38 protein-coding genes and 1 tRNA gene are annotated in these 45,762 nt (G+C 60.6%); 13 read left to right on the forward strand and 26 right to left on the reverse strand.

Annotated features, from left to right (window positions below; genetic code table 11):
• Nucleotides 1-1,193 precede the first annotated feature (1,193 nt).
• The 17 genes from DSM100238_RS08295 to DSM100238_RS08375 form a co-directional block, all read right to left on the reverse strand.
• Nucleotides 1,194-2,795: an MFS transporter gene (locus DSM100238_RS08295; protein WP_152356191.1), complete on the reverse strand. Its 1,602-nt coding sequence runs from the start codon at nucleotides 2,793-2,795 to the stop codon at nucleotides 1,194-1,196.
• Between the two features lie 69 nt (nucleotides 2,796-2,864).
• On the reverse strand, nucleotides 2,865-4,376 hold the full coding sequence (gene gtfA / locus DSM100238_RS08300) for a sucrose phosphorylase (protein WP_152356192.1): 1,512 nt from the start codon (nucleotides 4,374-4,376) through the stop codon (nucleotides 2,865-2,867).
• A gap of 308 nt (nucleotides 4,377-4,684) precedes the next feature.
• Entirely contained in the window at nucleotides 4,685-4,987 is a 303-nt protein-coding gene (locus DSM100238_RS08305) for a DUF1653 domain-containing protein (protein ID WP_152356193.1), read from the reverse strand.
• 967 nt (nucleotides 4,988-5,954) lie between these two features.
• Nucleotides 5,955-7,283, reverse strand: a complete 1,329-nt coding sequence (locus DSM100238_RS08310) for a chloride channel protein (RefSeq protein WP_152356194.1) — start codon at nucleotides 7,281-7,283, stop codon at nucleotides 5,955-5,957.
• A gap of 364 nt (nucleotides 7,284-7,647) precedes the next feature.
• Nucleotides 7,648-8,790 carry a LacI family DNA-binding transcriptional regulator gene (locus DSM100238_RS08315; RefSeq protein ID WP_152356195.1) on the reverse strand — a complete coding sequence of 381 codons (1,143 nt, stop codon included), beginning with the start codon at nucleotides 8,788-8,790 and terminating at the stop codon, nucleotides 7,648-7,650.
• Nucleotides 8,791-8,929: 139 nt separating this feature from the next.
• A complete protein-coding gene (locus tag DSM100238_RS08320) occupies nucleotides 8,930-9,295 on the reverse strand; it encodes a fluoride efflux transporter FluC (protein WP_376831067.1) in 366 nt (121 codons plus the stop codon).
• Nucleotides 9,295-10,587 (reverse strand): fluoride efflux transporter FluC, encoded by a 1,293-nt coding sequence (locus DSM100238_RS09590; RefSeq protein WP_240812416.1) that lies wholly within the window; start codon nucleotides 10,585-10,587, stop codon nucleotides 9,295-9,297. The genes DSM100238_RS08320 and DSM100238_RS09590 overlap by 1 nt, the downstream gene beginning before the upstream one ends.
• A 679-nt stretch (nucleotides 10,588-11,266) precedes the next feature.
• Complete coding sequence (locus DSM100238_RS08330) at nucleotides 11,267-12,502, reverse strand: ABC transporter substrate-binding protein (RefSeq protein ID WP_152356225.1); 1,236 nt, start codon at nucleotides 12,500-12,502, stop codon at nucleotides 11,267-11,269.
• 1,049 nt (nucleotides 12,503-13,551) lie between these two features.
• Entirely contained in the window at nucleotides 13,552-14,403 is an 852-nt protein-coding gene (locus tag DSM100238_RS08335; RefSeq protein WP_152356197.1) for an ABC transporter ATP-binding protein, read from the reverse strand.
• The gene (locus DSM100238_RS08340; RefSeq protein ID WP_152356198.1) at nucleotides 14,396-15,469 is read right to left on the reverse strand and encodes an ABC transporter ATP-binding protein; all 1,074 of its coding nucleotides are present in this window, start codon (nucleotides 15,467-15,469) and stop codon (nucleotides 14,396-14,398) included. Before DSM100238_RS08340 ends, DSM100238_RS08335 begins: the two co-directional genes overlap by 8 nt.
• Nucleotides 15,462-16,445 carry a branched-chain amino acid ABC transporter permease gene (locus DSM100238_RS08345; RefSeq protein ID WP_152356199.1) on the reverse strand — a complete coding sequence of 328 codons (984 nt, stop codon included), beginning with the start codon at nucleotides 16,443-16,445 and terminating at the stop codon, nucleotides 15,462-15,464. The genes DSM100238_RS08340 and DSM100238_RS08345 overlap by 8 nt, the downstream gene beginning before the upstream one ends.
• Nucleotides 16,446-16,448: 3 nt before the next feature.
• Nucleotides 16,449-17,882, reverse strand: coding sequence for an ABC transporter permease subunit (locus DSM100238_RS08350; protein ID WP_152356200.1), 1,434 nt, complete (start codon nucleotides 17,880-17,882; stop codon nucleotides 16,449-16,451).
• A gap of 97 nt (nucleotides 17,883-17,979) precedes the next feature.
• Entirely contained in the window at nucleotides 17,980-19,533 is a 1,554-nt protein-coding gene (locus DSM100238_RS08355) for a ClC family H(+)/Cl(-) exchange transporter (RefSeq protein ID WP_240812418.1), read from the reverse strand.
• Nucleotides 19,534-19,592: 59 nt separating this feature from the next.
• Complete coding sequence (locus tag DSM100238_RS08360) at nucleotides 19,593-20,015, reverse strand: fluoride efflux transporter FluC (RefSeq protein ID WP_152356202.1); 423 nt, start codon at nucleotides 20,013-20,015, stop codon at nucleotides 19,593-19,595.
• On the reverse strand, nucleotides 20,012-20,584 hold the full coding sequence (locus tag DSM100238_RS08365; protein ID WP_152356203.1) for a fluoride efflux transporter FluC: 573 nt from the start codon (nucleotides 20,582-20,584) through the stop codon (nucleotides 20,012-20,014). The genes DSM100238_RS08360 and DSM100238_RS08365 overlap by 4 nt, the downstream gene beginning before the upstream one ends.
• Before the next feature lie 183 nt (nucleotides 20,585-20,767).
• The gene (locus DSM100238_RS08370) at nucleotides 20,768-22,069 is read right to left on the reverse strand and encodes an adenylosuccinate synthase (protein WP_152356204.1); all 1,302 of its coding nucleotides are present in this window, start codon (nucleotides 22,067-22,069) and stop codon (nucleotides 20,768-20,770) included.
• Between the two features lie 783 nt (nucleotides 22,070-22,852).
• Nucleotides 22,853-24,136, reverse strand: coding sequence for a polysaccharide deacetylase family protein (locus tag DSM100238_RS08375; protein WP_240812417.1), 1,284 nt, complete (start codon nucleotides 24,134-24,136; stop codon nucleotides 22,853-22,855).
• A 101-nt stretch (nucleotides 24,137-24,237) separates the two neighbouring features.
• On the opposite strand from DSM100238_RS08375, the gene fbaA reads away from it, so the two are divergent.
• Nucleotides 24,238-25,314, forward strand: coding sequence for a class II fructose-bisphosphate aldolase (gene fbaA, locus DSM100238_RS08380; RefSeq protein WP_152356205.1), 1,077 nt, complete (start codon nucleotides 24,238-24,240; stop codon nucleotides 25,312-25,314).
• Between the two features lie 728 nt (nucleotides 25,315-26,042).
• Nucleotides 26,043-26,819: an SDR family NAD(P)-dependent oxidoreductase gene (locus DSM100238_RS08385; protein WP_152356206.1), complete on the forward strand. Its 777-nt coding sequence runs from the start codon at nucleotides 26,043-26,045 to the stop codon at nucleotides 26,817-26,819.
• 263 nt (nucleotides 26,820-27,082) lie between these two features.
• Here DSM100238_RS08385 and DSM100238_RS08390 read toward each other — a convergent pair whose 3' ends face one another.
• Nucleotides 27,083-27,892, reverse strand: a complete 810-nt coding sequence (locus DSM100238_RS08390) for a hypothetical protein (protein ID WP_152356207.1) — start codon at nucleotides 27,890-27,892, stop codon at nucleotides 27,083-27,085.
• Between the two features lie 59 nt (nucleotides 27,893-27,951).
• Between DSM100238_RS08390 and rpmB the strand changes: the two genes are divergently transcribed.
• The 6 genes from rpmB (at nucleotide 27,952) to rpmF (ending at nucleotide 29,561) form a co-directional block, all read left to right on the forward strand.
• The gene (gene rpmB, locus DSM100238_RS08395) at nucleotides 27,952-28,191 is read left to right on the forward strand and encodes a 50S ribosomal protein L28 (RefSeq protein WP_152356208.1); all 240 of its coding nucleotides are present in this window, start codon (nucleotides 27,952-27,954) and stop codon (nucleotides 28,189-28,191) included.
• A gap of 97 nt (nucleotides 28,192-28,288) precedes the next feature.
• Nucleotides 28,289-28,456, forward strand: coding sequence for a 50S ribosomal protein L33 (rpmG, locus tag DSM100238_RS08400; RefSeq protein ID WP_152356209.1), 168 nt, complete (start codon nucleotides 28,289-28,291; stop codon nucleotides 28,454-28,456).
• Between the two features lies 1 nt (nucleotide 28,457).
• Entirely contained in the window at nucleotides 28,458-28,763 is a 306-nt protein-coding gene (gene rpsN, locus DSM100238_RS08405) for a 30S ribosomal protein S14 (protein ID WP_152356210.1), read from the forward strand.
• Between the two features lie 221 nt (nucleotides 28,764-28,984).
• The gene (locus tag DSM100238_RS08410) at nucleotides 28,985-29,275 is read left to right on the forward strand and encodes a type B 50S ribosomal protein L31 (protein WP_152356211.1); all 291 of its coding nucleotides are present in this window, start codon (nucleotides 28,985-28,987) and stop codon (nucleotides 29,273-29,275) included.
• Nucleotides 29,272-29,394: a type B 50S ribosomal protein L36 gene (gene ykgO, locus DSM100238_RS08415; RefSeq protein ID WP_152356212.1), complete on the forward strand. Its 123-nt coding sequence runs from the start codon at nucleotides 29,272-29,274 to the stop codon at nucleotides 29,392-29,394. Before DSM100238_RS08410 ends, ykgO begins: the two co-directional genes overlap by 4 nt.
• Nucleotides 29,394-29,561, forward strand: a complete 168-nt coding sequence (gene rpmF / locus DSM100238_RS08420; RefSeq protein WP_152356213.1) for a 50S ribosomal protein L32 — start codon at nucleotides 29,394-29,396, stop codon at nucleotides 29,559-29,561. The genes ykgO and rpmF overlap by 1 nt, the downstream gene beginning before the upstream one ends.
• 1,032 nt (nucleotides 29,562-30,593) lie before the next feature.
• Here rpmF and DSM100238_RS08425 read toward each other — a convergent pair.
• Nucleotides 30,594-30,664, reverse strand: a tRNA-Gly gene (locus DSM100238_RS08425).
• A gap of 306 nt (nucleotides 30,665-30,970) precedes the next feature.
• Between DSM100238_RS08425 and DSM100238_RS08430 the strand changes: the two genes are divergently transcribed.
• The 4 genes from DSM100238_RS08430 to yddG all read left to right on the forward strand — a co-directional run bounded on the left by DSM100238_RS08430 (nucleotide 30,971) and on the right by yddG (nucleotide 33,377).
• Nucleotides 30,971-31,231: a type II toxin-antitoxin system Phd/YefM family antitoxin gene (locus DSM100238_RS08430; RefSeq protein ID WP_152356214.1), complete on the forward strand. Its 261-nt coding sequence runs from the start codon at nucleotides 30,971-30,973 to the stop codon at nucleotides 31,229-31,231.
• Between the two features lie 3 nt (nucleotides 31,232-31,234).
• Nucleotides 31,235-31,495: a Txe/YoeB family addiction module toxin gene (locus DSM100238_RS08435; RefSeq protein ID WP_152356215.1), complete on the forward strand. Its 261-nt coding sequence runs from the start codon at nucleotides 31,235-31,237 to the stop codon at nucleotides 31,493-31,495.
• Nucleotides 31,496-31,580: 85 nt separating this feature from the next.
• Nucleotides 31,581-31,739, forward strand: coding sequence for a hypothetical protein (locus tag DSM100238_RS09380; protein ID WP_167511122.1), 159 nt, complete (start codon nucleotides 31,581-31,583; stop codon nucleotides 31,737-31,739).
• A gap of 630 nt (nucleotides 31,740-32,369) precedes the next feature.
• Nucleotides 32,370-33,377, forward strand: a complete 1,008-nt coding sequence (yddG, locus tag DSM100238_RS08440; protein ID WP_152356216.1) for an aromatic amino acid DMT transporter YddG — start codon at nucleotides 32,370-32,372, stop codon at nucleotides 33,375-33,377.
• Nucleotides 33,378-33,622: 245 nt separating this feature from the next.
• On the opposite strand, the gene DSM100238_RS08445 is transcribed toward yddG, so the two are convergent.
• The 5 genes from DSM100238_RS08445 to DSM100238_RS08465 form a co-directional block, all read right to left on the reverse strand.
• Complete coding sequence (locus DSM100238_RS08445) at nucleotides 33,623-34,033, reverse strand: peptide deformylase (RefSeq protein ID WP_015449613.1); 411 nt, start codon at nucleotides 34,031-34,033, stop codon at nucleotides 33,623-33,625.
• 111 nt (nucleotides 34,034-34,144) lie between these two features.
• Nucleotides 34,145-34,990 (reverse strand): phosphatase PAP2 family protein, encoded by an 846-nt coding sequence (locus DSM100238_RS08450; RefSeq protein WP_152356217.1) that lies wholly within the window; start codon nucleotides 34,988-34,990, stop codon nucleotides 34,145-34,147.
• 209 nt (nucleotides 34,991-35,199) lie between these two features.
• Nucleotides 35,200-36,174: a zinc metalloprotease HtpX gene (gene htpX / locus DSM100238_RS08455; RefSeq protein ID WP_152356218.1), complete on the reverse strand. Its 975-nt coding sequence runs from the start codon at nucleotides 36,172-36,174 to the stop codon at nucleotides 35,200-35,202.
• A gap of 252 nt (nucleotides 36,175-36,426) precedes the next feature.
• Nucleotides 36,427-37,887 (reverse strand): FAD-dependent oxidoreductase, encoded by a 1,461-nt coding sequence (locus DSM100238_RS08460; protein ID WP_152356219.1) that lies wholly within the window; start codon nucleotides 37,885-37,887, stop codon nucleotides 36,427-36,429.
• 231 nt (nucleotides 37,888-38,118) lie between these two features.
• Nucleotides 38,119-39,201 carry a RelA/SpoT domain-containing protein gene (locus DSM100238_RS08465; RefSeq protein ID WP_167511123.1) on the reverse strand — a complete coding sequence of 361 codons (1,083 nt, stop codon included), beginning with the start codon at nucleotides 39,199-39,201 and terminating at the stop codon, nucleotides 38,119-38,121.
• A 149-nt stretch (nucleotides 39,202-39,350) separates the two neighbouring features.
• On the opposite strand from DSM100238_RS08465, the gene DSM100238_RS08470 reads away from it, so the two are divergent.
• Nucleotides 39,351-39,806 carry a Panacea domain-containing protein gene (locus DSM100238_RS08470; RefSeq protein ID WP_152356221.1) on the forward strand — a complete coding sequence of 152 codons (456 nt, stop codon included), beginning with the start codon at nucleotides 39,351-39,353 and terminating at the stop codon, nucleotides 39,804-39,806.
• A gap of 242 nt (nucleotides 39,807-40,048) precedes the next feature.
• Here DSM100238_RS08470 and DSM100238_RS08475 read toward each other — a convergent pair whose 3' ends face one another.
• Nucleotides 40,049-42,439 carry an HAD-IC family P-type ATPase gene (locus tag DSM100238_RS08475; RefSeq protein ID WP_152356222.1) on the reverse strand — a complete coding sequence of 797 codons (2,391 nt, stop codon included), beginning with the start codon at nucleotides 42,437-42,439 and terminating at the stop codon, nucleotides 40,049-40,051.
• A 790-nt stretch (nucleotides 42,440-43,229) separates the two neighbouring features.
• Nucleotides 43,230-45,155, reverse strand: coding sequence for a DHA2 family efflux MFS transporter permease subunit (locus DSM100238_RS08480; RefSeq protein ID WP_167511124.1), 1,926 nt, complete (start codon nucleotides 45,153-45,155; stop codon nucleotides 43,230-43,232).
• Nucleotides 45,156-45,762 lie beyond the last annotated feature (607 nt).

A 45,762-nucleotide genomic window follows, 5' to 3' on the forward strand; every position in this document is an offset into this window, starting at 1 on the left:
GCTAACGTATGCCTTACGGTCATCGTCTGGTCCTTCCCGCCATCAATTTCACTTATCCATCAATGGCGATACTAGGCGGTGACCCCTTTCAACACCCCGCAGGGAACAGGGCCTCATACACCAACCTCTGGGACATAACCGCGAGTTGATTCCTTTCGAATCTCAATGCCTACTCTCAGCTCGATATCTCAGCGAAAGGCCGCAATCAGCGAGATTTTCAGAACAATCTCTGAAAAACTCCGCCGGGAGTGCAAATCCATGATTTGGTTGAGACCCCATGAATCAGTCCGCACGAACGAGGTATCCCCACATCGTTGATATTCCGCGGTTTTCGAGAGCCCACCATCACTGTGGTGACCCGCCAAAATCTAAACATCTCGCGGAAACAGGTCCGGACGCGAGATATCCCGAACAATCTCTCAAGTCTCGCAGCAGAAGGGCGGATCCGAGAGTTTTTCGGACTCCGCCCCGAACATCTCGCCAGATTGGGGCGCCGCGACCGCAGGCGTGCCGGGATGCCTCTGTCCCGTCTGCAACCACAAGATTCAGGCCGGCCGTAACCGCAGGCGTGCCGGGATGCCTTCACCTGGGGTTATAGGCCAAGATGTGTGTCTGCTGGCGGGGCATGTGGGAGCCTGGATCATCGTTCCGGCCTGCGTGCGCATCCTGTATGCCACGGCATGCGAAACTGAACAGATATCGACGGGAAGCGGCGGCTCCGGGCCGTGTCCTGCGGTCTGCGCATGCCCGGGCATACACGGCTCAACGTAGTATTGCCCCCGGATGGGTCGCGGCGCCCCGTCCGCCATGCGGCGTATGCCGAGGCATACGCAAGCCGGCATTACGGCTCCCGGACCGGCCAGGAAGCATTCCAACCGGCGCATGATGTATGCCTTGACATGCGCGACGCGGCACATTCGAACCGCTTCGCACGCCATAAGCCGCAACGGGCCCGTGCTGATCGCGGACACACACTCCGGCCGGGCCCGAAAGTGGCGCATGAGGATTCAAAACCGCGACGCGCCCGGCAGGACAACCCCTCACACCCGATTCCCGACACACATGTTGGCCAATAACCCTTCATCTGCGCAGCCAGTGCGAAAACGCAACCGGCCGGGCGCCCGTTCCGCCCACAATGAGGGCAGACAGGCACCCGGCCGGAATCATGACTCGCGTTCGCGCGACGCGACGCGTCACTTCACTTTCTTGATGCGCATGATCAAGTACGCGGCAATCAGCACAATCACGATGGCCACAATGAACACCGCGCGATACGCTGACGGCGGCGTGGCCGTGACGTGATGCATATTCTTGGACACGCTGATGATCACCGACGTGAACACCGAACCGATCACCGTGGACAGCGTGTTCGCAAGGTTCAGGATGCCCAGATCCTTGCCCGCTTCGTCAGGGTTCGGCAGCACGGAAACGTTCAGCGCCTGATCGATGGCGTTGTACACGCCGTAGCCCAAACCTGCGATTGCAGCAAACAGCAGCATGCCGACGCGACTCGGCATCGCCAGCGGCATCACGATACCGACAGCGAACAGGCAGCTGGCCAGTGCGACCGGCAGCTTGCGACGGCCGATTTTATCGGTAATCGGACCAGCGGTCAGCGCGGCAATCAGCGAGACGATCAAGGTGATCACGCCCATCACGGCGATCAACGCATTCGCGGAATCCTTCGCCTTCGGCTGCCCGGCGAAAATGTAATCCTGCGAAATGTAGAACAGATAGCCGTTGATCATCCAGTAGCCGCCCATCATCAGGGTGCGGCCCACCAGCGCGAAATAGAAGTCAGGCGCGTGACGCGGCGGACGGAAGTTCATCAGCACGGACTTTGCGGTGACCTGCTCACGCTTCTCGTTCACATTGGACTTCTCACGCGGCCAGACAACAACCGTGATGATGCCAATCAACGCAAACACCGCAGCACCGATCAGCCAGCCGAGCGTAACGCCAGCAGCGCCATGGTCGTTCAAACGCGCACCGACCACATTGCCAAGCGTCTGACCGGTGGCGATACCCGCACCGTAGAAGCCGGAAATGGTGCCACGGACCTTGTCCGGCACGCGATCGGACATGGTTGCCACGAACGGGGCGAGCATGACGTTGTACCCCAACTGGGCTATGCACCACAGCACAAGAATCGCCGGGAAGTTGTTCTGAGAGATTGCGATCAAGCCGACAGACAGGCCGGCGATCAGACCGCCGAGCACGATCCACGGGGTGCGCTTGCCGAAACGGCTGCGCGTCATATCGGACAACGTGCCGAAAATCACGTTCGCCAGCAACGCGACGATGGAACCGACCGCGTTGATGGTGCCGAGCATGGATTCCTTGGTGGCAGGATTGATGTTCTGCAACACCTGCGGCAAAATCACCGTGCTCAATGCAACCCACGGGATGGCGCACACCACGGCGCTCAGCGTGAAGCCGACGCCAAGACGCACGATTTCGTTCTTGGACGGCCGATGCCCATCAGCGCTGACCATCGGGTCGCGCATATCGTTGAACGCGGAATTCGGATCGAGCACCGCCGCATCCACAGAATTCGCCATCGCAGCGACCGGCGTACCGCTTTCCGCGCCCATGCGCGTCTCCTGCACACCTACGGACGCCGCGGAATCCTCGCCTTTCGGCTGCGTCGGAAGCGGAACGGCGAGACGGCTCACCGCGATTTTCTGTTCCGGCGTCAACGCCTTGTCCAAGTCAGGACGATCATCGATACCCGGTCGGACATACCCGTTGCCAGGCTTCTTGCCGGCAGCCCCGCCGGTCTCATTGTCGGTCATGTCAAATCCCCTTTGTTATGTGACTGCCGCCGCCAGCCCATCAGGGTCAGCAGCGGCAGTCAAACGTTGTCATGCGACCGCAGGCGGATCCGCCAGCAGGTCGTCAGTTTCATGCTCGCCGGCCGCATCCGACCAGCGCAGCGTGCACACGGAAGTCTGGTTGTCAACGCCCAGACCGCGTTTCGGCTCGAATGTGAGGGTCGCCGAAGTGGTCGCGCCCTTCCAATTGAAGGTCAACACGTCATCTTCGCGGCTGAAGGCGAACTCGCCGTCGAACGCGTCAAGCTGGTTGCGCAAACGGCACAGGGCGTTCAGCGCCTTGACGACCGGACGTTCGAGATTCCGGTCAATCTCCTCCACGGAATAGTAGTGACGGTTGATGTCACGCCCGACATTCGTGCGACGCAGCAGCTCCATGTCATTCGCCCCCGCAAGCGCGCCGACATAGTACACTTGCGGCACGCCGGGCAGGAAGAACTGCACGGCACGGGCGGCAAGGTAATGCTGGTCGTTGCAGCCGAGCGCCGAATAGTACGTGGAGTTGACCTGATACAGGTCGAGGTTGCTGGCGGCGGCACCGGTCGCGGCGCGGGATTCGCCGTGGGTGTTCTCGTGGATGGTTTCGACGAGCTGATCGACTTCCTCGTCAGGCACAAGGCCCTTGAGGCTGCGGTCAAGCTGGTCGGAACCGATGTCGATGACACCGATGCCATCATGCGTGTCGAGCACGGTGACCGCGTTGTTCGGGCGCACGTCAACCCAGTGGGCGATCGGCTCGGTTTTGCCGGTGGTCAGCGCGTGGAGCAGCAGGCCAGGAATCGCGAAATCGTAGACGCGATCAACCTTGTTGGCGATGGCGACCTGCTTCTTGTAGTAGGAATGCACTTCGATCAGCGTTTCCAGACCGCGGGATTCTGCTTCCTTCTTGATGCGGCCGATGAGGTCGAAAGTCTTGGGGGTCATGAAGCAGCTGGTCTTGGCTTGCTTGGCGCCGTAGCCGACCGCGTCGAGGCGGATGTAGCTGACGTGGCTGCGCGACAGCTGGTCGAGAATGGACAGCAGGTAATCCCAACCTTCTTTGGAATCGGTGTCGATATCGACCTGCTGCGGGGTGAAGGTGGTCCACACGAGGCGGGTTTTGCCTCCCCACGTGTAGTGGGTGAACGGCAGGCCCGGACGCGGGCGGTAGATGCCGGCCAGGTCCTCTTCGGTGGCGCCGTCGGGGAAGACGCTCGACATGGTGAGGAACATCCCGTAGTAGGGGCTGTTTTCACCGCGCTTCATGACATCTTGGAATTGCTTGGATTCCCACGACATGTGGTTGACGATGGTGTCGACCATGATGTCGTGCGTTTTGGACAGTTCGGCGATATCGTCCCATGTGCCGAGGCGCGGGTCGACTTTGGTGTGGTCCACCGGGTCGAAGCCGGCGTCGGCACCGTCATAGGGGGTGAAGAACGGCAGGATGTGCACGCCTTCGTACACGCCGTTGAAGCGGGTGCGCAGCACATCGGTCAGGGATGCGATGGTGCCGTCACCAAGCCTGTCGGCGTAGGTGATGAGTTGGACTTTATTCTTCATTGACCCTCCTTTGACGCCAAACACAGAACACTTACAGTGTAACGGATTTTCGGCGGATTTTCGTGGATTTGGCGATTCGAGTCGCCGTCCGCCATCATTGTTCCCGAACGATTCCGAACGCGTATCGAACCGGTTTAATATTGTATGCGCAGGGGTGCCCCCGATATCGTGCGACACGCGGGAATCGGCAAAACTGTGCCGGATACGGGGCTCTCTGGTGTCGCAAGAGCGATGGAGCCGAGGCTCGCGCGTGCGTCCGAGGGAAAGGACGAAGCGTGAGGGCTGTGAGGCGTGCCAGCGCCAAGAATTCAGTGATGGTTCACACTGGGGACATCCTCGAGTTCGAATCGGTAGCGCTGTCGGACATCGGGATACTTCGCGCGGTCGACCTCGCCGGCGAACATCTCGAGCGGACGCACCCACAGCGAGCCGTCATCATACAGTTTGCGATACACCACCACCGGCAGGCCGGATTCAGAATCCGTGGCGAAATCCTCAACGAGGTACCGGTCGCCCTTGAAATGGCGGTAGATGCGGCCGCGGAGGATGCGGCGCGATTGCGCGGTTTCGGTTCGGGTACATGTGTTTTGGCTGTTGGTATCGCTGTCCATGAACCGAATCGTACACGGGCGGGCGGCATACTCCTGCGTCGGTTAATCGAAATTCCTCGACGGTTCAGTGACGCCGAGCGTTGCGCACGATGCATGTTGATACCTGATTCTGCGGGCGGCAATCCGACGACAATGATCATGGCATGAAATCAATGCCGCAGAATATCAACGATTCATTGCACGGCGCATGGTTGCTGTTCCATACCACGCATCTCAACGTTCGATTCCGCAAATGCAGACACATGTTTCTCGAAACAACCAGGACTTTACGCCGAGACGGACAGCAAATGCGTAAAGTCCCGGCTTTTCGCGGGAGATTAGCGCGATTCGGCTGATTCGCGGGAGAACTCCCAACAGCCCGATTTTGCGAGCCGCATGATTCCAACGATGCCCTTGGGAGTTCTTGCGGAACGGGGTCGAACTCGACAATTCTCCCGGGAGATTATCCGCCCAATGACCGATTCAGCGCAATCTCCCGCTTTTGACAGAAGTCAAGGGAAATCAGCAAACCGACAATCGTGAACCCCGGCTCCACCGTCATCACCGCGCCCAACCTTCTGCCGACGCTGAGTGGCTTGTGAGCGTCGGCAGAAGCAGGGAAGACGACCGTGCGCCGCTCGAAACCGCCAACCCAAACCGACGAATTAACACCCCCAATCTGTCTACGCTAAGACACGCCCCAGCGTAAACAGATTGAGGAAGAACACAAACCAGCGATGCTAAGACACAACCCAACGTAAACAGATCGGGAAAGAACACAAAACAGTGACACTAAAACACAACCCAGCGTAAACAGATTGAGGAAGGACACAAACCAGCGATGCTAAGACACGCCCCAGCGTAGACAGATTGAGGAAGGACACAAACCAGCGATGCTAAGACACGCCCCAGCGTAGACAGATTGAGGAAAGACACAAACCAGTGATGCTAAGACACGCCCCAGCGTAAACAGATTGGGAGGGAGAGGTTAGTTGGTGGGGCGGGCGAGCGGGTGCCAAGCATCGAGATGCGGCATCAACACCTTGCATACCACCACGCTCACCGCGACCGCACAACCCGCAGGAACGAACAGATTCACCGGCGCGGCGGCCAGCTCCATCACCAGACACGTCGCCATCAGTGGCGCCTGTTGGGACGCAGACAACAGCGCGCACGCGCCAATCAGCGCATACACCGCCAGCGTATTCGTATGGAAGCACGTCATCCATAGCACGCCAAGTATCGCCCCCATCGACGCGCCCAGAGCAATCCCCGGCTGCAGCACGCCACCCGAAGCGCCCGAACGGATCGTCAGCAACGTCAGAACCGCCTTCATCACGAACCCAATCAGCAATCCCGGAATAACCGACAACTCCACGTCGCTCGAAAAGCTCAGCTGCCCCAAAGCGCGACCGTTGCCCATCATCTGCGGCAACCAAATCGCAGCGATACCGGTCGCCGCGCCCGCCAACGGCATCGTCCACAGCAGCGTCACACCCGTGGATTTATGCGATTCAGCCCATGCGGAACCGCGACGGAACACAGCGCCGCACGCGCCACACACCAGTCCGGCCACCAGCGCGAACGCAATGAGATCAGGCGTGAACAGAGCGCTGACACGCCCCAAATCGTAGAAAGTATGCGTACCTTTGACCAGTGACGCCGTCCACGCGGCCAAAGCAGAACCGCCGAAAGACAACGCCACCGTTTCCAAGCTGATGTCATGCAGCAGGATTTCCGCAGCGAAGAACGTTCCCGCAAGCGGCGCGTTATAAACGCCGGCAAGGCCCGCCGCAGCTGCGATGGCGACCAGTGTGCGCGTATCCCGCTTCCCCAAGCGCGTCAGTCGGGCAAACCGCTGACCGAGCAACGCACCCAACTCACGCGGCGCGACCTCGCGACCGATTGAAGCGCCTGAACCCACGATGAAAATCTGCAGCATCACATGCACCACGGTCTGCCAGGCTGGCATGCGAGAGCCGCCCACCGCCTGTTTGACCGACGGCACGCGAGTTGTGCGCGTGCGCAGCAGCCACCAGATCACCGCCGCGACCGACAATCCGACAAACACGGACACCGCCCGCCGCCACGCGGGTACGGCGAACGGGCCGGGAGCCGAGACACCCTCCACATACCCGAGAAACAAGTGCTCCACGCCGTATAGCATCAGGGTGAGCAGGCCCGCCGCCACGCCGGCGAGCGCAGAGGCCAGCGCGACAGCCGCCGCAAACCGCGCCAAGCGATGCTTCCCGGCGTCAGGGCGTTCCTGTTCCGACTGCCTGCCAGAGGCCGTGTCGGTATCGTCTGCTTGTGTCATCTTGTCTCTTTCGTTTGGCCGGATTACGCCATCAGTCCCGTATGTATCTTCACCGCACGCGCAGACGGATGAGCCAGTTGCTCCGTGTCGCGGCAAGATCTGTGCAGCTGCGGGACGTCTGATTGTCGTGCGGACGCTGCTCGGGACGCCCGCTTTCTCTCGGATCGAACGAATCGAACGAATCGATGCCGGCGGCGACGCTGAAGTGTTGCAAGCGCTCACCAATACACCCCGGACGAGGACAGTCCCGCCGCACCCGTAGGTGTCACCTGCTCCCCCGGCACGCGCCGGATTGGCGTGCCGGAACAGTTCCGCACACCCATAGGCGTTGCGGCGGCAAGGCAGGGAAGCGATTCGGCAGCATTCACGCGACCGGACGCGTAGTGTCGCCGAGACTCAGGGAAACCGGCACGATATCGACCTCCGACGATTGGACAGTCTGGGCAACCTCAGCAGCCCCAGCAGGCACAACCGCCTCAGCAGCTCCAGCACCCGCCGTGGTCTTACCTCTGCCATCGGCACGATTGACAGCATCGACGATATGCGTCGCCAAGCGTTCGGCGAGCGTACTGAAATCCTGCTTGACGACAGTCAGCGACAATCCGGCGCAATCCGCCAAACATGTGCCGTCATAGCCGATAATCTGCAGATCACGCGGCACACGCAGTCCACGCGTGAAAGCCTCCTTCACCGCACACGCGGCGACCACGTCGGAACCGACCACCGCATCAACCGGCACAACCCCGGCAGCGTGAGCGGCACCGCCGTCCGAGCGCGACTCGTCAAGCCGGTCGAACAACGCGTGCACCGTCCGCGCGTACCCTTCCACATCCGCCACGGCCCCGCACTCCACATACTCATGCCTGATACCCGCAGCCTCAAGCTGTTCAGCCAACGTCTGGAAATACCGCACCGTGGGGAATGTGGTCGCGCCGCCGCCCCGATCATCAAACTGGCTGCGCGGGCCGCCAACCATCACCACGCGGTGGGCGCCCGACGCTATCAGCTGCCCGGCGACCAGTCTGCCACCCTGCTCATGGTCGGAACGAACGGTGGCGATGGTATCGCCCAATGTGCGATCGAACGCGACAACAGGCCGTCCGATTGACGTCCAGTAATCCGCAGGATGGTCGGTATGGGCAGCCATGATGATGCCGTCCATCATGTGTCGGCGCAGACGGCTGACATACTCAGCCTCACCGGTATCCGCATCTGCGGTGGAACACAGCAAGGTCTGCAAATCATGTTTCGCAAGACGCCCTTGCAGCGCGGACACTAATGTCGCGAAAAAAGGATGCCGCAGCGTCGGCACGATGACGCCGATCATGCCGGTACGCCCACGGTACAGGTTGCGCGCCAGCTCGTTGGGAATATAGTCGAGTTCCTGCATCGCCTGTTCAACACGGCGGCGCATATCCTGCGAAACGTATCCAGAAGCGTTCACCACCAACGACACGGTGCTCAAAGACACTCCGGCCCTTTTGGCCACGTCGCGCATTCCAACCACGAATTTCTCCTCACGAAGCTTGATTCAAGCGCTCTCTGTCGCAGACGCCATATGCTGGGCGGCAATGCTAGACCTGATGCATCGCGCCTGCTACCGGCATTGTACTATCGGGACGAATCGAGCGTTGACGACGGTTGCGTCACCGTGTCACAGCCACCAGCATCCATCCCAGCGCCGCGCACAGCAGCGGGGCGGCGACCGTCGCCAGCAAATACCACCATGCAAGCCACCAGCGGCGATTGCGCGCGAGCGACACCATTTCGTTGATGGCAGCCGAAAACGTGGACATGCCGCCGAGGAAACCAGCAACGAAAATCAGGCTGGTCGCATGATCGACCGTATGGTAGGCGTACCCCGCAGCCGCCATGCCCGCGCAGAAGGAGGCGAGCACGTTGACCAGCAGGGTCGCCAGGGGGAACGCATGATGCCAGCCACGACGAATCGAGACATCGAACACGTAACGGACCATTGCGCCAAGTCCGCCGCAGACACATACCAGCAGCATCAGTGCACCTCCCCAGTCACCGGATCAGGAACCAGCGGGATTTCCGCGGTGATGGGCGTCGGCTCGAATGAAGCCGGCATATCCGGGTTGCTTCCGTCATGATGCCCGCCGGCCGCCGAGCCATCAGCAGTCGAAGAACCCCCGCCGGCAGTTGTCTGAGCATGACCGCCCGGAGCGCTTCCACCCGTAACCGGTATGGGTTCGGCGCGCCGAGTCCCATACGACGTATTGGAACCGGCTGAAATGCGGCGCAGCGATTGGGCAGCCCGCGACGACGTAAGCACGTGCGCCAGCAGCACACCGGCGATGCAGCATATCGTGCCGCCCACCACGCTCGCGACCATGTAGGAGACAGCCATCCACGGCTCATGGTCAAGAATATCGGCGAGACTTTCGACCGCAACCGTGGACATCGTCGACAAGCCACCGCACAAGCCAAGCCCCAAACCGCGGCTGAGCAATTGGCGGGCGCGCCGGCGGATCCATGAAGCGTGCGCCATCGTTTCCGCGAGCAGTGAGAACAGGAAGCATGCGGCAATATTCGCGATGAACGTGCCTAGCGGAAACTGAGTGGCAGAGGCCGGGAACAGCGCGGACACGCCATACCGGGCGGCCGTGCCGACAAAACCGCCGATGAATACGACCAGATAGACCAGGCCGTCCGCCAGGGGGTTGAACTGGGCGCGAAGCTTCTTGATGGGGGCGAGCGAAATCTGCGGTGGGTTCGGGGATGCCGCCGCGCCCACCGGGGTGTCATGCGGCTCAACCTGTTCGATCATCAAGGTCTCGGGATTCGGTTCATCGCCTGAGGTTGCAGGGACGCTGGGGTCGCCTTTGCCGCCCGGATTGTCGAAGTCGCTGGAATCGTCGCGGCTGTGGGATTCGTTGTAGCCGCTGGAATCGCTGTGGTTCCGGGATTCGCTGCGGTCGCCGGAATCGGCGGAATCATGGACGTTAACCGATTCAGGCGCGGCGGTCAGCACCGCCGGCATCGCAGGAATATCAGGGACTGCCGGCATCGCGGGGACCGTTGCAGGAGCTGCAGCGGCAGAAGCAATCGAAGCGACCGAGAACACAGTAGTGACGGCAGGATCGGCAGGAGGTACGGAACCTGTAGAAGAGACGGAGCCAACAGAATCAACAGAAGATGTGGAAGATACGGAAGATACGGACTCAGACGTGGCAACCGCGCGCTGCGGAACCGCCGCCTCCATGGCGTCTGACAGCGATGACTCGCTGTCTTCGCCATCCTCGCCGAGGACGTCCACGTCCCGACCATTCTGTTGCGTCATGTGTCACTCCGAAATCATGCATATGAGCGGAATCGCCCGCCGCCGTCCTTACTCGCGCCACCGCGAATCGCGGCAATCTCCTATGGTACCGCAAACATCGCACGAACCAGACGAAACGGTCACGAACGGAACGACCATACTCGGCGAGCGCACGTATGCCGACCGGCAGCGCAGCGGCAGGCACAACCGCCGCGGCAACACTACCGTCACTGCAACATAACCGCCACAACACTGCGTCACACCACGCAGCACAACCCGCCACAGCACCGCGGCAGCCACGTACACCGCGTCACACCACGCGCAGCACAACGGACACTACGGCACAGCGCGAAAGTCCGACACGAAACAACGCGACACAACAACGCGCGCAGCACCACGGCACAACGACACAACAGCCACGACAGCACAGCGAAAGCCCGACACGAAAAACCACGGCACAACAACGCAGCCGACGCACAATGAGACGGCCGGCACGCACACAGCGCACCGGCCGTCTCGTCGTCCCCCACACCGGCCTCACCAGCCAGCTGAGCGGCTCCAGCCCGTCACAGACCAGCCCGTCACAGACCAGCCATCAGCCCAATCAGCACCCGCCGCCGAATCAATCGGCATTCTGGCAAATCAGCCAAACGCCCAATCCGTGACCCGCCCAATCCATAGCAAGCCCGGTCATCAGCCGTCAGTCAGTGGACACCTTGCCAGACTGAACGTGATCAAACACCGGCTTGTTGTCCTCACCGAACTTGTACACGCCGATATTCGCCGAGCTCGGATCATGGTTCTCGTTGAACGGCCCGATACCGGTCTGGCCAACATACTCAATGTCCTTGCCATCTTTGAGCAGCGCCACGCATGCCTTGTAGGACTTGCACTTCGTGCCGCCATCCGCACCGGACACCGCAAGCAGGTTCTTCTGGATGGTTTCACCGTCGGCCTTGCCGCCCTTCTGCGCGGCAAGCGCGAACAGGATCACGCCGTCATACGTTTCGGCCGCATAGGTATAATCCTTGACGCTGCTATCCATGGCCTTGACTTTCTTCTGGAAGTCGGCGCTGGCGTGGGCGCCCGGAATCGTGCCAGTCACACCCTTGAGCGTCCCCTTGTCGAAGGTGTCGGAATAGTCGGATGTATTGCCATCAACCAAGTACAGTTTCGTGGTATCAACGCCTTGGCTGATCATTTCCTTGATCAGCGCCTTAGTCTGATCGAACGCGATAATCGCGACGGCATCCGGTTTGGAGGCCTTGATGGTGGACACGAGCGAGGAGAAGTTCGTTTCAGTCGGGTCGAAAGCCTGATCCGCGCCATACACCACATCGACGCCGGCATCCTCAGCGGTCTTGGCGATGGTATCGCGCAACCCGGTGCCGTACTCGTCGTTGAACGCCGCAATCGCAAGCTTCTGCACACCATCCTGGGCAATCACATTGCCGAGCACCGCGCCCTGCACGCTATCAGGGGCGACCGTGCGGAAGAAGTACGGATCCACGCCCGACAGGCTTGCGGACGTCGCGCCCATGGAAATCAGCGGAACCTTGGCGGCGGAAATCTCCTTGTACACGTTCTTGACCACGGAGCTGGACGCCGGGCCGATAATCGCGGACGGCTTCTTGGCCAGCACCGACTGGGTACCGGACGTGTTCTGATCCGCGTGGTCAGCGTCGGAAGTATCGGCGCTCACCGACGTGGCTTTCTTGCCAAGCACGCCGCCCGCATCGTTGATGTTCTTCAACGCGAGCTTGACCGCGCCTTCCTCTTGCGGGGACATGTACGCCAGCGAGCCTGTCTGCGGGAACAGTGCGCCGAGCACGAAGCCGCCGTTTGAGCTGCTGGAAGCCGCCGAGCCGCCCGATGATGATGAGCCGCAGCCGGACAGCACCAAGGTCAGTGCGGCGACAGCGGCTGTGGCACACATGAGGGTGCGTTTCACCGATTTGCGTGGCGACGATGTTGATGATGTTGATGTTGATGATGTTGAATATCGCATGATCAGTTCCTCTCTCTCCCATGCTGATTCGTTGCTGCGAAGCGGGCGATTGGACATTACGATGACGTGGCCAACTGGAAGGCCTTGCAGACCAGCCGCTTCGTTTACCCGTGAATCTAAGCGGGATTTGCAACACGGGCGTATGCCGGATGTTTCCTCGCGGTGACATGCGAAAACAATAGGAAATGTGCGGGGTGGGGCGCGGGACGGAGACGCGCACAGCGGTGGCGCGGGGCGCGAGGAGTTGTCGGCGACGGGCATCGGCATCAGGAATACGGGGAAACGCGGGAGTTCCCGGCGAAAACGCGGGAAGGCGGATAAATGCCCGGGAGATTATCCACGGAAACGGGATCCGGCGATAATGTGCCAAAGAAAACGTTGAAACATCAACACACCCAATATCAGCCCACTGGGAATTCACAAGCCAAACCACGAATCACACGAAAAGTCCCACGACGATGGGCCCGGAATCGGGCGGGCACAAGTAGGCGAAACGGACACACCTGGGAATCGGCCGCACCCCGAGAAACCGATGCGCGACGAAGCAAGGCGAAGTGCGGGGCTGGCACGCACAGCGGCGGCACGGGCGCGAGGAGCCGCCGGCACATCAGGGATACGTGGAACGCGGGAAGTCCGGACGAAAACACGAGAAGGCGGACAAATGCCCGGGAGATTATCCGCGAAAACGGGATTCGACGATAATGCGCCAAGGAAAACGTTGAAACACCAACACACCCGACATCAGCCCGCTGGGAATTCACAAGCCAAACCACGAATCACACGAAAAGTCCCACAATGACGGGCCGCCCCGAACTCGGGCGCGCCTCGGGGAATCGGGCGGGGCGCAACTGGATACAAAGCGGACACCCCGGAATCAGCCGCACAGCACACCGCACCACACTGCACCCAGCCGCACAGCACCACACCGCACCACACCGCACCCAGCCGCACCGCACCCCACCCCGCACCGCGCGCCGCTACCGGCCTTCTTCCTCGACTGTCTCCTCGAGATTGCCCAGATACAGGGAGATGACCTTCGGATCGTTGAGCAGGTCGCGTCCCCGCCCGGAGTAGGCGTTGCGGCCCTGATCGAGCACGTACCCGCGGTCGCAGATCTGCAGGCAGCGGCGGGCGTTCTGCTCGACGATCACCACCGAGACCCCAGCCTTGTTGACTTCCTTCACGCGGATGAAGGTTTCGTCCTGCAGCATCGGCGACAGGCCTGCGGACGGCTCGTCAAGCAGCAGCACGGACGGTTTCATCATCAGCGCACGGCCCATCGCGACCATCTGCCGTTCGCCGCCCGACAACGATCCGGCCAATTGATCCTTGCGCGAGGCGAGTTTCGGGAAGATCGAACTGACGTATTCGAACCGTTCCTTGAACAGTTTCGGCGCTTGGAACGCCCCCATCCGCAGGTTCTCCTCGATGGTCAGCGACGGGAACACGTTCTCCGTCTGCGGCACGAAACCCACGCCACGCGAGACCAGCTTGTCGGCGCGCATATTCGTGATGTCCTCGCCGCGCAGCAGCAGTTTGCCGGACCTGATATGCACCAAGCCGAACAAGGATTTGAGCAGGGTCGACTTTCCGGCGCCGTTCGGGCCGATGATGCCGACAATCTCGCCGTCATGCAGGGTCAGTGACGCCCCGTTGAGGATGTTCACGCCCGGCAGGTAGCCGGCGATCAGGCCCTGCGCGTCCATCAGCGGGTCGCCTTCCGGTTCGCCGACATGCACTTGCGAGCGCGGCAGCGTGCCTTCCGCGGGCGCATCCGTGCCGACAGCGGCGGTGGGTTCTTTGCGTTCGCTTACTGTTACGTCACTCATGCTGTTCCTCCTCAAGCTTCTCAAGCGCCGCGTCATCGCCCAAGTCGATGTTCGCGCGGGCGCCCAGATACGCGTCGATGACCGCTTGGTCGGACATCACGTTCTTCGGTACGCCTTCGGCCACGATTTTTCCTTCGGCCATCACCGTCACCCAATCGGCGATATGACGGACCATGTTCATGTCGTGTTCGACGAACAGGACGGTCGTGCCGGTTTCGCGCAGCGCCATGATGCAGTCGAGCAGCGATTGTTTGAGTGCGGGATTCACACCGGCCATCGGCTCGTCGAGCATCACCAGCTGCGGGTCGCTCATCAGCGCACGCGCCATTTCGAGCAGTTTGCGCTGACCACCGGAAAGCGACCCGGCGAAATCATCCTTCTTCTTCCACAACAGGAAGCGTTTGAGCAGGCGTTCGGCCTTCTCGCGGTTCTTCTCCTCCTGCTTGCGCCAACGGGCGGGGAACAGCGCCGTGAGCATGCCTTCGCCGGGTTGGACGGGGGCGCCCAGCAGCATGTTGTCCATGACGGTTAGCCGGCTCATGACTTTCGTCAGCTGGAAGGTGCGGACCATGCCCATGCGCGCCACCTGTTCGGGGGATTCGGATTTGAGTGGTTTGCCGTCGAATTCCCACGTACCGGTGTTCGGAGTGTTGAAGCCGGTCATGAGGTTGAAGAACGTGGTCTTGCCGGCGCCGTTCGGGCCGATTAACGCGGTGATGCCGTGCCGTTCGATTTCGAAATGCTGCACGTCGACCGCAGTCACGCCGCCGAACTTTCGGGTGATGTTGTCCGCCACCAGGATCGGGTCGGGTTTGGCTACGCCCGGTGCGGCTTTCACGAAGGACAGGTCATGCTGCACACGGTCCGCGTATTGCGTGGATTCGAGTTTCTCGCCTTCGGGCGCGCGGGTCGCCCAACGTGGCAAATCCCGCTCGGGAGTGAGAGAACCGGGGGTCGCGGCGCCCTGGGCGTCGGATTCGGAAGCATACGGCTGCTGTTGGAAGGGTTTGCCGCCGAAATCATCGACAGCGTTGCCTTCAGCCTGATGTGATGTTGACTTACGCATTGAACGCCAACTCCTTTCGGTCGCCGAGAATGCCTTGCGGCCTGAATATCACGATGCACATGAGCGCGATGCCCATAATCACCCAGCCAAGCGCTTCCACCTGGTCGGAGGAGATCACGGTCGTCGGGATTGTGCCACGCATGAACTCCTTGATCAGCGTGAGCGCCACCCACAGCACGCACGAGCCGATCAGCGGGCCGAACACGGTTGCCGCGCCACCCATGAGCAGAATCGTCCACGTGTAGAAGGTGACTTGGCGGCCCAGCGAATCCGGCTGTACAGAACGCGGCAGCACGAAAATGATGCCGGCGAGCGCACCGAACGCGCCACCCAGGAACAACGACTGAATCTTGAAGCGGGTGACTGACTTGCCCAGCGAGCGCACCGCGTTTTCGTCTTCGCGTATGCCTTTGAGCACGCGGCCCCACGGGGAGTTGAACCAGCGCCACGTGAGGAACAGCGCGATGCCGACCAGCACCCAGGCGACAATGCGGATCCACCAGGAGTTCGCCGTGTTGTTGGAATAGGTCCACAACAGGAAGGTTGATTGCCCGTCAGGCAGCGGGGAAAGCGACTCGAATTTCTCCGTGAAATCCTGCGGGGAGATGCCGCCAGAGCCGCCGGTGATTTTGGTCATCGCGGTTGATCGGCCGATAATGCGCACGATTTCCGCCGCGGCGAGCGTAACCATCGACAGGTAGTCAGGCCCGAGTTTGAGGGTCGGAATGCCCAGGAGCAGCGCGAACAGGAACGACAGGAACAATGCCATGCACAGCGAGCCGAGAATGCTCCAGCCCATGGATTGGGTGACTGCGAACCCGTAGGCGCCCAACAGCATGAATCCCGCCTGGCCCATGTTGAACAGGCCGGTCATGCCGAAATGAATGTTCAAGCCGATTGCCGCGAGCGCGTAGGCGGCGGTTGTGGGCGCGATCAGTTCGCCCAATGAGTTCGTGATGATCGTAAGGAAATCCATGATTCAGCCCACCCTCTGTGCTTTGCCGAAGATGCCCTGCGGACGGAACAGCAGGACGATGATGAGGATTGCGAGCGCCGAAGCGTAGCGCATGTCGTTAGGGATGACGAGCGAGCTCATATCCGCTACGACGCCGATGATCAGTGCGCCGACGAGCGCGCCCGGAGCGGTGCCGAGGCCGCCGAGCGTGACGGCGGAGAACATGAGCAGCAGCAGGACCGCGCCCGTATTCCATGCGATGCCGTTGAGGTAGATGCCCATGAGCACCCCGGAGAGTGCTGCGAGCGCGCAGGAGAGAATCCATACGATGCGCACCACGTGTTCCACGTTGATGCCGGATGCCGCTGCGAGCGCCGCGTTGTCGGAAACCGCTCGTGTCGCCCTGCCGAATCTCGTGTGGTAGAGGAAGTAGGTAACAGTGGCGATGACTACGATTGCGATCGCCGCGGAAATCAGGGTCGCCCGGTCAGTGGTGATCGGGCCGATTTGGAAGCCGCGTTCCACTGAGGTGACAATGCCTTTCGTGCTGCCTCCGAAGAAGAATTGGAACAGGTATTGCAGCACCATGGACAGGCCGATGGTGACGATCATCTGCTGCAGCGGGCCGACATGCTTGCGGCGCAGCGGCGCCCAAATGACTTCGTTCTGGATGAGACCGGTCAGCGCGCCGATAAGGATGGCGAAGACGCCGGAGACGATCAGCGGCCAGTGCAGCATCTGCGTGCCGACATACGCCATGAGTCCGCCGAGCGTCACCTGCTCGCCGTGAGAGAAGGAGCTCAGACCGGTGGTGCCGTAGACGAGGTTCATGCCGACGCTCATCAGCGCGAGCATAAGGCCGAAAATCAGGCCGGAGTATAGCTGCTGCCAGAATCGCTGGCCGAAATTGCTGGAACTGGAGCTGCCGGAAGCTGTGGACGATGACGAGGCGCTGGTTGTTGCGGAACTTGACCCTGATTTGCTTGCGCTGAACGATGACGAGCCCGACGCCTTGCCGGATGCCGAGGGGGCTGCCGCATTCGCCTTATCGAAACGGACGACCGCCCGCTGCTTGGAAAAATCGTTTTTGTCGATGCTCACGGTCGCCGTATTCCCGGGCAGACCATGACCGGAAGCCACCGACTTGTCGATGGTGACGGTGTAGGAACCGTCAGCGGTCACCGAAAACGCCCATTTGCCGGACGCGTCGGTGGTTGTGGTCGCCGATTCCTTGCCGGACAGGGTGACGGTCGCACCGGCGATCGGCTGTTTGGAAGCATCCTGCAGAATGCCGTTCACGCAGCCGTTGCTGGCGGTCGGATTGCAGGTGGTGACCGCTTCAGCGGCTTGTGCGGATGACGGGAACGCGAGGAATGCCATCGGAACCAGCATGGCAAGCATGCAAGTCAGTATCAGGAACCGATGGCGCCGCGCAGTTGATAGTAATGCGTCTGCCATGATGTAGTCCTCTCTCGATTACCATCACCATAGATGTTCGAGATTCGACTAGTGGTTGCAGTGACGTTTCACTAGGGTAACTTTGCGATCATTCTTGTTAACGTGCCGACGGCGTTGAGGCCGTTGAGGCCTCTGAGGCCGCTTCCTCGGCGTCGCACAAGCCTCGCAACGCGGTGCGAACAGTCTGCTCCTCTTGACCGCTGAACAGCACAATCAGGTAATCCCCGCCTCGCAGCATGGTGTCGCCGCGCGGCACGATTTCATGTTCACCCCGTCGAAGTCCAATAATCAGGCATCCGGACGGCCAAGCGACATCACGCACCCGATGCCCGTCAGCAGGCGCGCCCATCTCCAGCGGGAAGTCCATGATGCCGGAACCCAGATTGCCGGGCAGTTTCGCAGCCTGGCCTTGCGCGCGCATGTAACGTTCCAGCAGAACGCCGTAAATCGGTTTCGTGCGTAGCATATCGGAAACGAGAAGGGCGATGAACGCGGCCGCGGCGACCGGCAGCATGTGCGTCAGCGTGCCGGACATTTCGACAGTCAGCAGGATGGACGTGATCGGGGTTTTCACCGAAGCGGCCAACGTGCCGGTCATAACGCATACCGCGAATACGGGAATCGCCTGGGCGGAAAGCCCCCACAGGTCATGGCCGAGCGTGCCGAACGCGCCGCCCGCCAGCGCGCCGACCGCGAGAATCGGCATGAAAATGCCGCCGGGCACGCCGGAGCCGAAACTCGTGCTGGTGAACAGGATTTTTACGACCAGCAGGATGCACAGCATGAGCAGGCCGGGATGCCCACGCTCAGCGGTTTGGACGAGATTCGAGCCGCCTCCGAGCACGTCAGGCAGCCACAGGCCGACCGGCAGGGCGATCGCCATGGCGATCATCGGGCGAAGCCAGTCCGGCAGTTTGCCGTACAAGGTTTGCAATCCCAACAGGGAGCGGTTCATCAATGAGCCGACCAGGCCGGCGATGATGCCGAGCGGAATCAGCCACATGTAGTCACCAAGCGGCAACTGCTGGATATCGCCGAAATCAAGGACCGGCGTCAGGCCGAAGCAGTATTTCGACACGAAATCAGCGGTCAGGGAGGCGGCGGTCGCGCCCATGAGGATGGCCGGGGAGAAACTGCGATGGATGCCTTCGAGGGCGAACATCATGCCGGACAGCGGCGCGCTGAATGCCGCGGACAGGCCGGCTGCCGCGCCAGCAGTCACCAGATAGTGCTCCTGCACGTCTTCACGCTTCTCGCCGCGCATACGGTGCGACAGGAATTGCGCGCCGGACGCGCCGATCTGAATGGAGGGGCCTTCGCGCCCGAGCGACAGGCCAAACAGGGCGGCGAGCAGACCGCCGAGGAAACGCACCGGCAGAATCGTCTGCCATTTCATGGTCAGGCCGCTCAACACAACGCCGTCAGTTTGTGGGATGCCGCTGCCGGATGCCATCGGCTCTTTGCGCACCATCCACGCGATGAGCAGGCTGATAAGGATCGCGGCAAGCGCCCAGGGGGCGATCAGCCAAGGTGCCATGCGGATTTGCCCGTACATCCAGCGGGCGAAACGGATGCTCAGTTCAATGCCTTGACGGTAGACGACCACCAGTACGCCGGACAGCAGGCCGATAAGCACTCCGGCGCCCGCCATGCGCCATTTGAGACGGGCGAAGGATGTGAGCAGACGGTCTGCGGTGGCGTGTACGTCGTTCACAGTGCCGCCGCCAGCCACCAGCCGAGCGCCACGCAGAGCAGCGGGACGACGTATTCGAGGACGATGTTGGCTGCCGCGACGGCGCGTTTGCCGTTGCGCAGCAGGGTGACGCTTTCGTTGATGGCGGTTGAGAAGGTGGAGAATCCGCCGAGGAAGCCGGTGGCGAGGAGGAGACGCCACGGGCTGGACGGGTCGCCGTGGTAGACGAAAGCCGCCGCGACAATGCCGGCAAGCAGCGATGCCGCAATGTTGACGACGAGGGTGGATAGCGGGAAGGCGTGGACGGTTGCGGTATGCTTGTCCGCGTTGTTGGGGAGGCGGGACCACGGCTGTTTGACTGCTGTGTCGAGCACGAAGCGGGTGACGGCACCTAGGCCGCCCATCAGGCACAATGCCATGCCGATCAGGAACGATGTCATTGTTGTGCCTCCTGTTCTTCAGGATTGGCGGGAGTGATGGGGGCGTTCGTTTCGGCGAATCCGCTTGGATTGACTGAGCTACTCGGATCGCTCGGATCGCTCATGGAATCGCTCGGAATGGCGGCAGCCGTGGCATATTGCGCGCGGCGATGCCCGGCGGCGAGACGACCGGCGCACCAGACGCCCGCGAACGCGACCAGCAGGCCAAATACCACGCTGGCCAGCAAGTACAGCAATGCCTGCCACGTCTGCCCGCCGAGGATGCCGGTGAACCCTTCCAGCGCGAGGGTGGACATGGTTGACAATCCGCCGCACACACCCATGCCGGCACCACGATTGACCAATTCGCGGTCGCGCGGGCGAATCCAATCGGCCTGCGCCAGATACGCGCTCAATCCCGCGTATACGAAGCATGCCAGCAGGTTCGCGGCGAGCGTGCCGAAGTGGAATCCCGCCGCCTGTTGGGGTATCGCCAACCCCAGCAGATAGCGCACGCAGGTGCCGATCGCACCGCCGACGAACACCACCAGATACAGTTGTGGGTCGGCGAGCGGGGAACGTTGTGCCATGACTGTTTTCTTCCTTCTTCTGGCGCCCTTTTATACGGCCGCTTACGGCCTCCGGAATGCTCTCCAGATGGTCAACATGCCTCTTATGCCGGACCGGAGCCGCGACGCTTCTGCGCCCCGCCTCCGGTCCGGTCGGCATGCCGTGAAACGGAACTCGTCAAAGCCCGTCGAAACTCGTCAGAACTAGTCGATCAGCGAGCGCACCGAGATGATATGGTCGCGCTGCGGACCAGTGCCGATTGCGGAAATCCGGCATCCGGACAGGTCTTCGAGACGCTTGACATAATCCTGGCAGGTCTTGGGCAGATCAGCAAAATCATGCACCTGGGAAATATCCTCGTTCCAGCCGGGCATGGTCTCGTAAATCGGCTTCGCCGCAGTGAAGGCCGCCTGATCGACAGGCATGTCGTCATACCGGGTGTGCGTGCCGTCCGGGTTTTCCACGTCGTAAGCGACGCAAATCGGGATTTCCTTGAGGCCGGTGAGCACGTCAAGCTTGGTGAGCACGATATCAGTCAGGCCGTTGACGCGCACCGCATAGCGGTTGACAACCGCGTCGAACCAACCGCAGCGACGCGGACGGCCGGTGGTGACACCGTACTCGTGGCCTTGTTCGCGCAGCCAATCGCCCTGCTCGTCGAACAGTTCCGTCGGGAACGGGCCTTCGCCCACGCGCGTGATATACGCCTTGGACACGCCGATGACGCGGTTGATCTTGGTCGGTCCGACGCCCGTGCCAGTGCAGGCGCCGCCGGCGGTCGGGTTCGAGGAGGTGACGAACGGGTAGGTGCCGTGGTCCACGTCCAGCATGGTGGCCTGGCCGCCTTCGAACAGGACGGTCTTGCCCGCGTCGAGCGCGTTGTTGAGCACGAGGGACGTGTTCGCCACATACGGCTTGAGGCGTTCGCCGAGCTTGAGCAGCTCGTCGGTGGTGCGGTCCACGTCGACCGGACGGCGGTTGTACAGCTTGATGAGCATCTGGTTCTTCTGGTGCAGGCTCGCCTCGACCTTGTCGTGCAGGTGCTTCTCATTGAACAGGTCGTGCACGCGGATGCCGACGCGGTTGATCTTGTCGGCATATGCCGGGCCGATGCCGCGACCGGTGGTGCCGATCTTGTGCTTGCCCAGGAAACGTTCGGTCACCTTGTCGATGGTGCGATGGTAGGGGGCGATCACGTGTGCGGACTCGCTGACCAGCAGGCGCGAGCAGTCCACGCCACGGGCTTCCAGGCCATCGATCTCTTGGAACAGGACTTCAGGATCGACTACCACGCCGTTGCCGATGACGGGGGTCACGTTCGGGCTGATGATGCCGCTGGGCAGCAGGTGCAGCGCGTAGGATTCGTCGCCGACGACCACGGTATGGCCCGCGTTGTTGCCGCCGTTGAAGCGGGCGACATAGTCGACATGCGAGCCGATGAGATCGGTCGCCTTGCCTTTGCCTTCATCGCCCCACTGAGCGCCGATAAGAATGATTCCGGGCATAATGCACCTCCGCAAAACGCATGATTCCGCCGCCCACAGATTACCGTATCCCCTCTACCGGGCGGTGGTGGAGGGCTGGGTAGGAAGCGGGACAACGGGGCGCAAGTCACCTCCCCCAACCTTCTGCCGACGCTCACAGTGCCGTCAGCGTCGGCAGAAGGTGAGAATACACAAACTGGCTACGCTGAGAGGCGTCCCAGCGTAACCAGTTTGGAAAACACAGCCGCAACTCATGCAAACACCCACGAACACTGCGAACACCAGCAAACGTCCGCAACCGCCCCACCCACACAAACTAGCTACGCTGAGAGACGTTCCAGCGTAACCAGTTTGTAAGCAAGTCAGCGACGGGACTTTCCTATCAAGGAATCAGCCATCAGAACCGCTGTCGAATTGGTCCCTCAGTGCGTGACCAATTGGCGGGCGCCGTCAGCTCGCAACAACATCCACAGACGCCTGCGCCCCCTACCTTCTACCGACGCTTACACCCCGCTCAGCGTCGGCAGAAGGTGAGAATACACAAACTGGCTACGCTGAGAGGGGTCCCAGCGTAACCAGTTTGGAAAACACAACCGCAACCCCCGCGAACACCAGCAACCACCAGCAACCACCCCGCCCACACAAACTAGCTACGCCAAGAAAGGCCTCAGCGTAACCAGTTCAGGAAAACACAAACTGGTTACGCTGAGAGGCGTCCCAGCGTAACCAGTTTGGGAAAACACGGCCGCAACACCTGCGACACCAGCGAACACCTGCAAACACCTGCAAACAACAGCGGCAGCCCTACTTTTTCGCGTCACCACTCTTATCAGCCACCGGGGCGGCGCTGATGCCGGCAAGCTTCAACAACCCGCTGATGGTCACGAACTCGTAGCCTTGCGCCTTCAAATCGTCAATAATGCCAGGCAGCGCTTCAATATCCTGATCACGATTGCCGCCACCATCATGCATCAGCACCACCGCCCCGTTGTACGCGTGGTTGAGCACCGCGTCATGAATCGCCTGCGCGCCCGGACGCCGCCAATCCTCCGTATCGATACTCCACAGCACGTTGTAATCAACCAGGTCGTACACGTCCTTCCACTGATCCACCGTGAACGAACCGTACGGCGAGCGCATCATACGCGTGCTCACGCCCGACGCCTTCTTCATATTGGCGAACCCGGCAGTAATCTCGGCACGCAATGCGGCACGCTTCATCTTCGGCATATACGGGTGCGTATTGCTATGGCTGGCGACCTCATGACCCTCCGCCACCATGCGTTTCTCCAAAGACGCGTACTTCACCGAATACTGGCCCACGTCGAAGAACGTCGCCTTCACGCCCTTCTGCTTGAGAATGTCAAGAATCGGGGCAGTGTACTGATCGCTCGGGCCGTCATCAAACGTCAACGCGATTACCTTATGACCTTGCGGACGCGGCGATACGCCGACAATCTGCGCATCAACCGGTTGAGTAATGACCCGCTTCGTGATGCGCTTCTTGGAAACGTCACCAACCCAAATCTCGCGCTTGCCATCCTTGCCCCGCGTTTTCACCATCTGGATGACACTGCCTTTGATATTGACCGACACCGTGTACGGAATCGGCTCATAGTCGATTCCATGACCCTCGACCACGTCTCCTCCTGATTCCACTGAAATATCAGCGTTGCCGGAAAACCGGGTATTGCCCCAATCCGCAGGGTCGACCAGACTGTCATCAACCTTGAGCTGAACCGGATGCCCGCCATTCGCCTTGAGCATACTGCCATCAACCGCCATCAAACGACCGGGATGAGCGCCAAAATCGTCATGATCATCCAACAGCTGCTTCGCCGTTGTCCCCGCCGAAATCTCCACCTGCTGCCCATTGACGAACACGATGATATGACGCAACCTAGCCTCCCAAGCCCACGCGCCCGTGCATACCGCAACCAGCACAATGACGATCAGCACGGCAATCAGCTTGCCAATCCACGGGTGGCGTTTGCGTTCGCTTGCGCCGGTGGCACTGTCGCCGAACGAGAGTTCTTCAACTTCCTTCATGACTTTCCCGTCCTCATAATCCTGATACGGTATTGTCACACATGCCCGCCCCTTTGTGTAGCGATTACGCAAAAACAACACGCCGCACAACACGACGCGTCCGCGCGGCTCCCCGGGATCCCATGCGCGATAATGGAACCATGACTATTGCAACCCCTGAACGGTATGCCGAGATGCTCGATGCGGCGCGTCGCGGCGGCTATGCTTACCCTGCCATCAACGTGACCAGCACGCAAACGTTGAACGCCGCGCTCCAAGGTCTCGCCGACGCCGAATCCGACGGCATCATCCAGGTTTCCGTCGGCGGATCCGCGTACTTCTCCGGGCAACGAGTCAACGACCGGGTCACCGGTTCGCTCGCATTCGCCGCGTTCGCGCACGAAGTCGCCGCGAAATACCCGAACACGGTCGCCCTGCATACCGACCATTGCGCCAAACAGTATCTGGACGAGTGGGTGCGGCCACTGCTCGCCATCGAAACGGACCAAGTGGCGCACGGCAAAGAGCCGTCATTCCAATCACACATGTGGGACGGTTCGACGGTTCCACTCGCCGAAAACCTCGACATCGCCGAGGAACTGCTCACCAAGTCAGTAGCCGCGCACACCGTGCTTGAGATTGAAATCGGCGCGGTCGGCGGCGAAGAAGACGGGCATCGCGCCGAAATCAACGAAAAACTCTATTCGACGCCTGCGGATGGCGTAACCGTCGCGCAACGACTCGGACTAGGCGAAAACGGGCAGTATATGGCCGCCTTCACCTTCGGCAACGTGCATGGCGCGTACAAGCCGGGCGTAGTCAAGTTGCGGCCGGAACTGCTTGGTGACATTCAGAACGAGGTCGCTGCCGCCGTGATGGACGGGCGCATCACCGGGCACACTCCAGGGCGCGGCTTCGCGGGCGATGTGCCTGAAAACAAGCCGTTCCCGTTGGTGTTCCACGGCGGGTCCGGGTCCAGCGCCGAGGAAATCGCCGAAGCGGTGAGCCACGGTGTTGTCAAAATGAATATTGACACCGACACCCAGTACGCGTTCACGCGGGCGATTGCCGGGCACATGTTCGCGCATTATGACGGCGTGCTCAAGATTGACGGCGAAGTGGGCGACAAGAAATTCTACGACCCGCGCTCATGGGGGCGTGAGGCCGAGGATTCGATGGCGCGGCGCGTGGTTGAGGCGTGCGAACGGCTCGGGTCGGCAGGACGACGGCTCAAGTAGGCGGTTGAGGGCCGGCTGCGCGTCCCATCCCGGCGCGTCCCGGCTCAGTCAAGATGCGTGTTGTTGCGGCTGCGCAGCCGTGACGTCTCAGTGCGGCGTCACGGCGCGGCGTCACAGTTACGTGGCGTTCCGTCCCAGCGAGTCCCGGCGCGTCCCGGCTTCGCGGCGTCCTATCAACCTTCTGCCGACACTGAGATACCCGGCAGCATCGGCAGAAGCAGAACCCCGACCCACCACCGACGCTCACCGCGCACTTTGTGAGGATTCACTCACAAACCGGGCGACACGGCGACCAGCATCAACCCATCCGCCACCTCCAACCACTACTTTGTGAGGATTGACTCACAAACCGGGTAGTACGAACGTCGAAATCAGCAAAACCGACACCTCCACACCCCACCGTGTGAGGATCGACTCACAAACCGGGTAGCACAGCAACCGAAACCAGTCAGCGTGCCACCAGCCCACACACCATCGTGTGAGGATCCGCTCACAAACCATGACTCATAGGGCTTGAATCAGCCAGCGCGCCTGTCACACCAGCACCACTTTGTGAGGATTCGCTCACACAACGGCACCTCGGACACCAACATCAGCCAATTTCCCGCCCGCCACATACCGTTGTGTGAGGATTCACTCACAAACCGGGTCTCAGGACGGCTACCATCAACCCACTGCCGACACTGAGAACCCTCTCAGCGCCGGCAGAAACAGAACAAGGAGCTGCAATGAAAGCAATCGTCACCGGAGCATCAAGCGGATTAGGTCGCGACATGGCGCTGTATCTCGCCGAACTCGGATACGACCTCGCGCTCGTCGCCCGCAATCAAGCGCGCCTGGACACCGTCGCGCAAGAAGCGCAGCGAATCGCCGCCGCGCACGGCAACAAGACCATCACCATCGAAACCGTCACCCTTGATTTGTCGCAACGTCACGCATGCGAGCAACTGTTCGAACAGTACCGCAACGAACGTATCGACCTGCTCGTTAACAACGCCGGATTCGGCCTGTTCGGCGACTTCACCGATACTCCGCTAGATCGCGAACTGGACATGATCAATCTCAACGTGGTCTCCTACCATATCCTCACCAAATTGTTCGTGCGCAAATTCAAGAACGACGGGCATTGCCGCCTGCTCAACGTGTGCAGCGCTGCCGGACTCCTCGTCGGGCCACGCCTCGCCACCTACTACGCGACGAAAAACTACACGCTCAAACTCACGCTCGCCGTGGCGCAAGAACTGCGGCGCGACCACGTGCCCGTCACCGTAAGCGCGTTGTGCCCCGGACCAGTTGAAACCCGATTCAACGCGACCGCGGGCGGGAAGTTCCTCACGCCGGGGGCGTCCAGTCGTGCGGTCGCGCGGTATGCGATTGACAAGACGCTGGCCGGCAAGCTTATCATCGTGCCAACCTGGCAGGTGAAAGCCGGACTGTTCGCCGCGCGATTCCTGCCGTGGAGCGCACAACTGCGAATCATGGACCGGTTCGACGCCGGGCGGTAAGAGCGCCCGAATCAGCGAATCAGGCCACCCAAAGCGTGTCTTTGTGAGGATTCGCTCACACAATGGGCGGTGCGGCACCTGAAATCAACAAGCCTGACGATTCCAAGTACCTCCGTGTGAGGATTCGCTCACACACTGACACCCCGAACCACCCGAATCAGCCCGTTTCCCACTCACCACCGGCCGTTGTGCGAGGATTGGCGCACACAGGCCAGCGCAATGGGCGACAAGCGCTGACAGCCGCCGGCCCCTGTCAAGCAACATCAAACTCGGACTCGCGGCGGCGTGCACACGTCCCCGATCAGCGCGTGCAGGTCGGTACAGTGGGCGTCCGCGTGAATGGTGGCGGCCGGGTCGGCGAGCGCAGCAACGATTGCGGATAATCGTTCGGTTTCTTCACGATCCCGCCCGGACGATAGGACCGCGCCGTCCAAACCCGCGCCATCCGCCGCGAGCGTCGGCAGCATGAGTACGTGTGCGGCTTCGCGGATGAGTCGCGCCTGTACGACGCCGGTTGAGCGTGCGTCGAGTACGGTGTCGTCGTCTGTCGTCCCAGCGATGACGAGCCGGTCATCATCGAAGAGCTTTGATTCGAAGCCGTCCATGCCGACTGCCGTGGCGACGTGAATCGTGTCAACTGCACACGGCAGATCGCCCAGCATTGAACTGTCAGCGAGATACTGTGCGACCGCAGTCCCTTCAATCCCGACTGGCAGTACAGCGAGCATGGTTCCGGACCATTCGGCGGCAGCAGTCATCACACGCACGAGATCATGCTTGCAAGCGCAGGTCAGACAGCAATCATCCATGGGGAATATGGTGGCGTCACCGCCGAGCAGATTGCTGTCGTCCCCGGGCTCGCAGATGGTTCTGGCCAGGGACAGGCCGGTTGGCGAGTCGGGGTCGGGCGTTACGTCGTAGGCGGCGACGCGCACGTTCGAGTGCGAATCCGCCAGGGAGAAGGCAACGGCGTCGAGAGCGAGACGGTCGACTCCGGTTAGCAGAACGAGATTGACGTGTGGGATTTCGGCTTCGGCGTTTCCCCATGATGGCAACGATGGATGGCGTGGCATGGCACGACCTTTCTGCAATCACTTGACGATAATGATTCTCAATATCTATAATGAAGCACATGAGCACATATTGTCAAGTCCTCGGCACCCACGCCGGCAAGGGCAACACCGTATCCCACTCGCACAGAAAAACCCGGCGCCGCTTCGAACCGAACCTGCAGCGCAAACGCTATTTCGTGCCCTCACTCGGGCGACGCGTCACCCTCACGCTGACACCGCGCGGCATGAAAACCATCGACAAGCATGGCATCGATGCGGTCATCGGCAGGCTGATCGCCAACGGCGAGATACGCCCATAACCCGGCGCCGTCACCATCACCACGCGCCGTCACCCTCACGCTGACACCACAACAGCTCATCGAGCGACAACAGCAATACACAAGAAAGGAAGCCATCATGACCAAAACCACTGATATCAGGCCGGTTATCACCCTGCGATCCACCGCAGGCACCGGATCAACCTACACAACGACCAAAAATCGCCGCAATACACCAGACCGCCTCGAACTGCTCAAATTCGACCCCGTCCTACGTAAGCGAGTGATGTTCAGGGAGGTCCGTTGACATGGCCAAACGCAGCCTCATCGCCAAACAACGGCAACGCGAACGCACCGTCGCGGCATACGCCGAACGCCGGGCAGCATACCGACACGATTCAGTCAATCCACATCTGCGCCCAGACGAACGCGACGAAGCGATGCGCCGGCTGCACGCGCTCCCGCGTGATGCCAGCCCCACACGACTGCGCAACCGAGATGCCATCGACGGGCGGCCGCGCGCATTCAACCGGAGATTCGGTCTGTCTCGCATCAACTTGCGCGATAAGGCACATCGCGGAGAGCTGCCTGGTGTCGTGAAATCAAGTTGGTAAAGGTCGCGCCTCCCGCGAACAGCTGATTTCGCGGCTGGTTGCGGGAGGGGTGGCTGACCGGCATGGTTACTGGCCACGCCCCGCCGTATGCCGACGCATGACGACACGCGACAGACCGACATCTCCATCCAAACCGCCAGACAACCAGACAACCAGACAACCAAACAATCAGACAATCAATCAACCAGACAATCGAACAATCATTTTCAACAAGGAAAGCCATGAAACCAGACATCCACCCGACATACGGACCGGTTGTATTCCGCGACCAGACCACAGGCGAGACCTTCCTGACCCGTTCCACACTCGCCGGGCAAGCCGACCGGCTACCGTCCATCACTTGGACCGACGGAGCCACGTACCCGCTGGTCAACGCAGACGTGACCAGTGCATCCCACCCGTTCTATACCGGCAAAACGGTCGTCCTCGATTCCGCGGGGCAAGTGCAGCGATTCCGCAGACGGTACGGTCTCAGCGCCAATCAGTCCGACAAGAAAGGCCAGCAATCATGAAAGTCAAGTCATCCGTGCGCTCCCTTCTACGCAAAGACGGTTCAATCGTCGTGCGCCGACGCGGCCACATCTACATCATCAACAAGAAGAATCCACGATGGAAAGCGAGACAAGGCTAATGGCAACACCAAAATACCGCATGTCACGCTCGCGGACCCGTTCCCGGCGAGCGCATTGGAAAGCTCAACCCGAACAGCTCACCGAGGTGACGATGCCCGACGGGACTGTGATGCGACTGCCGCAACGACTCGCAGCGGCGGCGCGACGCGGGCGACCGCTGTCCTGACCCGCGCGACCCGCACGACGCGCGCGACCGTTGACATGGCGGCAACAAACGGCGGTGAAGGCGCCCGGACGCTCGCACGACTGCGCTCTCACGCGCCATATCAAACCGAGCTGAGCGAGCCGGGCTGAGCGAACGAACCGAAGCCGTTGCGCATGTGGTGGCATGCGCAACGGCCGACATCCCAACCGGGGCGCCCCAAGTCAACGCCATCTTGCGGATACCGCATGCCGAGACATACGCAACATTCCCAATCCCCCGCAGTGTGACCACCACAGCACGGTATCTCATGGGGGAGCGTATGCCGTGACATACAGGACGAGCAAGATAAGTACCTCTACCGCCTTGCCCCGACCTCATCCGCGACGTTGCGTATGTCGCGGCATACGCAACCAACGGAGTCGCCGGCCGAATCCCCACATCTCGAGCCCGACTGCCCCGTTGCGCATGTCGCGACATACGCAACGGTTCGATGGCGTTGTCAACGTCGCATCAGCCGATGCCGCCGTGCGGTGTGAGGATTCACTCACACAGTGGGCAACACGGCAACCGAAACCGAAACCGAGAAAACCGGCACCTCCAACCACCACTTTGTGAGGATTCACTCACAAACCGGGCGACATCCAACGCTGCAACCAGAAAAACCGACACCTTCCACACACCGTTGTGTGAGGATTCTCTCACACAACCGCAGTGTGCGACGGACACCGGCGACGTGAGACGGGCGCACTCCTTCGGATATGTCACTCGAGGCGTGAGCCGTTTGTTATCCAACCGCCCGCTCACCGCGTCACAATCTAGCTACGCTCACAAGCTTCCCAGCGTAACCAGTTTGGAAAGACACACAAACCAGCGCCACCCAGCAACCCGCCATCGTAACCAGTTTGTAGGAAGACACAAACTAGCTACGCCCACAGGCCTCCCAGCGTAACCAGTTTGGAAAGGCAGCAGCCGTGCGGAGACCGCGACGCCCTGGCATCAGGGCCTGTCACCATACAAAAAATCGCGGCACCGAACCGGCACCGCGATCGCGAGAGCGGATGACGGGAGTCGAACCCGCCTCTGAAGCTTGGGAAGCTTCCATTCTACCGATGAACTACATCCGCAGATGCGCAGCACAGCCGCACATACAAATAAGCACTTTACCACAGCGCGCCGATTTACGCACCCCTGTCCGCGCGGAGCCGCACCATTCGTAACTCCGCAGCGCGGAACACCGCAGACCGGCACTCTTCGATCCAAACTCATTCGCCCTGGTGTCGAGCGTATGCGGCTCTGTCCAATAACTTCACAGCCAGCGTCGCCCTACCAGTCCAAGACTTGCGGCGAACCACCATCACTGCTATGCTGTACAGTATTCTGTACAGCATCTCGTACAGCATCCCATGCAGGAATGCCTAGAAAGGACGAAGATGGTCACCGCAGTCGCCTATACGAACTTCCGCAAAGACCTGAAATCCTACATGCGCCGGGTCAACGATGACGCGGACATGCTGCTGGTGACGAACAAGGATGAGCATGACAACGTCGTCGTCATGAGCGCTTCTGATTACGATTCCCTCATGGAAACGCTCCGGGTGTACCAGAATCAGTATCTGCGCAACAAAGTTCAGCGCGGCATGGAGCAGATTCGCGAAGGGGCAGCCGCCCAGCACGACATCACCAAGGATTGACCCATGCTCCGTTGGACGGATGACGCCTGGGAAGATTACCTGTATTGGCAGTCCCAAGACAAGCGCACGCTGAAACGAATCAATGCCCTCATCCGGGACGCGCAACGCTCGCCGTTCGAGGGCATTGGCAAGCCGGAGCCGCTGAAATGGGACTTCCAGGGCGCTTGGAGCAGACGTATCGATTCAGCGAATCGACTGATTTACATGGTCGCGGACGGCGACCTGTGCATCCTGTCCGCGCGGGACCACTACCCGGGACGCTGACGCCGCCGCCGAACCCCTAGGACTAGCGTTGAAACAACGCTCGCTAATACCACGCTCGTTGAAACACACGACATCTGGAGGGATTATGAACAAAGGCCTGTTCATCGCGCAGATTGCGCTCAGCGCACTGCTGATTGTCTTCGGCGTCAGGGATCACGACGTTCTGATTATCATCATCGTGGCGGCCGGTATGATTCTTGACATCGTCGGTTGGTGGTGGCAGTCCCGTACGAAACGGCAGTAGCACGAAACGGCAGTAACGCGGCACGGCTCGTCCGACTGGTCGCCTTCGCATTCGTCTAGTCGGCCGCCTGATAGCTCGCCCAGCAATTTCGACCGGCAGTTTCGCCTGATTGTTCGCCTGCCGGTCGGGTTGTCGTCACTCTGCGTGCATACCCGGGCGGTACAGTTGCTATAGCGATGATGTCCGCGCCTCGCTCGTCCCGTTCCGCCGCATCCGTTGCACACCAACACCAACGCGCCCAATGCCAGCAGAGCCCGGTCTCAGCACATACGCGCCCAACATCCTTGACAGGAGACAGAAGACAGGAGCAGCCAGGACATGACGGATCAAGGCACCGCACGCACCCTGCCATCGTCAGCGCAGACGCAAGCGCGGACGCGGACGCAAGCGGGCGCGGCACCGTCAATGTCAACGGCCCCGGCACCGTCAACGCCAACAGGCACGACACCATCAACGCCAACGGCCCCGGCACCGTCAACGGACGCGGTGTCTACGGATGCTTTGCCCTCGAATACTGCCACGACACTGTCAGCCGCTTCAGACACGACCGCACTTGCAGAAGCACGATCGACGGGAAAACCGGCAGCGCAGTCCACACTGTCAGCGCAGCCTACACATCCCACACAATCAGTGCAACCCACACAACCCGAACAACCCACACCGCATCCAGCACCACAACCAACCGTCACCAATCCGCTGCTCGGCCATGCGATCTCGCACGGCGGCACAATCATCGGCCTGTTCGCCATCGTCCTGTGGGGCTTCATGGCCGGTCTGGTGCGACTCGTCGCGGACGCGTTCGGCGCGACTCTCGGCTCAGCCCTGATTTACACCGTCGGCGGCATTCTGTTGCTACTGACCCGACGCCCGAAACCGCTCTCCCAAGCGCCCCGCCGCTACCTCCTGCTCGGCGGCCTCATGTTCGTCACGTACGAGGCTTCGATTTCCCTGTCCATCGGCCTCGCCGCCACCGCCGAACAATCCGTCGAAGTGAGCTTGGTCAACTATCTGTGGCCGACGCTGCTGGTGCTCTTCACTGCGGCGCTGTCCAAACGGCAAGGCGCGCTCTGGCAGGCGCTGCCCGGCGCGATCATCGCCACGGTCGGTGTCGCGATGGCGGTCGGCGGCAACAGTTTGGACGTGCAGTCGGCGTTGCGCAATATCACGTCGAATCCGCTGCCGTTTGCACTGGCGTTCGCCGGGGCGTTGATCTGGTCGGTATACGCGGCAATCTCGCCGACAATGTCCGGCGGTTACGACGGGACGACCATATTCTTCTGCTGTGTTGCCGTCGCGCTGTGGATCATCCACTTCACTTCCGGTGACGGGCTGCCTGCGCAAGCCCCTGGAATCGGCGGGTATCTGGCGCTGATTGCATGCGCGGTATCGATTGCCGGCGGATACGCGTGCTGGGGGTACGGCATGCTGCACGGCAACATGGAAACGCTGGCGATCGGATCCTATGCGACGCCGGTGTTCTCGACCGCGTCCAGCACCCTGCTGTTGGGTGTCGCGCTCGGGCTGCCGTTCTGGATTGGCGTGGTGCTTGTGGTCACTGGCTCGCTGCTCAACGTGTGGTTCTCGCGACGGGCGCGAGCGCGAGCGAATATGGCGGGCACGGATACGAACGACCGATAATCGGATGAGTCGATGAGCCGGCAATCCACTGACCGGCATCGTGCGAGGATCCACTCACATTCCGGCGCCCATGCCATTCCAGTCAGCCCGATTCCGGTCGGTCACAGGTCATTGTGTGAGGATTGGCTCGCACACTGACGCCCGACAGACAACATCAGCCAGTTCCGTGCCCTCCGACCACCAGTATGTGAGCGAATCCTCACACACCGACCGCAGCTAACCGCAACCACCGCCCGTCGCCAAACTCACACCAGAATGCCGTCGAGGTGGTCGACCTCGTGCTGGATGATCTGTGCAACCCATCCGGCGTAGCTGGTCACATGCCTGTGGAAGGAGTCATCCTGCCAGGCGACGGTGATGTTCTCGTACCGCTTGACCCGCGTCACGCCTTCCAGCGACAGGCACCCCTCCTTCGTGAGGTACATGCCGGAGCGCTTGATAATCACAGGGTTGACCATAATGACGTCTTTTTCACCCATCGTAACGATGATGATGCGCGTCAAACTGCCGATCATGTTGCCGGCCATGCCGACGCAATCGTCATGATGCGCGGCGAGGGTGTCGCGCAGGTCCGTGATCACCGCCGTATCATCCGCCGTCGCGGGCGCTGATTTCCGGGCGAGGAACGTCCTGTCCTTCACGATGTCACGCTGCATGATATCTCCTGTCCAAAGCCTTGTGCCGATTGGCGTTTGCCATCATACCGGCAGCCGCCGATGCGATTCGCGTGCCGACACAATCAACCGCGCCCGACGCACTCGCACCACTCACCGCGCGGGATCGCACAACCGGTACACGCACCACACGAGAACGGGTGTCAGAACGAGCGATGTGCACACGTCGGTCGGGTAGTGCACGCCGTAAATCACGCGGGACAGCGCGACGATGAACGGCACGACGACCAGAATGACCGTCAGCACGGTCCGCAGAACACGCCAGATGAGCGGCGATTGCAGTGATTGCGACGGCTGCACTGCCGTGCCAGCCAGCCCGCGGGAATCATTGATTCGCGCATCGATGACATGCAAGGCGAACAGCGCGAGCGACACAATCACCACCGAGCAGGCTGTGTGCCCGCTGGGGAAGCTCGGGTCGGGCATCAATGCGCCGCGAGCAGTGCTGGGCCGCGGCCTGTCAACAATCGTCTTGATAAGGCCGACGACCGCCATCGGCAACGCAGCCATAGCCAGCCCCCGCAACATCTGCCCGGCGCTGCGCGTTACCGCCCAAATCACGCCAAGCAGCACGACAATCACCGGCACGGCCACCACCGCGGAGAAGCATACGGCGATGGTATGCGCTGCCGGCACGAACGCCGCCCAACGCGCGCCCGCGGCAAGAATCAGCCGCATTTCCGCGACATGGTCCGCCGTATTGGACCGCAATATCAGACCTTCGACGATGGCAAGCGCAACGACCGCAAGCGCGAGCGATACAATGCCGATTGACGTGCGATGCCGCGAAATCGCATGCGTGGCGGACTGTACTGCGGTCTGCCCGGTCGCGACACCGATAGCGGCGTCATCAATTGCAACGTCGCTAATCGCAACGTCGCTGGGAAGTCCTTGGATGTCTTGGGATTCTTGAACTTCCTGTCGCCAAGTTTGTGCCACGGCCGAATCCTTTCATCCACATTCGCTGTCATCGCGTGCGTCTGCCGGTCAAGATGGCCGCGGCACGAACACGAGCCATCCAGCCTACCATCGAAGAAATCGCCGGAACGCGATAATCGGCTCGCCGGCACCAAGCCGTCACAACCGCCCAATTATCAGCGTCGGCAGAAGCTTCTGCCGACGCCCGGCACCCACCTTACCGTCGATAGTCAGCGGCCGTACTGGGAGTAAGCGGGCTGGGCGGTCTGCTGGTAGGGCACCTGCGGGGTCTCGCCCGGCATGGTGACGGCGGCGCCGTGCATTTCGTGGGCCATCTGCATCAGCCGGTTGATGCGGTCGGCGGTCGGCGGATGGGTGGAGAAGAGCTTCTGGAAGCCTGCCTCGCTGAACGGGCTTTCGATCATCATGGCTGCGGTGCTTTGATTTCCAGCGGTCGCGGCCATGGGATGTTCCTTGACGCCGTACGAAATCTTGTACAGCGCGGATGCGAGCGCCTCAGGGTCTCCGGTCAGCTTGCTGCCGTCCTCGTCGGCGTCGTACTCACGTGTCCGAGAAATCGCAAGCTGGATCAGCGACGCCCCGATTGGCGCGAGAATCGCACTCAATATGACCCCCAGGAAGCCCAGCGGCCCGGAATCGCGGTCATCGTCATCGCCACCGCCGAAATACATAAGCGCATAGCCGAGATACGTGATGACCGTCGCCATGGCGGATGCGATAGCCGAGGTGAGGATGTCGTGGTTGTACACATGCATGAGCTCATGGCCGAGCACACCGCGCAGTTCACGTTCATTGAGAATTTGCAGGATGCCTTGTGTGCAGCAGACGGCGGCGTGATGTTCGTTGCGGCCGGTCGCGAACGCGTTGGGGCTCATGGTCGGCGCGATGTAGATACGCGGCATGGGCTTGCCGGCGCGGGCGGACAGCTCGCGCACAATCCGGTACAGTTCAGGCGCTTCCTGCTCGGAGACATGACGCGCGCCCATCGATGCGATGGAGATGCGATCCGAAAACCAGTATGAGATGAATGTGCTGGCCACGCCAATGACGAGATACACCACCAGCGTGTCCTGACTCGCGCCGGTCAGCCACCAAATCAGCATGATGATTGCCCACATCAGCCCAAACAGAAAGACTGTTTTCAAGCCGTTGCAGTGACCATGCACCTTCATGTTGCCGTTCATGGTGTTCACACTAAAAGCCGACACTGAGTTTTTTCTGAATACGCGCTTGATGGACGGCACGATGGCTGTTCCAGATACGCGACGGCGGTGCCGCAACGTGCAAAAAACGTTGCGACACCGCCGTTTCTTGAGGTTATGCCGATGGGGTTCTGTGACGCTACGCCTTCAGCTCAGTGTGCAGCGTATTGGGACCGGCAGCGTTACCCGACGACACAACATAACCGCGTTACCCGATCTGTGTACTCGGTAATGTCACTCGGCGTGAGCGAGCGCACGCATCTGCTCAGGCTCGATGACCTTCTTGTGTTCGCGACCTTCCTTCGCACCCTCGGAACGTTCGAACGCGTCGATACGCTTCCATCCGGCGAAATCAATCGGCTTGACACCGCGTTCGGCAAGCAGTCGGTCGATGGATTCGGGATCGCGGTCCGGGGCGATGCGACCACCCTTGGCGGCCTTCGACAGATCCTCGAGCATGTTGGTGACGATCATCAGGGCGTCAGACTTCGTGGAGCCGATCAGGCCCACCGGACCGCGCTTCGCCCAGCCGGTCGCGTACAGGCGGTCGCGCACGTCGCCGCCATCTGCCTCGGTGGTGATACGGCCGTCGCCGCCCGCGTTCGCCAGGTGCGCGTGACGCTCGTCATACGCAATACCAGGCGCGGTGGCCGGCTGATAGCCGATGGCATGGTACACGGCCTGCACAGGGTAGTCGGTGAACTCGCCGGTGCGGTGCATCACGCCGTCGGCACCGGTTTCCGTGCGTTCCACGCGAATCGCCTTGACCTTGCCGTCCTCGCCGAGCACCTCGGTCGGCGCAGAATTGAAGTGTACGTAGTACTTGCGGTCCGCCGGGTTGCCTTCGAAATCGACGTCACCGTCATCTTCCATGTCTTCGGCCATTTCGCGGATCGCGTACAGCTCCTCGACCATCTGACGGGTCAGCTTGTTCTTGCCGGCTTCCTCGATGGTGTCGTCGTCAAGTTCGAAATCGTCCTCGTTGATAATCAGCTGGACGCCCGGCAGCTTCTCCATCTCGCGCAACTCCTGCACGGAGAACTTCGCCTGCGCGACGCCACGACGGATGAACAGGTGCAGTTCGCGCGCCTTGTTGCCCTTGATACCCTCGTACACGTTGTCGGGGATATCGGTGCGGGCCTTGAGATCGTCGGCGTTGCGCATGAGCTCGCGGGCGACGTCCATGGCCACATTGCCGCCGCCGATGACGGCGACCTGCTGTGCGTCCAGCGGCCACGTGCGGGCGCCGGTGGGGTAGCCGTCGTACCATTCGACGAATTTTGCGGCGCCATACACGCCGTCCAGGTCTGCGCCAGGCAGATTCAGCGGCTTGTCCTTGACCGCGCCGGTCGCGAACAGCACGGCATCATAGCGCTGCAGCAGATCGTCCAGCGTCACGTCCTTGCCAAACTCCACATCACAATACAGGTGGATGTCAGGATTATCGAGGGTTTTCTCCAGCGCGTCTGCAATGAATTTGATGCTCGGATGATCCGGGGCGACACCGTAACGCACCAGGCCGAAAGGCACCGGCAGTTTCTCGAACAAGTCAATACGGGCGTCCGTGCCCACGCCGAGTTTCTCACCTTCCTTGCGCAGCTGGCGCAGGAAGATATCCGACGAGTAGACGCCTGCCGGGCCGGCGCCGATCACTGCAATCCGCAGTCCATTCTTGTCATCATGTTGGTCAACCATGCGTTCCAGCCTAACGCAACCTCGGTAATTGCGGAAGATGTACGAGCGCCGCGCAACCAATCAGTCGCACCGCGCCGAAAGGATGCAAAAAGGAAACCCGACCCCAGCCCACCGCCGTGTATGTCCGATGTCAGAAACGACAGCCACGCCCTTGACCAACCGGGCAGGATCCGATGCCATGCCCTGCGAAATCACACAGTGACCATGCATTAGCGCCTGCGGCAAGATCCGTCATTGCATGAAATTCTTCACCTGCATCACAAACGCTTGCACATTAGATGAGTAGTTCGGGTAGGCGAGTTTCAGCTGGTCGGGGTTCCGCGCATAGACGAGGACCACGTTGTCGAATGGAGCCGACCCATCATCTTTGCCGGCATTCTCAGCGTTCTGATACGCAAGGACGGCAGTATCAAGCGCATCCGAGGCATCTGCGGGAAACGCGCGCATGTTGAGGATCTGTTCAGTCCGGGAGAACTCCAAGAGATACAGTCCGGCCCCTTCAGCACGCACGGCGTCTGCCCACGATACGGGGAAAACCGTGTCATCCGACGCTTCAAGATCGTCCAGCAACGTCTCGAAGTCAGATGAAGAGCGGACTGCTTTGGCAAGCTGCGCCTTGTCCGCGCCTTTGAACTGTATCGGCATCGGCGTCCCCTCTTTCATGGCGAAAATGGCAGACGCAACACGAAGAGAGTCACGTATGCGCCTCTCCTTCTCTTCGGAACAATCCTCCTCGGGTTTCGGGGTTTTGAGGTCGAGATTGTATATTTCTCCTGCTGCTTCCACGGTCGTCGACCAGTAGTGCTGAAGCTTGGTGCGAATCTGTATCTCGACACGGTAAAGAAGAGATCTCTTCCCTTCGCCGACGCGCATTTGAACAACGTCATGATAGCTTCGATATCCGCTGGATTCCGGGCATTCAATGTAGTTTTTGGGCGGCTTTGCTTCCGGAAACAGGTCACGCATCCGTCGGCAGGCTTCTTCGACCTGCCGCATGTCATCAACGATAAGCCGGCAGCCTCCGATATCGTCGATGGCGCCGAGCTCAAAATCGTTGCCGCGGCGAGTTAGTTTGGCAAGGATCGACGACTGGCGTTTCAAACGGTACGTTGCCACACTCCCCGGAATTTCCTTGGAAATCTCGAGAAGCCGCCGGAAACTCTCTTGGGTCGGAACAATGTGCTGCTCTCTCCACTGGAGCATGACCGCTATCGCGTCTTGGTATTCTTGCGATTCCGGCGGGCAGTTGCGCAAAACATGTCCCGCGGCTGTCGCCTTCCTGCGGCTGACGTTCATCGTCACCTCCGATTCCACACATTGCTTTATCCACCTCGGCACGCTATGATGGATGTCCCAAAGATTCCGGATAATGGCAATCGTAACGTACGTAGCGCATCGCAGAAACGCATCGCAGAACAACAACGCAGAGAACAACACAGAGAAAACATCAGAGGGGAGGATGCATGACAACGATAACCGACGTCGCAGCATACATACTCCAGAATAACGGCACGATGAGCACCATGAAGCTCGAGAAACTGTGCTTCTACTCCCAGGCCCAATCACTGTCCAAACGTGGTATTCCGCTTTTTGACGAAGACTTCCAGGCATGGCGCAACGGGCCTGTATCACCGGTATTGTTCAATCTCCACCGTCACTTGTTCCTCATCCATGCCGGGGAGCTTGACCAGTCTCTTCCCAATGGCGCGCCTCGCCTGACTGACGAGGAGAAAACGCTTATCGACGTGGTGTGCGGGCAGCTCGCGGCAAAAACCGGAAACCAGCTCAGCGAACGCACGCACAACGAGGCGCCTTGGCAGGATGCCCGCATTGGACTGTCACCGGCCGAGCCTTGCAATCGGACAATCAGTAAAGATTCCATCGCACGGTTCTACAAGGCGAACCCCGTCGTCCGATAAGGCGAGCTCGTCGCAGTACGGCACGGCGCAGCACCGTGCCGTACTGTGCTGCGCTGCGCCAAAGTACCAGTTACCAGCGCCGGATTACGTCACCTATCTGCCTGCGGTGCAACCAGCCGGTTACACGACGGAACAGATATCAACCCATCAAGCGGAACCCAGCCATGCATCCGCCCGCCATGCGACCGGACAGTCGCACCACGGAAGAGGTGCGGAAAGAGCCAGCACCCCCTCCGAGCCGCCTACTCGCGATCGAGCAGCGCGGTCAGCGCCCACAGGATCGACACCACGTCAATCAGCTCCTGCAAGAACGCGCCGACCACCGCAGGAATCAGATTGAACGCGGCGCACACCATGCCCACAATCGCCAGCGACAAGCCGGCAATCACCGCCTGCAGCATGACGCGCTTGGTCCGCCGTGCAATCGCGATCGCCTTCGGCACGCACGCGATGTCGTCGTTCATGATGACCACTTGCGCGGATTCGGAGGCAGCGGTTGTCGTGCCGTCGGTCATCGCCATGCCGATATCGGCAGCCGCGAGAACCGGGGCGTCGTTCACGCCATCGCCAACCATCATCGACACCGGGCGCGTGGTCGACTCGCCGACCAACTTCTGAATGATGCGATCCCACCACGGCTGCGCATCAACCTTGTCCTGGGCGGCGGAACGGACGGTATTCACCTTGTCTTCCGGCAGCAGCTCGGAATGGACGTCGGTGATACCGACCTCGTCAGCGATGATACGGGCGCTAGGCTCTTTGTCGCCGGTCACCATCGTCAGACGCCCGACACCCAAATCGCGCAGGCGTTGCAATGATTCCTTCGCATTCGGCCGCGGAATATCCTTCATCACGATACGAGCCGCAAGCTTGCCGTTCACCGCCACATACGTGGCCATCTCATCAGGGGCGAGACCGCCGTACCGGCTGTCCGGGAAGAAATCGAGCGGTGTAGCGGATTCAGGCTGCAAGCCAGCGTCCACTTGACCTTGCGTGACATATGCGAAACGCCCGACGCTGACGTCCAGCCCATTAACGGTGCCGGTAATACCCTTGCCGGCATCCTCGTGGATGTTCTTGACGACCGGGTAATCACCACGGCGATGCCCCGGATCGGTCGCTGGTTGCGCGCAGTTGCGGTTGCCCTTGTCGAAACGGTCATGCAAACGGTCGATCGCCGCCGACCCAGCCTTCACAATACCTTTCGCGAGGATGTGCACGGAGTAGGTTTCCACGACTCCGGCGAGCATGAGGATGTGATCCTTGTCGAGGCGGGCGTGGGCGGAGCCTGCTCCTGTTCCAGCGGCATCGGCCCCTGAACCTCCGGCGACCCCGGTAGCAGCGGTATTCGCAGTAGCGCCAGCGGCGTCTCCTGCCGGGCTGCCCACCATGGCGACCGTTCCGGCTTCGGTGACGTGCATCGGGATTCCGGCGCCGGCATCCGGCAGCAAATCAACACGCACGACCTGCGGCTGCTTGACTGTCAGCGTGCCGGTCTTGTCAAAGAAGATATGCGAAACGCGACCAAGATTCTCCAAAATATCCTGGGCTTTAATCAGAATTCCAGCCTTCGCCAAGCGACCGGTACCTGCCATATACGCAACCGGGGCGGCGATAAGCAGCGGGCACGGCGTAGCAAGCACAAGCACCTGCGCGAACCGCGTCGGCACACCGGACACACCCCACGCCACGCATGCGATGATCAGCGAAATCACTGTGAACGGCACGGCAAGGATATCCGCGGTTTTCACGACGGTCGCACGCGAATTCTGCGCGGACGCAACAAGTTCGAGAATGCGCTGGTACTGGGAGTCGTGCGACAACTGGGTGGCGCGCATGGTGAACGCGGTCGAACCGTTGACCGCACCCGACATGACGCGGGCGCCGGCGAAAACCTCACGCGGCACCGGCTCGCCGTTGATATTGCTCAAATCGAGGGTGGCCTGGCCGCTCATCAGCACGCCGTCGACGGGGACGGTCTCGCCGGGGAGTACGGTCAGCACGTCATCCAGTTTGACTTCTTCGACGGGGATCGTGCGGAAGTGCACATTGCCGTCATCGGTCGCCGGAGCTGTTGAAGGATGGGAGTCATCGGCGTTGTCGGCGTTGTCAGCGTTGTCGGCGTTGTCGGCGTTGTCGGCGTTGTCGGCGCTTGTCGCGCCTGCGGTCTTATGGAAGCCGTTCTCGCTATGCTGCGCCCTGCCTGCCGCCGAGCCGACACCCGGCAGTGCGGCGACATGCGCGGTCTGCGGGGCAGCCTTGATCAGCGCAGTCAGGTTGCTTTCCGCCTTGGACTGTGCGTATTCCTCAATCGCCTCGCCGCTCCAAACCATAAGCACGACAGTCCACGCCGCCCAGTACTCGCCCACGGCGACCGTGGACAGAATCGCGATCACCGCGAGAATATCGACACCGACGTGACCGTGGCGCAAATCATCCACCATGCCGATAATCGTGTCTACGACGGTATACGCGACCAACGCGATGATAATGTACTGGCCCAGTGACGGGTCAAGGGAGCCGAGGGAATGGCCCCACGGCCGGAAACCCCACAGCAACGCAATCGGCAACGCGCTGATGATGGTGATTGGAAGAAGCGGTACTCGCTTGCAAAGATCGATGATGCGTCTCATCGTTTCTCCTTACGCTCGTATACGGGGCCGGATGCAAGATGATTGCACCCGGTTCTGCAATCACGCCTTGTTAACCCACCGACTGCGTTGTTGGTGCCAGGACTTGAACCCCGGGACAAGCGCCTCCGATACACGGCGTAAAGATGACATATTCAGTTATGAGATTCAATTATCGCAACGCGCATGTGCGCGACTTCTGCCATGGTATCAGTTTGCGGACGCTACGCGAGTCAGGCACATATGGTGTGTCGCGCCGGACGGCGGTTGCGGATTGTTTGTCGGGAATCCCGCGGGGAACCGCCCGCGGCGAATCACCCGCGGCGAATCGTCGGGCGCGAATCATCCGCGGCAAGCGCAATCGCCAAGGGCAACCCGCCATGAGCCGCAGCCACGTTTCGTTTCGCTTCGACGGAATGCCAGCCACAGGCGACGACTCTCAGCTAATTCGCAGAGAAACACAGGCGTATTCAATGACTTGCCCGGTAGTATGCAAACCGTCAGCGGACATCCGCTGACCGGGCGCAAACCCGATAACTCAATCCCTTCTCTTCTTCTCTCTGACCCGGCGGTTCTCTTCTCCCCGCCGGGTTTCTCTTTCTCTTCGCACAATCAGCTCCGCGATGTGATACACCGCAATCAACCGCGGAACCCCTCCCCCGAACCGGTTACGGCAAAAGGTCAGTCAACACAACCGTTTTGGGATGCGCGCCAGCCATAGCGGCTCAGTACCACCGAGCCCACTGCGCGCAACCAGTTCGGGAAGAGGAATCGCAATCAGCGTCAGCGCCCGTCACTCATCCGCAGGCGCAACCGTAGTGACCATGTACCGCATCAAATCGGAACGGCTGATCACACCGACCACCTGCTTGCCATCCTCGCCACCGGTAACCGGGAGCTTCTTGATGCGATTGCCGGCAAGCATCTCGCACACGCGACGGATCGTGGCATGTTCATTCACCGTGACCACACGATGCGTGCAAATCTCCATCACATTGGTCTGACGCAAACCAGCCACACGATGCGCGAACTTGTCACCCTGCACCCACAGCGCATAGACATACGCCATCGACGCCTTGTCATTCGTATCGCCGATCAGCGTGCGCATAATATCGCCATCCGTCACGAATCCGACAGCATGATGATGCTCATCAAGCACCGGAATGCCCGTCGTGCCGTTTCGCACAATCACCACAAGCGCATCGTAAGCACTGTCGGCGGCGGTGACAGCATACACATCACGCTTCATCGCATCAGCAAGCGACGGCTCACCGGCATGCTCCAAATCCTGTTCGCGCGCTTCGGAAACCTCAACGCCGGCAACCACGGCCGCCTTCGCCTTAGCCTCAACCCGAGCGAGCGCAAGCGCAGCGATAAAGCCCAGCACATCCACCACAAATGCGACACGGCACGCGATATCGAAGCCCGCAGCCGTACCGACCGCAACAGACTCGCCAGACGCCTCATGAGCGGCGGACACCGCAGACAGAATCCCAACAAACACGGACGAACCCACACAACCGGCAATCTGGAAAGTCGTGGACACAATCGTCACGCCATGCGGATACATCCGGCGGTCAAGGCTGGACAGCGCATACGACTGCGCAGGCCCCATCACGCAAGCACAACCGGCAATCGCAGGCGCGTAAAGCAGCACAATCCGCACGCTGGTCGTCGAACCGCCAGTAAACGACAACGCCAGCACGAAGCACGCAATCACCGCCATGCCGACACTCACCAGCCAGCCCACGCCGAAACGGTCAAACACCTTGCCCGCCACCGGCGAGAGCACACACGACACAAGGCACGCCGGCAGCAGTGTGAGCGCCGCCTGCAACGGAGTGAAACCAAGCGCGCTCTCCATGAACAACGGCAGCAGAATATTCATCGAGAAGACCGTCATCAGCGCGGCGATCACCAGCAGCACGCCCAGTACAAACGCGCGGTTGCCGAACGGCTCCAGATTCAGGAACGGCTCAGGAATACGACGCTGGCGCAGCACGAATACGACAAGCGCCGCCACGCCGATAACCAGAGCGACAACAGCGGCAACCAGCTGACCGGAGAACACCGTAGACACGCCGTACAGCAGGCCGATCAGGCCGATGGCCGCGAGCATCACGGAAAGGGCGTCCATATGCGGATGCGTCAGCTGCGCAATGTCACCGACCCACAGGACCGAGCACACCAAGCAAATTACGGACAAGATGGCAAGCGCAAAGAACAGTGTGTGCCACGTGCCGTGCGCCAGCAACGCACCCGCCACAATCGGGCCGAACGCCGGGCCGAGTGTGGTCATCGCGCCGATGATGCCCATGTAAACGCCGATCTTGTTTTTCGGCGCGACAGCAAGCGTCAAGTTCATGCCGACCGGCACGATCATACCGGTGCCAAGCGCCTGCACGACACGCGCCACAACCAGAATCGCGAAATTCGGCGCGATTCCGCCGATAATGCTGCCAGCGACCAGCAGAACCAGAGACAGCGCCATCAAACGTGACGTGCGGACTTTCTTGTACAGGAATCCTGCGACCGGGACCATCACGGCGGCGGCGAGCATGTATGCCGTCGTCACCCATTGCACAATGCCGGCGTTCACCGACATGTCCCGCATAATGGGATTCAATGCCACGTTGAGGAATGTTTCGTTGAATGTGGCAAGGAATGTGGCGAATCCAGCCACGAAAAGAACACGGCCAGGTCTGATGGTCGAAGTCACGTGTTGTCCTTTCTTCTCTCTCAGCGCTTGACGCTGCTCGTTGTTTGCTGCGTTTTGCTTTTTGCTGTTTCTTTGTTGCTTCTTGCTCATCGTTTCGACACAATCGCCGGGTTTGCGCGCATTATCGTCGCGTTTGCCGTATGAGGTTGTTGCCGAAACGGGCGTGAATTCAGACAGTGAAGCCCGGACCGGGAAATCCCGAATCCGTTGATTTTCCTCGACATGCCTGATGAACGAGATGCGTAAGCTGCATCAATGAAAGGCGAAATCTACAAAAATAGCCGCAGTGTCTCGTGACACGCATCGTTTTAACGTAATGGAAAATCTGAAACTTCGTAAGTGAGTGGGCGTGTCGTGGTGCGGGGGCGAGGGTGAGGCGTGAGCGCAGAGCGAGCGTATGAGTGCGGGACACCATCTCGGAACCAACCCCAACCACCCACTTTGTGAGCCAATCTTCACACAACACAGGTTATGTCCCAAAGGTTGGTGTATGAGGCCCTGTTCCCTGCGGGGTGTTGAAAGGGGTCACCGCCTAGTATCGCCATTGATGGATAAGTGAAATTGATGGCGGGAAGGACCAGACGATGACCGTAAGGCATACGTTAGC

This window comes from Bifidobacterium apri (assembly GCF_009299485.1).
GTDB classification, from domain to species: domain Bacteria; phylum Actinomycetota; class Actinomycetes; order Actinomycetales; family Bifidobacteriaceae; genus Bifidobacterium; species Bifidobacterium apri.

Coding starts and splice junctions, on each gene's coding strand:
- DSM100238_RS08295 (WP_152356191.1), bottom strand. CDS start 2,795: ATGACCGACAATGAGACCGGCGGGGCTGCCGGCAAGAAGCCTGGCAAC.
- gtfA (WP_152356192.1), bottom strand. CDS start 4,376: ATGAAGAATAAAGTCCAACTCATCACCTACGCCGACAGGCTTGGTGAC.
- DSM100238_RS08305 (WP_152356193.1), bottom strand. CDS start 4,987: ATGGACAGCGATACCAACAGCCAAAACACATGTACCCGAACCGAAACC.
- DSM100238_RS08310 (WP_152356194.1), bottom strand. CDS start 7,283: ATGACACAAGCAGACGATACCGACACGGCCTCTGGCAGGCAGTCGGAA.
- DSM100238_RS08320 (WP_376831067.1), bottom strand. CDS start 9,295: ATGCTGCTGGTATGTGTCTGCGGCGGACTTGGCGCAATGGTCCGTTAC.
- DSM100238_RS09590 (WP_240812416.1), bottom strand. CDS start 10,587: ATGACGCAACAGAATGGTCGGGACGTGGACGTCCTCGGCGAGGATGGC.
- DSM100238_RS08330 (WP_152356225.1), bottom strand. CDS start 12,502: ATGTGTGCCACAGCCGCTGTCGCCGCACTGACCTTGGTGCTGTCCGGC.
- DSM100238_RS08335 (WP_152356197.1), bottom strand. CDS start 14,403: ATGAGTGACGTAACAGTAAGCGAACGCAAAGAACCCACCGCCGCTGTC.
- DSM100238_RS08340 (WP_152356198.1), bottom strand. CDS start 15,469: ATGCGTAAGTCAACATCACATCAGGCTGAAGGCAACGCTGTCGATGAT.
- DSM100238_RS08345 (WP_152356199.1), bottom strand. CDS start 16,445: ATGGATTTCCTTACGATCATCACGAACTCATTGGGCGAACTGATCGCG.
- DSM100238_RS08350 (WP_152356200.1), bottom strand. CDS start 17,882: ATGGCAGACGCATTACTATCAACTGCGCGGCGCCATCGGTTCCTGATA.
- DSM100238_RS08355 (WP_240812418.1), bottom strand. CDS start 19,533: ATGGCGGGCGCCGGAGTGCTTATCGGCCTGCTGTCCGGCGTACTGGTG.
- DSM100238_RS08360 (WP_152356202.1), bottom strand. CDS start 20,015: ATGACATCGTTCCTGATCGGCATGGCATTGTGCCTGATGGGCGGCCTA.
- DSM100238_RS08365 (WP_152356203.1), bottom strand. CDS start 20,584: ATGGCACAACGTTCCCCGCTCGCCGACCCACAACTGTATCTGGTGGTG.
- DSM100238_RS08370 (WP_152356204.1), bottom strand. CDS start 22,069: ATGCCCGGAATCATTCTTATCGGCGCTCAGTGGGGCGATGAAGGCAAA.
- fbaA (WP_152356205.1), top strand. CDS start 24,238: ATGACTATTGCAACCCCTGAACGGTATGCCGAGATGCTCGATGCGGCG.
- DSM100238_RS08385 (WP_152356206.1), top strand. CDS start 26,043: ATGAAAGCAATCGTCACCGGAGCATCAAGCGGATTAGGTCGCGACATG.
- DSM100238_RS08390 (WP_152356207.1), bottom strand. CDS start 27,892: ATGCCACGCCATCCATCGTTGCCATCATGGGGAAACGCCGAAGCCGAA.
- rpmB (WP_152356208.1), top strand. CDS start 27,952: ATGAGCACATATTGTCAAGTCCTCGGCACCCACGCCGGCAAGGGCAAC.
- rpmG (WP_152356209.1), top strand. CDS start 28,289: ATGACCAAAACCACTGATATCAGGCCGGTTATCACCCTGCGATCCACC.
- rpsN (WP_152356210.1), top strand. CDS start 28,458: ATGGCCAAACGCAGCCTCATCGCCAAACAACGGCAACGCGAACGCACC.
- DSM100238_RS08410 (WP_152356211.1), top strand. CDS start 28,985: ATGAAACCAGACATCCACCCGACATACGGACCGGTTGTATTCCGCGAC.
- ykgO (WP_152356212.1), top strand. CDS start 29,272: ATGAAAGTCAAGTCATCCGTGCGCTCCCTTCTACGCAAAGACGGTTCA.
- rpmF (WP_152356213.1), top strand. CDS start 29,394: ATGGCAACACCAAAATACCGCATGTCACGCTCGCGGACCCGTTCCCGG.
- DSM100238_RS08430 (WP_152356214.1), top strand. CDS start 30,971: ATGGTCACCGCAGTCGCCTATACGAACTTCCGCAAAGACCTGAAATCC.
- DSM100238_RS08435 (WP_152356215.1), top strand. CDS start 31,235: ATGCTCCGTTGGACGGATGACGCCTGGGAAGATTACCTGTATTGGCAG.
- DSM100238_RS09380 (WP_167511122.1), top strand. CDS start 31,581: ATGAACAAAGGCCTGTTCATCGCGCAGATTGCGCTCAGCGCACTGCTG.
- DSM100238_RS08445 (WP_015449613.1), bottom strand. CDS start 34,033: ATGCAGCGTGACATCGTGAAGGACAGGACGTTCCTCGCCCGGAAATCA.
- htpX (WP_152356218.1), bottom strand. CDS start 36,174: ATGAACGGCAACATGAAGGTGCATGGTCACTGCAACGGCTTGAAAACA.
- DSM100238_RS08460 (WP_152356219.1), bottom strand. CDS start 37,887: ATGGTTGACCAACATGATGACAAGAATGGACTGCGGATTGCAGTGATC.
- DSM100238_RS08470 (WP_152356221.1), top strand. CDS start 39,351: ATGACAACGATAACCGACGTCGCAGCATACATACTCCAGAATAACGGC.
- DSM100238_RS08475 (WP_152356222.1), bottom strand. CDS start 42,439: ATGAGACGCATCATCGATCTTTGCAAGCGAGTACCGCTTCTTCCAATC.